Below are 40,937 nucleotides of genomic sequence, written 5' to 3' on the forward strand. Positions count from 1 at the left end.
TAAAAGGACTGACCCCGGAGGAGTTCCGGAATCAGTCCTTAGTGGCCTAGGTCTTTATTAAATTCGTCCAAGTTTTGGGACGCAGTTCATATGCGGGTGGAGAATACTTTTTTGCTTTGCAAATTAAAATCCTTCCTTCTAGCATAGCGATTGTTCAGGTCACTAATAGCCAAGAAGGAAGGAGTAGCTATGGCACATAAGGCCAATAGCCTTGCGCACACAAAATGGTTATGTAAATACCACATTGTGTTTACACCAAAGTATAGAAGGAAAGTCATTTATAACAAATATAGAGAAGATCTTCGAGAAATACTCAAGATGCTTTGTGACTGGAAAGGAGTAGAAATTCTTGAAGGTCACCTCATGCCAGATCACATACACATGCTTGTGAGTATCCCACCTAAGATAAGCGTTTCAAGTTTTATGGGTTACTTAAAAGGTAAAAGCTCACTGCTCATGTTTGATTACATGCAAACCTTAAATATAAGTATGGTAATAGAAAGTTTTGGGCCGCAGCTACTATGTATCAACCGTAGGTCTTAATGAGGCGACAATAAGAAAATATATTCGAGAACAAGAAAACGCCGATCTAGCTCAGGATACATTAAGTTTGAAGGAATATGAAAATCCCTTCGATAAATAATCTAGCAAGATAGCCAGTTTAACTGGCTGCCGGTGTTACATTGCTATTGTGACCTGAACGAAGTGAAGGGCAAAGGACTTGAGTCCTGGGCAAGTATACTTAGGGTTATACCCTAAGAACAAACCACTCGCTTTGCGGGTGGTTATGATTGTGTTTCACGCAAGATTCCGGTTTCTGTTACAAAAGCAGCTCCATTAGGCGTTGGCGCTAAGAAAATGTGTCGAGTAGGTGAATCGGCGGCCCATAGAGGCTCTTCTCGCGAGAAAAACACCTACTCGAAGCCATTCCTTAGCATATTTTGAGGTCAGGACCTCAAAACGCCTACTGCGCTGGACTCCAGACGCTTGAGCTATACCCATCCTGTCGCGCGGACTCGGTTCTGAGTTGAGCGAGGAGATTTATAGGTGGGGCACTTCTCACTGTGTTTTCCCTTTATAAATGTCATTAAGCACATAGTTGAAGGGGTCTTTCATGGGAACAAAGGTGGCAGGAACGTCGTTCGTGCCTAACGCCTCAGGTAACCAGTTAACCATGTATTCCATACCCGGTTCCTCGGTATTGAAGTGTCCGAGCGCGATGATGCACTTTTCTCGTCCGAACATCGCAGAATCGCGGATATACTCCTGTACGGTGAAGTCGGTCAGCTCCATGGTTACAAGGCAGTCTATGTCATGAGTCTCAGCGTACATGAGTTCATCATCGTCTGGCCCACCAATGAGATGCATCGGAAAATGGATACGGCTTACCATGGCTTCGGTATTGCCGATGATACGGGTTCCATTAAGTCCAAGTCTCCGTACGATGTAGACCGCCAAATCCATGGCTCTCATGGGCGGAATCTGATAATCAAGGGGCATCGATGTGTCCTCCACACGGTAGTCAAGCCAACCGAGCTTACTTGCCAAGCCATAAAAGATACCATCTGCCATTTTGCCGTTGTCGATAGGCACCTGGGAGTGGATGTAGTCGTGGTTTCTCCATACGGCGCCATCCCACTCGTCAAGTAACGCCTTCTTTGCCTGGAAAGTCTTATTGAATGCCAAGAAGCCTTGCCGGTCTCCATGGTTCCAGAAGAGCGCCTCATGGCTGATAATGAGGTTATAGCCTAAGCGTTGGGCTTTACGGATGATGTCGCTTGTGGCCCAAATGCAGGTTACGATGCCAGTGCATTCTTGGGTGACATTGCCGTAGAGTACTTGGTCACGCGTCCTGACAGCGTCGACTGGCCTCATGGAGTTGAAAGGATCCAACCCTCTGCTATAATCCTTGCATTTCTGGATGACTTCGCTAATGAGCATAGGATACCTCCGTTCAAATAGATATCTGATAAAGAGGTATCCCTGATCTTTTAGAGAGACCCTAAGGGATACCTCAAGGATACATAGGGTCTAAACACTTAGGGTTTAAACACCTGCGGCCTATATCTTAGATGCCTGCGTCTTATTCATCGTCCCTATCAATATCGGCAACTGCCGTATTCATGAGCACCATGGACTGACGTGCTATATCGATTGCCGTCTCTATGGTAGTCTCGGTAAGCGGTTCATCGGCGAAGGCAAGTTCCAGTGCAAGCGCGACGTTAGTCCCTGCAATAAGGAATACATGATCGTTTATGTAAGGGGCAAATGCCTGGTTGACGCTACCTTGCATGATGTCGGCAAGAACGATGACTTCGTCCTTGGGGTCAATGTCCGCAAACACTTCAGCTATTTGCTTGGAGATCGGTGTCTCGTCGATATAGGCACAGATGACGGTCAATCCCTCAAGGTTACCAATGTAGGCCATAGTATCGGCTAAACCCTCGGCAAAGCGGTGATGCGAAGCAAGAATGATGTGTCTCACAGTGGTTCTCCCAATGATTTCGTGCCTGAGAGCGGGTCCATACACATGGGCCACTACATCTAAACATTACAAAAATCCAACAATACAAAAGCCCAAAGATCTCTCAAAGAGGATGGACGGCAACAGTTACGAGGCCGTCCAAAAGGACATTGCCTATCCTAGGATGCCAAAGGCGGCGCAAAGACAGCTGATGGCGATGATCCCAAGGATAACAAAGGAGAGGTTTGCTCCTTTCTTGATCAAACGATATACGATGGCTGTGGCGATAATTCCTAGTAGATTGGGGAAGATTAGGTCGATCACGCCTTCTTGGATTAGCAGTGAGATGTCTCCGTAGGTAAATACAAGCGGGGTATGTATGACCACGTTGGAATATATGAGTGAACCTACGACCATCAGACCTAGGATCGAAGCGGCTTCGGTGAGGACTGAGATCTTGTCGGCCATGGTTGTGATGACCGAGACTCCCGCATTATAACCCTGATTGTAGTTTTGCAAACGCCACACGAGAAAAGCCAACCATACGGCAATCCACAAGAAGATACCTATAGGACTGCCCTCTGTGGCCATATAACTTGCGATAGAACCCAAGATGGTAGGTGGGAGGATCCAGCAGAAAACGTCGCCGACGCCGGAAATTGGACCCATGAGGCCGACCTTAAGATCATTTTCAGCTTGCATCCCGGCTTCGTGACTGGTGTCCTCAAGGGCAAGACCGGCACCTAACACCAGGCCGCATACAGGAGGCGTGGCGTTAAACACGCAATCGAGTTGGTTAAGGACGGCTTTATTAAAGGCGTCCTCGTTTCCACCGTAGATTTTTCGGAGTGCATAGAACGAGGCAAAAGTAGCACAGGGGGCGTTTTGTGTGGCATAGGAGTAGGAGATGGTATCTGCAAGCCACATGCGGTGCGAACAGATGTCTAAGTCTTCTTTGGTGAGTACTGGCGTGTAGGTACCATCGGGTAGCGGGGTAGGTATGGGCTCTTTGAAGTCTGTTGCTGAGATGTTTTTTGGTTTAAGAAATCCGTTACTCATCTTCGAGTTCACCTCCGTCGGTAGCCGTGGCAACTTGGCTGCCAGCGACACCCTCAGTGTGTAGTTTGAAGTAGCAGACGGCAACAATCATGCCGATAAGAGCAATGGGGAGAATGGGTAGGCGTAGCCATGCGGCACATACGAAGCCGGCGACCACGAATGCCCAGAACTTTTTGAGCGGCATGAAGGTAAGCAACACTGCAAAGCCTGTGCAAGGTAGGATGCCGGCAGCAACGTTGAGGCCCTTTGTGAACCATTCGGGCATTATGGCGAGAATCGTTTCGACTGCGGGTTGGCCAAAGAAGATCACGATGGCCATGGGTAGGGCGCCTTGAAGGAAGAGATAAAGATGGGATAGGAAGAAAGAACGCAGCATCTTGTCATATTCCCGCTTCTCTGCATAACCACGCATTACACGAAAGACCCAGGAGTTGTAGATCTTAAAGAGCACATCAAGTTGAACGTAGAGCATAGCCACTGCGATACCTACGGTAAGTCCTACTGAGATATCACCGTTTCCAGTGGTGATGGCGATAACGGTGGCCACCAAGCCGGCCATGCCATAGTCGGGGGCAGAAGAACCACCTAAACCTACGGCACCCATGGACATAAGCTGGATGGTGCCGCCCACCACAAGGCCGGTGTAGGGATCGCCAAGGATGATACCTGCAAGCCAACAAAAGAGCACATGCATAAGAGGAAACGTTTGGGTTGAGTAGTAGTCCAAAGCACGGATACCTGAGAGCAGGATAATCAAGAATGCTTGGAGTATAGTAACTGCCATTATTTACCACCTTTCTTTAAAGAGGGATGTACTCAGAGATGGGAATTGACTTGTCGGTAGTCATATAGCGAACCTCGACGTTGGTACCTGCCCTGGCAATGGCTTGGTAGATGGGGATTTGCCCATGTTTGATGAATACCCGGCGTCCCGCCTGGATGCCGTTTCCCGTTTCGTCGCCCGTAGGCAGCTGAGTGAGGCCTAACGTGAGTATGGGTACTTTCTGCCCCAGCTCAATGAGATCGAGAAAGACCTGTGGATCGGCGGCGATCACAAAGACTGTGTGGCCGTCATACTTACCAGCTGCGAAATTTGCGTAGGCCGTCTCACGCGAAATGATCGAGAGCGCTTGGCCGGATGGCTTTGACATCCTCATAGCACCTTTACGCACTTCGTCACCGGCGGTGGCATCATCAATGACCATGGTGCGCTGTGTTGCGTACATTGGACACCAGTAGCTCTGAACGATGCCGTGCAGAAGGCGGTAGTCGATCCTTCCTGCCTTAATGCCCATACTTATTACTCCTTTCTTTGTCCTTTCCATATCTTTTTGTAAACCATGCGCATACGACCTATTCGTCGAGAAGGGAATCGCCTCCAACCTGAGCAATATCTTTGGGCGTCGCAGCCACTTGGTTTCCATAGATAAAATCGTGTACATAGGCAATTTCGCTTATCGGAATCTCGACTTTGTAACGTTGGCAAAGATCCTTGAAAGACTCACGGAACCACTCTATGAACTCGGGATATCTGGTGACAGGAACCTCACTGGGGGGATGCGTGTCAATGAAGTTTTTGGTTACAAGGCGCTCAATGAGGCCACAAAGGTGTACATAGATACCGATGATTTTGCGCTGCTCTATGCGTTTACCTAGGAAATCTTGTAGGCGGCGTAGGCCGCGGTCAGCCTCGGCATAGAGGCGTTCGGGATTAAGAATGGTGATGGACTCAACCACGCTACGCAGCGTCACATTTCGTAATAGCTCACGATGGAAATGAGCAATGCCTTCAGGACCGAGTGTTGATCCGAGTGCTTTATCAAGGACCTCTGATGAACCATTGGCGATAATATCCTCAAGACCGACAAAGGGAATACTTGGGATACCCGGATCCATGGTGCCCATGACGGCGCATACACGATAGCTGCTAAAGACCGTGGCATTGGAGCCGTTGCGCAACAAATCGTAGAAATCGGTCGTTACGAGGTGTGCTGAGAGTTCGTTAGGCAGGCTTGAGGCCACCAGTTGACGGATACGTTCAGCTGCGTCGTTGCCATTCTCGGAACAAAAAATTACGGCATCATGGTTGCGTGCACCGCGTAGGACATGCCATGTGGGGGTGAGTACTTGAAGCGAGCGGGTGAGTACCTCACCTATGTCTTCGGACGATATGAGAGCCGAACCGACCTCAAGTGCCATACCGGTGGAGACGTTGTTGATCATATAGAGGTCCCCATTGGCGATACCATGGACGGCTTTGTCGATTTCTGAAAGTGTGCCCATATCAACAAGTATGGCTATCGTAGGGGCGTAGGCGTATCGCTCAAGCAGGCGCGAGAGTTGTCCTGTGACATCAGAGACCCGCTGGTCATAGGCCATGTCAATAGCGTCGAAGACGCGTCGGTGTAGAATGCGGTTCGCTGCATCGGCGATGCTTGTGGCAGTGGAGTAACCGTGGGCAAGGATAATGCCTACATTTTGTCTACCCGTATGCGCGGAGTCGACCGCCTCTTTTACGTCTATGAAGAGGAGGATTTGCGAGAGCACATCAATCTCTACACCTAAAGCATTCATCGTTTCGGCTTTGATATGGTTAACGATAACGGCGGCTGTACGTGACCGTTTTGTGAGCAAGGCGAGAAGTGCCTGCAAATCAGTTGTGTTTGAGGTACGCCAGCGTGCGACGCCGGCTTCGCCCCACAGTTGGAGACAAAGCGACTGTGAAAGAGTATGGCAGGCCTTGCGGGAAAGCTCGATGCCATATGTGGAATCGGCCCGTTCAAAAAGGGGATTGAGCACCTGTTCGTAGGAAGCAAGGCGTGGGTTGGTGGAGTTTGCCTCAAAGTTAAGGTAATCCTCGTATTGATGCACGGTTTCAAGTGCGGAGGCAATGAGCTCGTCAAAAGATATCTTACCGCCTTGATGCGCATGATAGGCATCAAGAATAGTTTGGAAGTATCGTATCGCCCGCGATCTAATATCTGATGAACTACGTTTGTCTCCGGTTACGAGCTTGTCATCATCTTCCTGTACCGTGCTTGTGCTTAATATCGCGGCCGGTAAGTTATACGCGTGGATAACCAAATGCTTGTCGGTGCGGTTGAGGTAGGCGCTAGCACAACAGTTAGTGATGCAGGTACGTAAACCGTCCACATTGTCTGAGAAAGGAGCCTCTACAAGCGAGCGAAGGGCACCACGGCTGATGGCTATATCGGAGTCGACATGGCGACTTTCAATGCGTAGGAAATGCATTATTAGATCAGTGCGTTCGTCACCGGTGCGTTCTTTAAGGGAAGGTATGTTTACGACAATAGGTACCAGATGCGTGACCTGATGGATAATGGGGTTATTCGGTGGCAACGACGTGGAAAGGACGATGCGTGCGGACGGGACGGCGTGGATGTCGTGCAAGGGATCTGTGGTATGGCGCAAGTGCGTGAGTATGAGATTGCGTGAAATCTGCGAAAGGTGTTCAAAACCTGCTAGGTAAACAATGCCACCCGATGTCTCATTAAGGTGTCCGAACCTGTCTTTGGTACCCAGGAGGTCAGCAGCGAAACGCTCATCGTCGGTGGCATAATCAGCGCAGTCTATTGCAACATAGGTGGCTTTTGAAGGTAGTATCCCCACGTTTATACCGTAATCAAACATGAGATGCGAAAGCAGAGCTTTGCCTGTGCCCGGTTCACCTATGATGAGTACGGGTAGGCCATTAGTGGGATAGCGGATGGCGCTTTTTAGTTGTTCGATGCAGGGGGCAAGTGAGAGGTCATGGCCGATGGCTCTGTCGAAGTCATGACGGGTGCCATAACCAATGGTCGACATAAGGTCCGAGATGGAGGCATATTCAGCGCGGTCAAGTTTAACCTGTAAATAGCGTTCCAAACCCCTCTTATGCATAAAGACTACCGGGCGCGTATTAATTTTGATGACAAACCCTTCACGTACCAGATCATTTAGATACTGGCTGGCAAGGTTTCGTGAGACATTGATATCAGAGGCAATACGGGCTGTAGTGAAGGGGTCAAGTTTTTGTGGGTTAAGATGTCGAGTGATGGTATCTAAGTGTCTGAGTAATTCCTGTTTGGTATCCATCGCAGCCATTCTATGCCCCTCCTTTCGACAATGATCAAGATACGGCGGCGCATCGCTACTCTTTTTCTGTTTCTGTGTTTTCGTCATAATCGTTTTCCTTTCGACAGCATTGCATGGCGATGAACTCGGATTTATAGATATCTCGACACATATTCTCGACACTGTCCTAGAGGTACTCAAGTACAGAGGGACTTATATCGAATGTTTATGGGTGTGGATCAGCAGTACTTCTCGCATTCCGCTTCTTGCCGTTTGCCGAGAATGACCTGTGTCAAGATTTCGGACACGAAAAATCCGGGGTTTATGCCGCCCACAACACCTCCCTCGGCTCCGACAACGCGCTCTCGAAGCGCTCGAAGGACTCGTCCATCACGTCGGCCGGCACCCTGTAGCCGATTGTCGAGTGGGAGCGCCTGCGGTTGTAGAGGACTCTATGGAGCCGCCCACGGCGAACCCCGCCTCCTCGCGCGTGGCAGACGAGCGGCGGCAGTACATCTCGCTCTTGAGGACCGCGAAGAAGGACCCTGCCGCCGCGTTGTCGTGGCGGCTGCTGGTGCGGCCACACGAGAGCCCCACGTCGTCTTCCCTGGCCCACGACGCCAGAGCCCCGAGGTGCACTGGCTGCCGCGGCCGCTGTGGAAGATGGCCCTTCGGCCTTGTGGCCGCGCCTGCGGGCCAGCCCGAGGGCCGAGACGACTATGTCGGCGGAGACATGTACCCGGACACACGCCCACCCGACCGCCATGCGGGTGTTGAGGTCTATCACGGTGGCCAGGGACAGCCGGCCCTGCCCCGTGCACAGGTAGGTGATGTCGCCCACGAGCTTGTAGGTGGGCACGGGGCTGGTGAAGTCGCACGCCACCAGGTCCGGCTTCAGGGGCGCGCCCTCATCAGGTATCGTGGTGCGCTCCTCAGCGTTGGGTGTCACGCCGCGTATGCCCAGCTCGCGCATGCACTTGCGCACGCGGTAGAGCGTCACGAACCCGAGTTCGGGCGGCAGGAACGCGTTCACCATGCGCGCCCCGAAGCGGCGGTCGCTCTCAAGCCACACGCGCTTCACGGCGTCGTGCACGTGGCCCCACTCGTCCGTGGGCGCGCCGTTGGCCAGCCACGAGTAGAAGCCCAACCTGGACACCTCGAGCAGCCTTGCTATCATCTTAACCGGGTATTCGGCCTTCTCCGCTAGCATCAGGTGGTACCTGTCTACAACCTTTGCTCTTTGACAAAGAGGACCGCAGCTTTTTTCAGGAACTCGTTCTCCATCTCCGGCAACGATGCGACTGTCGCCATGCCAGAGGCACAGCGCATTGCAGCCACCGCAAAGAAGATACCCAGCAACCTGGTGAGCGCTATCGCAAACACCTATGGCATGAGCAGTGCAAAGCTCTCCAACATGGTGGGCGGCCTCTACCTTGACGCGATGCAGGAGGGCGCGGGGGCGAACGTCACGTCGTACATCGTCATCGGCATACTCGCTGCCGTGGTGGGCGCTGTTTTCGCGTTCAACTATTCCTCGGCCAACAAGACGCTCAAAAAGTGCATCGACCGGCTTGACGCCGAGGGCGTAATGCAGCAGGCATGTGACGAGCTGAGAGCCTACTCCCTCATGCCCGGCAATCCCAACAATCTCGTGCTTACCGAGCGCTTCATCTTTGACAAGCGCGCGAGCGCTGTCGTTCCCTACGCCGACGTCGTCTGGATATACCGGCACGTGACGAGAAGGAACTTCTCTACCATAAACTCCTTTGTGGTGTGCAAGCTGAACGACTTCAGCGAAATCAACTTCTACAACCGCGGCGGCAGTGGCCGGGGTATGGACCTTCAGCAGATCTTCGAGGCCATCGTCGGCAAGAAACCCGACGTTCTGGTCGGCTACACCACAGATAACATCAACGCCTATAAGCTCCGGGGAGGCAAGTAGTAAAGCAGGTTATCGCTTGTGAGCATGAGCGTCCCCACCGGGGACTCGTACGTATCTAGATATACATCATCTTTCATCAGTCCGCTTCTCGTTCGTCTCCCATGTGGCCGTGCTCGTTACGCGTGGGGTGCCTGTGCCTATGGAGCTACCTGACAACACCTATCCTGTGGGGAAGGCGGTGCTGGGGACGCATGTACATCCTCGACGAGAGTCTGTGCCCTGTTGAAAAAGGCTGCGGCGGCGTAAAGACGGACGTTGTGCCTACCTGATGAATGTCTACACAATCCCTCAGACGCGTGACAAAGGAGTGGCTAGAGAGAAATCGTTGACCGCCTAATGGAAGAGGCGAAGGCCGGCGGAGCAGACAAGACCTACCTTGAGGTTATCAATATGGCAAGAAGGTTGTATGCGAAGGTAGGCTTTGAGCACATGGAAGACTACATGAAACTCAGGGCACGGTAGTGTGCCGAATGTTGTCCGCGAGGTGTTCAACGGCGCGGCCTGGCAGCGCTGCATCGTACACCTTGAGCGCGATGCCTAGGGGGTGGTTCGCGAAGAGGCAGGACAAGACAGAGGCCGCAGCCGCGCTCAAGGCCGTCTTTTCCGAGCGGGACCCGAGCTGGTGCGGGCGATGTACCGAAAGGCCGTCGACGTGTTTTCAACCCGCTCCAGACACGCCGGCGAGCTGCTCGAGGATGCGGAGGCGGACGCCCTCGCGTACCTCGACTTCCCCTACGGGCACCACGTGAGACTGCGGACCAACAATGTCTAGGAGCGCGCCAACGAGGAGATCAGGCGCCGCACCAAGGTGGTCGGCGTGTTCCCGTCGGCAGAGTCGCTCAAGCGCCTTGTGGGGTCGGTGCTCATAGACGTGAACGAAGAGTGGCTGGAGATGAGCTTCATAGATGACGACTCCCTCAAGGACGTAAGGCGCAACTGTGAGAGTATAGAGCCTTCCAAGCCTGAGGTCGTCAAGAAGGCAGAGACGCTTATCCTTGTGGCAATCGAGGCTAAAAGAAAGGTGGCGTGAGGTCGATGGTGTAGACTGAAGACACGGTTTTAGGCATTGCCGCTCCAAGACAAAGGCACCTGACACCAACATTTGGCACACTACCTTATGGTGGGGGAGTCGGGGAACTTTTTATTTAAGGGACGAAATAAGATAGCACAGAGCAATTTGAGAATAGCACTATGAGGGGGCGGATAAATAGTTGGGCCAAATGTGGTCTCAGATGCCCACGCAGATCTGACAAGAACTATCTCTGAGGTTTTCCAAGGATCTGCATGGCGGCATTGCGTTGTTCATCTCATATGTAATCGTTATACTGCTGCAAAATCACATGAGAAAAGAAGGAGGAGATCGATATTGCCAAAGAGCAAGATAATCAAAGCCGTAGTCGATGACGAAGTTAGCCTCAAGCAATCGTTAACTCGTTTACAGGTAATTGCGCATGACGTTAGAAATAGTGAACTTGAAAAGTGGACCGAGAATGAGCTCGTAGGCTATCCGTCAGAAGACAGCGTGCCAGAGTATCGTCGCGTTAAAAGTGTTAACTTCATTTATTCAGGTATTAACAACTACACACTCAAGGTGGACAAGGCGCCTCTTGATCCTTCCTTTCTGGGTACGGAAATACTTGATCAGGTGACCAATGTTCGATTTGATCAAAGCATCTCAGCTCTTGAGAGTTTTCTGGGGGACACGTCTTCAGTCATTTACCTCGATAGATCGATACTTGCAGCCAAGGTGCAAGAGCGGTCTGATGGTGGCTTACAATGTTTTTCCATCAAGCAAGTTATCCCAATAGCCTTCTTTCAAAATGCAATTGCTGAAGTAAAGAATCGTGTCCTGAAATCGCTTCTTCTGCTGGAGGAAGAATACGGCAACCTTGATGATCTCGGCGTTGATATCAGTAGCCAATCATCGACAAAGATTAACTACGTGAACTATAAGATCAATAGTGATGTTCTCCATATTCAAGTGGACCCACCTACCGAAGTCGATGAGCCAGTTTCGCGCAAGATTGCCTGGAATATCATCGTTCCCATTATTGTCGGCATCATTTGCGCCGTTGCGGGGTCAGTGGCTACCAAGCTCTTGGGGGCATAGTCTAAATCCAACCCACAATATTAGCATCACCATACTTTCTGAAAGGCTTTTTATATGGATACACCCAATAAAATCCTCGGCGAACAGAGAACTTCAGCGTAGAGGATTGGTGAAGAGAGTATCCGATGGACTATCACAAGGCTATCGAGTCACTGACGTTCGTCTCAAACAAAGACGAGATCCTTCTCAACGTCTTTGGTATCCGCAAACTGCATGTTCCGGATACTTTAGATAAATACCATGGGCTCGGCCCCAATGAATCGTTCAACAAGAAGAAGCTGGAAACCCTTGATAGTTCTCGCGTGTATATGGCTACGGTTGCATCCCTAAGTCTGTTCGATTGTCGTGCCTACTACAGGGTAGATGCCATCATTGAACGTTTCGGCTCGGAACCTGCCTCCACGAAGTAGTTCAAGATTCCGGCTTCCTTGACGTCTATTACACCAGCTGGGAGGGCATGTTTCGGTCGTACCCGAAGGTTTTGGTTTCGGACTCATAAGTGATCGCGCCGTTGTCGTACCCGACGTTGCGCGTATAGTTGCCCAGACTCTTCACGGAAATCTTGGGGATTATGATTTCCTTCGCGTTGCGGCCGGCCCGTATCATGCGCCACCTGCTGTTCAGCACGGTCGAGCAGACCGTCCTCTTGTATACGACGTCCAGGACCGTGATGTGGTTCTTGATGTATGCAATGGAGTTTGGCATGGTCAAACCCCTTATTCGTTATCGGATTCGTCGAGCCCGTCGAGCTTGCGCCAGTGTTTCATGGTTCTATCCTCGTCGGAGGCGGTCCTCGTGTTGGGGGAGTCCGGTGCTGCTGGACGAGCCGCTGTCGCTGGACATGTGCTTGGCGAAAAGCCACGACTCGGTCTTCTTGAGCTTGGATATGTCGCCCTCGTAGTCATCGAGGACGATACAGGCCGCCTTAACGTTACGACACCCCTTTAGCTGCAGGGAGAAGTCGACGTGCTCGTCGGCGGACGCCCTCTTGACCTCGGCGCTCTTGGCGGCTCTGCGATCTGCCTCTCATAGTCGGGGTGGCTGCGTTCGTGCTTGCGTTGCCCCGTCTACTTGCGCTAACGCCGCTTGCTGGGCCTGCGTACCATTCTGTTCACCGTCCATGTCCTGCCTGCCTTTCGCCGTTAAGGCGGGCAAAATGAACGATGCCCGTACCCTTACCGACACGGGCATTGTCGAATCACGTCACAAAGTCGCGCATCAAGAGTGTCATGGCTGGTTGTTGCGGCAATGTTTCAGGTAAAATTAGAAGCTAATGAATTGGAGCCAAGGGAGACAGAGGTCATACATTTGGAAGAACAGAAGCAAAGCCTTGAATCCGTCATCGACCAGTGGATCAAGAAACAACCCAGCTGGTATTCGGCAGCACTTCATATTGTCCTTCAGGGTGCTTTTACTGATAGGCAGGTTGAAGCTCTCGCGGCTGCAGCTTGCAAAGAATCAGGTATCGACCTCGGCATCCAGGGCAATGTTCAGCTTGTGGATTATCAGTCGGCCGATCTTGGAGGTGAAAGCTCTTCCCAACGTGTGGTTTTGCTTGAGTCCGTTACGGCAGAAAGCGGAATCAACGCAATTGAGCCAGGATCCAAGCTCAATCTAGGAACATCTGGCATTACTGTCATTTATGGCAATAACGGTTCGGGCAAGTCGGGGTTTAGCCGAATCTTGCGTAACGCCTGCACCTCACGTTCAGGCTCGTCAGAAATCCTGTCGAACGTTTTTGAAGACAACGGTTTACCATCTGCTGCCTTCGATGTGAACATCGATGGCACTTCCATGTCATTTGCGTGGAAAGATGGCGATTCGTCCTATCCGGCATTCCCAGAGGTTGCGTTCTTCGACGCTGCTTGCGCAGCAATAGAGGTCGGCAACAAGGACAACGCAATGCTCTACATGCCTGGTGTGATCTCGTCGCTTATGCGTATGACTGATCTAATCTCTGCAGTTGCCGCACAGTTGCAGACACGTGAGAGCGAATTGACCGAATCTCTCAATATGGGGCTGGTACCTTTCGAACTGCGCAGGCTATCCAGAGTAGAGACGCTTCTATCATGCGCATTAGAAAACGAAGCGATAAGGCTCGTAAATGCAGCATTGCTAAGCCCGCAGGATGAATCGAGACGTAGAGCGCTTCCCAAGCTCATAGACTCAGACCCGGACGTTGAGGTTCCGAAGGTCGAACGGCGTCGCTCCCAACTTGCGGCAATGCGGCAAAGACTGGTCGACCTTTACAAATGTTGTCAGCCGAAGTTCTCCGGGGAATACGAGTCGGCTCAGGATGCTGTAAGGAAAGCCACCGAGGCTGCCAAAGCGGCAACTGTCCTCGCAAGTGATAACTCAGAGCTAAACGGCTTTGGCAGTGATGCGTGGAAGTCGCTTTGGGAAGCCGCACGACTGTATTCCGATAGCCTTGCTTATACCGACGTCGCGTTCCCGAAATTGCAGGAAGACTCGCTATGCCCGCTTTGCCAACAGCCACTAGGAGAAGCGGCTCTTTCCCGTATGCGCTGCTTTGAGGATTATGTTACTGGCGTTGCCGAGAAGAACCTTACCGAAAAACGCAAGCTATTGGGTTCCCTGACAAATCGCTTCGTCAGTGCGGTCGATGCCGTCAAATCAGATAAGGCCGGAATTAGCGTTCTGGCCACAGACCAAGCGAGATCCAGCATGGATTCACTCGTATCCGAGCTTGAATCGATCGCGACTGCCCCGGACCCAAACGCACTCATAAAGCTTTCGGGCTTAATAGAGCTTGCAGGCACGCAAGTGAAGGGCGAACTCGACGGACTCGACCAACGCCTGGAATCTTTAAGAGCGAACCAGCAGCCTGGTAACGCAAACAAGCTGAAGGCGGAACTCGAAGAGCTCAATGGTCGCGCATGGATCTCCGACAACAAAGACATCTTGATAGCGGATGCAAAGAAGCGAGAGCAGCGTAATGCCATCGAATCTGTTCGAAAGAAATGCAGTACACGACAGGTCAGCACGCTCGTCTCGGAGGCTTCACAGGTTGAGGTTGTGGAACGTGTGCAAGCGGCGTTTGTAGACGAGCTCGACAAGCTTAAAGCATCAGGCCAGCAAGTCGCCATCTCGACCCGCGTACGGGCAGGTCAGGAATACCAGCGCATTGCTCTAGAAGGAACAGTTGCGTCTCCAAGGAACGTGCTCAGCGAAGGGGAGCAAAAGATTGTGGCCTTGGCTGGTTTCTTCGCACTCGTAGACGTGATGCCGGGTGATTCCTCGGTCGTTCTCGATGATCCTATTACCTCGCTAGATCATAGATGGCGCAAAGCGGTCGCCGCTAGGATTGTAGAAGCGGCAAAGTCGCACCCGGTAATCGTATTTACGCACGAGCCCGTGTTCTGCGTCGAGATTTCCGAACTTTCGGCACAGAGTGAAGTTCCAGTCACATATCGAACCGTCCAGAGGCGAGGGGCCATTGCTGGCGTTGTATTGAATGAGTTAGATTGGGATGCTAGTAACGTCAAACAGCGCGTAAAACTGCTCAGGAACAAAGCTACTGACATCGGACGCCGTTACAAGGGTGGCGAGATCAAGACTGACGCTGAATTGGGCAGAAAGGTGCGCGATTGCTATAGCGACTTGCGCACAACATGGGAGAGAGCAGTTGAGTCCGTTTTGCTGAATGGTGTTGTTAAGAGGTTTGAAAGACCAGTACACACGAAGCCACTGAGGCGGCTTTCCGACATAACGGACGACGACATCAGAATCGTTGAGGAAAACATGACTAAGTGTTCATTGCTCACCAACGCACACGACGATCCGCCCGCCCCACCAGATGAACTCCCAACGATCCAAGAGTTCGAGGCCGATGTTGACGTGCTCGAGAACTGGCGTAAAGCCATTGAGATGCGACGTAAAAAATCGTGAGCACTGTATACCACAAGGAAAGGGCGCGATATGCCTATCATCATGCTTGAATCGCCAGAGGCGCAGAATCTCATGGAGCGTGATTACCGCCTGCGCCACCTTATGCAGGCGGTAGGCGATCTCGAATGCCGAAAGCCTGAATTGGCTTTTCATAGCCTTGCGCACTCCATCATCGAGCAGATGCTTTCGATGAAGGTTGGGCGGGCTATCGAAGAACGCTTGCTCGACCTATGCGAAGACGAGTTGATCCCTGACCGTGTTGCTCGCCTAGCACCCGAGTCCATCAAGGCATGTGGTATGTCGATGCGCAAGGCCCAGTACTTACACTCACTTGCTGAGTACGCTCTTACGTATGATTTGGAGTCTTTTGCCAACTTGCCAGATGCAGCAGTGGGCGGGGAGTTGCAGAAGCTGCCAGGTATCGGTAAATGGATCTGCGACATGTTTCTGCTCTTCTACTTGGGAAGGTCAGACATATTGCCAGTTGAAGATGGTAATCATCGGATGTAAGCCCGGTGGAACTGTAAGTCTGCTGAGGTTCATTCAGAATACGCTTTCTAATTCAATTAAGACTAAGGAACATGCAGGCGGGTGGATTAAAAAGTATTGTAATGGAGCTTCGATCCCTCGAGGCCGAGAAGAGCTGCCCGCCCATGGGGCAAGAACAGACCGTCGGTGGTGTCCAGGATCTCGACTCTCTCGTAGTCCATGGCGCGTAGTCTGTCCGCAAAGGCGTATATATCGCCATAGCGCCTAGGTGTCATGAGGTCATGGATGGCAAACGTCCCGCCCTTCTTAAGGGTTCGCAGCGTCTCAAGGATGAGTGCCTGCTTGTCCGCTCCGACTATATTGTGGTAGACGTAATTGCTTGTTACCACGTCGAAGGTCTCGTCTTCGAACGGTAAAGCGGTGGCATCTCCCTTCTGGAACACTACATTGTCCACGCCTTCTGTCTGGGCGTTATCCTCACACAGCTGCAGATTGTACGATACATACTCTTTGCCCCAACGATCAACCCCGACCATAGAGCCTTTGTGGGCTGCGCTTAGCACAGGCAATTGTGAGTGCCCCGCTCCCGCATCCCACGTCGAGCCCCACGCCGCCCTCGGGCAACTCGACATAGCCGGCAATGCCCTCCACCACCTTGCGTGATATCTGACGTGAGTCGTTATAGGAGAACGAGCTGTAAAGGTAACCCACCCAACAAGTGATGGCCAACAGTACCAAGGATACGATTCCAAAAGTCACAGCGAGGACAGCCTTGAGTGTTTTAGCGGTACCTACACCTGCGATCCCGAAGAAGATCCAACACACAAGGGTGGCTGCCGTTCCTACAATCAGACCATAGAGCATTCCCTTTGGTATTCAGTTTTTGTAATCAGGTCGCATCGATTTCATGTATTTCCTCCGTGCTATCAGTTAGAAACTACTATCAACCAGAAATTTCAACTCAGAATGGTCGATAAGGACAAAGTCAATGATAATGACTGTGGAATGTATAGCATTTCCATTTCCACTCCTTGCAGAAATGTCATAGACGCTACAAAGTATGATATACTGCCATCAGTGGACCCGCCATGCCTCTCTCTTGACGAAAGTTAAGATGATGCAAACTTTGGCGGGTGTTTTTTAAGGAGAATATATGAAGTACCAAAAGCCATGGATCTCATTTGAGGAACAGGCCGATAGGCTAGCGAAGCGTGGACTCATCTTCAACAGAAGTGAGCTTATCTCTCACCTTATAGATGTCGGATATTACCGGTTGAGTGGCTACTGGTACATTTTCAAGAAAAACTCGAAAAGCGGAGACGAGTCTTTTGTTGAAGACACGAACTTCGAAAGAGTTTGGGATCTATATACTTTTGACCGACAGTTAAGGCTTGTAGTTCTTGATGCAATAGAGCGCGTTGAGGTCTACACACGAACCCAGCTTGCCTACTGTTTGGGGAAGACCACAGGACCGTTTGGTTTCTTTGATAGAGCCACACTTCCCAACATGGAACAGGAAACTTACGGACATTTTCTTTCGAGATGTTTTGCCCAATACGCTAGGTCAAAGACACTGTTTATTGATCATTTCAAGAAAAAGTACGGAGATTCACATGGGCTTCCTCCATATTGGATACTCGTGAATATCATGGACTTTGGTATGATGCTTACTTTATTTAGGGGCTCTCCAGACACTGTAAAAAATGATATCGCCAAGGAAATTGGCGTACCGGTGAAAGTCTTTGAGTCATGGCTTCTCATGCTCAACACCGTTCGTAACTCATGTGCGCATCATGATCGACTTTGGAATAAGCGACTTAATAACAAAACAAAGATCCCGCGAGGTAGCAAGTATCTTGAGTGGCATAAACCTTACGAAGTCGATAACAGCTCTACGTTTACGCTCCTCACTATCCTTAGTTACTTGCTTGAGCGTATTGCCCCAGACACGTCTTGGCATGACAAGATTGTTCGGCTTATAGCAACACAGAGTGAAGAAGACCTTTATCGAATGGGTTTTAAGGATGGCTGGAAGTCCTGTCCTATATGGACGAAGTGGCTTTCCGAAGGGTAGTTCTGCTCCATATAAACTATCCCTCGCAATCTCATGCAGAAGCCGTGTCCAACGGCGACAAACCTCGGGGCAAGTTCCGACAGGTCGGTCTTGAGCTTTTCGAGCGCTTCCGGTCGCTTGGCAACCTCGACTATCGTCTCTACCTCACGGTGGTGTTTAAAACCTATGCTGAGCACAGGGAGAATTTTCTCGTCATCCACAGACAAGGTCAGTCATGAATGCTGCGTGATGCCATTGAAGAGGCATTCGGCTTTTCTGAGATGGTGGCGCATGCGACTCAAGGACAGCAATTCAAGGTCTCATACCATATCGGCGGCATCTTCAACAACATGATGCTCTGGCTCGAGCACAACATGGAAGAGATACCTGAAGAGTGGTAAAAATTGCAATGTCGTATCGACCTGCCGGCGCCATGATACTCTTGTACGCCCGTTCCTAGATCAAGGGCATCCTCTGTGTAAGAGCAGCCTCCGACTGTGAGACGAGCCCATGTCCGTCTCGCTAAGTCTTGTCTGCCGTGATATCGTGGTTCTTGCAAGATTCGTGATCTCTGTAACCACCTCCACTGGAAGTTCCGTGTGCAGGATTGAAGCATTTCTCGCCGAGGACCCTTCTCGTTGAAGCCCTTCTCTCTGGAAATGTTCCTCTCTGGAGCGTTTTCTGCTAAGAAAGGGCGACCATTAGGTGTTTTTGCTGGCGAGAAGGGCCTCTAAAGGGGTCAAATCCACCTAATGGTCAAGTTTTCTTAGCAGTAGGTGCCTAATGGTCGCGGATTCTTAGCAGATTTTGAAATCCCCCTAAATCCCCCTTAAACTCACATGCACCCGCCGCTTTTCTACTCGCGTCGCCCTTGCTACCTGCTACTTTTCCACCCGCGCCGACGAGGCTGCCCGCTGCCACCGCTGTTGGCCACCCTGCCTCTGCTGCCTTTCCACCTATGCCAGCTTCCATCGGGCGCTCAAAACGTGCTTGCCCCAGAAGTCCGCATAGGCACCGTTTAGTGCGAGCAGCTCATCGTGTGTACCCTCTTCTTCAATGCTCCCCGATGCATTCAAAACGATGATCTTATCGGCCATCTTGATGGTCTCCAGCTTGTGGGCGACGGCAATCACCGTCGATGATTTGCGCAGCTCTTCGATAGACTTGACGATGTTGGCTTCGTTTTCAGCATCGAGTGCCGAGGTTGCCTCGTCAAACAGGACGATGGGAGCCTGCTTGAGCAGCGCACGGGCAATTGACACACGCTGACGCTCTCCACCCGAAAGGGCGCGGCCGCTTTCGCCGCAAACCGTATCCCATCCGTCGGGGAGACGCTTAACGATATCGGTCACGCCTGCCAAATCGGCGACCCGCTCGATATCGCTATCGCTGGCATTCGGACGTGCAAGCAGTACGTTATTGCGCAGCGTGTCGTTGAACAGATAGACGTCCTGGAAAACGAAGGAGACGTTCTTGAAGAGATCCTCGGTGCTCAAATCGCGCACATCGACCCCACCGATTTTCATGGTGCCTGCAGTCGTGTCATAAAAACGTGCGGCAAGCTTGATCACCGTCGTCTTGCCGCAACCCGATGGCCCCACGATGGCGAGCATACTCGATGATGGAACCGTGAAATGGACATCACGCAGTACAGGCTTGTCGGGGACGTACGAGAATGCGACATGATCGGCGCTGACGCTTGCGTCATGTGGAAGATCCTTGGACGTCTGAGGAACCGGTATTTCCGGTGCATTCATTACCGCATCGATACTGTCTAAGGTTTGACGGCGTTCCTCCAAACCGAAGAGGGAGGCCGAGATATCGGCAATCATGGTCGAGAAGCGCAACGATACACCGATAATGATGATCGCCTCAAACGGCGCGGCAATGCCGGTGACACACAGGGAGCTCCCCAACAAGATCATGGAGAACACCAACAGCTGTTGTCCCATGCCGGTGAGCATATTGCCCAATACGCCCCACCAAAGGCCACGTACTGATTTTCGCCGGGCTACGGCAAAGCTGCTGCTGAGCTCCTCATAGGTCGATCCGGCATGGCAGGCGCGCAGCGCACCCTGGCATTGGGCAAACTCAACAATGCGGGAAGCCAACTCTTCCTCTGCGGGACTCTCATTTGCATACTCTTTCTCAATGCATTTCTGTCCCAATTTGAACAGAACGAACAATATGGGGATTGCTATGGTCACTATAAGTCCAAGTCGCCAGTTCCAGACCCATGTCCCTAGGCCGAAGATGACGCAGGCACAGAGGTTCCTGAGGAACCCTCCTACAAAGTAAGCAACTGCCTGCCCGCTTGTCATCATCTCCTGTGTGACGATACGGCTCAAAAGACCAGCGCTTGATGCCGTAAACCACCCCAAGGGCAACGAGGCCACCTTGTTGCCGATGTGTTTTTGCAGCATGCGCATATAGCCCAGACCGGCTGTGTATCCGAGCTTAGTGCCCCAGTAATCAAGTACGCAGGAGAAGGCGGTCAACACCACGAGGATTATCACCCATGTGTTGAAGCTGAGACCCCATTGCGGCTCAGCCGTCAGGAGTGACATCGCCGCCGGCATCATCGTGCATAACGCCAGACCTATGAATACTCCGGCCGAGATGCATGCCGCCATGCCACGTTTATGCATCGCGGCATCTTCGGGGATCATATACCGACGGAAACGGGACAGAAGATTCCGATTTCTACTCATGATGTCCACCCTTCTCCTCCGATGCGGCACCGGATACGGCAAGGCTGCTTTGGGTAAAGTCGCTCTGTTCCAACAGCGCGCGGTACTGCTTGTTGTCTAGCAACGTCTCATGGGTGCCTGTCGCCACGATCCTACCCTCGTCCATGACGGCAATCTGATGGGCACCTATCACGGAATTCAAGCGGTGAGCGATCACCAAGACGGTACGTCCCTCGATGAGGCCGCTAAGGGCTCGTTGGATCTCGACTTCCGAGTCGGGGTCGGCAAAAGCCGTAGCCTCGTCCATGATCAAGACAGGCGCGTTGATCAACAGGGCACGTGCGATAGACAGACGTTGGGCCTCGCCGCCCGACAGCTCGCAGTCGGTGCCGATGATGCTGTCGTAGCCTTTGGGAAGAGACATGATGAACGAATCGATCTGCGCGGCCTTGGCGGCAGCACGCACCTCTTCCAGGCTCGCCTGCGGTTTTGAGAGGGATATATTGCGTCGGATGCTCGTATTGAGCAGCATGGCGTCTTGCAGCACAAAAGACACGTTTTGATATAGGTCGTCTGCGGACAGCGAGCGTATATCGATGCCGCCGAGCGTGATCGATCCCTCGGAAGGATCATCGAAGCGGGCGATCAGCTGTGCCAACGTCGACTTGCCCGACCCCGAGGGGCCGATAAGTGCGGTGAGTGTCCCAGGCTCAAGGGTCAGGTTGACACCGTTGAGCGCCTGGGTCTCGCCATATGAATATGCAAGGTCTTTGACCACGATCCTATGGTCGTCTCCGACCTCTTGAGGATGTGTCGGCTCTTCTAAGGAAGACGTGTCCATCAACTCGACCAAGCGTATCGCTGCAGATCCTGCCAGTTGGTATGACCAGGTGATGTTAGCCACGCTCATCATGGCGTTGGGCAATACCAGCGCAATCAGGGTGCAGGCGAGGATTTGGGGGAGCGTTGCAAGTCCTGCGGCATACACCAGGGCTCCGCCGCCAAGGTTGACCAGTAACAATACTGGGATAGAAACGAATTCAGCGGCGACAGAACAGCGCCCGATCATCGGTGCGCACCATTCCCAATAAGAGTTCGCGAAGGCTTGGGCGGCTTTTTCATAGTTGTGATAGGACTCGCCGCTTTTCCCGAATGCCTTGATGACCTTGATGCCCGACACCAATTCCACCATGGTCGCCGAGACGCTTGCCAGATTGTTGTTCATCTCCGCCGTTTTAGGTCCCATGTCTTTCATGGAGGAGCCATAAAGCACCACATAAAACGGGATCGTTGCAATACCGATAAGTGCCAGACGCCAGTTGACGACGAGCATAAAGACCAGCAATACCGCCGGTGTGAGGACACCGTTGATCAAGTCGACCGGAGCGTGGGCGATTACCGTGTGTACCGTCTTAGTGTCATCTTGGACGGCGTTTCTGATCTTACCTGACCCTGTTTTGCTGAACCATGCAAGAGGGACATGGTTGAGGCGGTCGACGATGGCGCTTCGGATAATAAAGCGCAACTTCATGTCGGCGAAGTGCGTGATCGTAAGAGACAGCAAATAGAACATCAGCTTGAGCATAAATGCCGTCATCAAGAGCATCACGATACGGTCGACCTTCTCGACATCAAGTGGTTGGTTGCCCTGTTGGGAAGCGATGAAGATATCGCCCAACCATACGAGGGCAAGGTAGGGGATAAAGGCCAAGAGTGCGGACAAGACCGTAAAGAACTGGGCGAGAATGGTGCGGCCCTTGATATAGGCCGCCAACAGCGTGATTGCCGCCCGCCCAGCTTTGTCCTGGTCTCTATGCTCTTGTGAGACTTTCGGCATAGTCATCACATCCCAATCTGCTTGAAATGCTTTGCGAATACCTTGGTGCCGATAAAGCCGCCCAGTGTTGCACAAATAATAGTGGCAAGGCCCATGGCGACCATTGCGGGACTGTACATGAAGTCGACCAAGTTCTGGGAGAATTCCAGTGCCATACCCATCTGGACGCATTGGGCAACATAGGCATCCTTGCCGATCATGTAGACCAAGGATATGTGACCAAGCCAGAACAGGAAGATGAATGTGGGGAATGAGGCGAGGATCTTGCCCTTCGTACGCTTTTTGGGGTCACCCAGAATAAGCTCTGCAGCAAGGCAGCCAATGAAAATGCCGGCAGGGCCTGTCCAGAGCATACCCATGACAGAGCCGAATATGGCCATAATCGCGCCCATGACCACTATGGCTCCGCGTTTAGGTACACGCTGCACGACATACATCCATGCCATGCCTGAGATGAGTGACGATAGTGCGTGCGCCCCCCAACAGAGGCGATAGTCAAAGCTGCATATCATGGCAAAGGCCATGGTGATGAAAAAGATAAGCACGCCGAATACCGAGCAGAATATGAAATCCTTTGCGGTGAGCCGTCCGGTGTTTGCGGCTTGAGACCCAATCGTTGTTTCGTCCATCATACGTTCCTTTCCTATAGAATCCTGTTGTTATGAAAAACCGAGCAATCTCTTTATGTGCCCGAGTGTTTCCGGGGTAAGGGGAATGGGCGGTGACATATGGCCATCATGCAGGGGGAGGACGGCATCACAGGCTGCACAGAGAAATTCGTAATCGTGTGTGATTATACAGATGACCACACCTTGCTGTTTGAGACGGTCGATCTGTCTGGCAATGCTTGCCATGTTGTTATAGTCCAAGCCGCTGGTCGGCTCGTCCATGACAAGGGCCTGTGCGCCGTACAGCAGGCCGGCGGCAATCGACGTGCGCTGTCGCTGCCCACCGGACAGCGACAGGGGATGGCGTTGGGCGAGGTTTGTCAGACGGAAGTCTTCCATAAGTGACTTGACGGAGAAGACCTGCGGAATATGCGCATCGTTGCGATCGTGCGCCTCCTCGAGCTCACGAACGACCGTGTGTTCAAACAGCTGGTATCCCGGTTCCTGCATGGCCAGGTAGATGACGCCTGCGCGCTGCGAGGTCCTAAGCGCTTTACCCGCCAACTCAACCGTACCTGCCGCCTCTTTCTGGATGCCGCATAGGCATCGTGCAAGCGTGGTTTTTCCTGCACCGTTGGCACCGACAAGGCCGACGACTGTCGCCGCGGAGATATCAAAATCGCAACTATCTATCACTGCATCCCGGTGCCGATACGAGACACGTAGGCCTCTTGTCCTCAACGAGGTATCGGCCACACACTCATGTACGGGATGCCCGCTCACAGATGTATGGGAGAAACGCCGGCGGGCGGCAGCATCGACCTCGTCGACCTTCCAAGCACGCAGTCCCCAGTGCAAACGGGTTTCAAAGGGGATCGCGCCGAATTCTTTCGCGGACCAAGTCCCCGCAATATGGCCGTCTTCCATAACGACGACCCGATCGGCAAGGTCTGCGAGCCACCATAGGCGGTGTTCGGACACAATGATGGTTTTCCCTATGGACTTGAGTTTGGCAAGGGCCGCACCCAAGCATCTCATAGATGTCACGTCGAGGGCGGCCGTGGGCTCGTCCAAAACAAAGATATCGGGGTTTGTAGCGTATACAGAGGCAAGGATCACCATTTGACGCTGGCCTCCGGAAAGCTCCTCCACCTGCCGATGCAGCAGTTCTTCGATTCCGAACACCCGAACGCTTTCGTGTATGCGCCTCACAATCTCTTCTCGCGAGAGTCCTTGGTTCTCACAGCCGAACGCAAGCTCGGCCTCGACTTCCGAGTTTACGAATTGGCTGCGTGGGTTTTGGAATACCGAGCCGACCGTTACCGCCAAATCCCCCGATGTCCATTCAGTGACGGGTTTTTCGGCGACGGAGACGCGTCCCTTCAAGACCCCTTGGTAGACCAACGGGATCAGGCCGTTTATGGTTCTGGTCAGAGTTGTCTTCCCGCAGCCGGATTCTCCCGTGAGCACTATGAACTCGCCTGGACGGATGGATAGGTTGATATCTCGCAATGCCTCTGATTCCGTCTCGTTGTAGCAAAATGAGACATGCTCCAGCGATACGGCGGTACTTCTCGGTAACGAGGCGGCACTCATAGGACCCCCACCCCGATCTTGGCAAGGACCATGGCTGCGAACAGGGCATACTCGATTACCAGAAGCGCGATGTCGGCTGCTCGTATATGCAAGTCATAATATGAGCTGCGCTTTCGGTTGGTATCTGCTCCACGTGCGACCACGGCGTTACCCAGCTCATCGGCGATGATTCCCAGCCGTCCGATGACGGGGACCATCAGATGCTCGACGGTACGTGCAGGATGTGCGACCACGGCTACCGGAGAGGAGGCAAGGCCGCGAATCCTCATGGCTTCGGCCACCGCCTTGAATTCATGGGCAAGTGTGGGAACAAAGCGCAGGGCAACGCATAGGGAGACGATGAGCTTGGACGGGAGGCCAAGTGTCTGAAGGGCACGGGCAAACTCTCCTGAACGTGTGGTCACAAGGCAAAGTGAGGCAAAGGCCGCAACGGGAAATACACGTTGGAACATAAGGAGCATGCTGCCAAGCGAGCTGAGCCACTCCCAGCCAGATATCCCCGGGAGATGTGCAAAGAAAAATATCAGTAGGTATGCAATCAGCCACTTCAGTGCCGAGAAGGGCCGTCGGCAGATCAACATGAGCATGAGTATGAGAGCCATTGATGCGATCTGGAAACCGATGTGGGGATACAAGGTGACCCCTGCATTGAGGGGAATCAAAACGAGCAATGCAATACGGGGGTCAACACGGTAGTAACGAAGAGCCTCCTGCTCCAAACGTCTTTCCTTTCCGATAAGAATATGTTAGATTGACCTAACTAATGATAGACAAAGTTGACTTCCGAGAAAGACCTTGGGTCCAAGTGGATAATCGCACCGAAAATCTTTTGCATCTTACCGAAACAAGTTTTATCACCAAATGGTATCGAAACCTGTCGTCGGGCAAGGCCAAGGAACTTGTCATTGATCCGATGGTCAAAAAAGATGAGTCCACAAATTGGGCTGAGATTCACGCGATGCTCGACCCCGCAGTCGAAGCTATCCATGGAATCCACCATACACAGGCAATCGAGAAGGGTTTGATATCACCAAAGGATATTCGTCCCTATGGGGATACATGGATCATCGACCCCGCATACGGTTTCGGAGAGTATTGGTATCACATTGTCGACTCCGATATTGTGGTGATCTCGATGAGCGTTTCATTGCGTGAACGTGTGGTTATGCATGGTTGGTCTACCGATATGGTCGGTTTCGGTTGCTATATGGAGGACATGCCCATGTTCTTTATCGACAGCTTTGGGCAGCGACATCCTTCACTTATCGGCTACGCGTTGGGTGAGCATTATTTTCAGCAGATCATAGAGGCTGATACCAAGCTCAGTTCCTACTCCATTTCGCTTCTGCCAAGTGCGATTCCCCGGCTGGCGGGTATTCTGCAGGTTACGTCCGAACAGCTTTTACAGGCCATTGGGCTGCTCAATGGCTACCATGATATACCCGCCCTTACTGCCGCAGTCACTGAACTCGGCAATGCCCGGCTGTGTCGATCCGTGGCCACCTCGTACTATCGTGCAAAGGTTACCGAGTGCTTTGCATTACTCGTGAGTGAAAGTAAGCGCTGCACACATGATTGTCAGGCATATTCGGCCGTGGACGAGCGGCTGTACAAATATATCTCGCTCTATATCAAATCAAATGTGGCAAAGGATCTGTCGACCCGGGCGTTGAGCTCCGTGTTTCATATCAGCGAATCTCGCATGATTGACGCCTTTAAGAAGGTCGTGAACAAAACACCGCAGGAATATGTGCGAGAACAGCGTATTGAATATGCACAAAGGCTGTTGGCAAAGACCGATCTCAGCATTCGCCAGATTGCCGAGGCTGTCGGCTACTCGAACCAGGGAAGCTTTTCCGAGACCTTCAAAGCGCTTTCCTGTTGTACCCCCAGCCGATATCGCGCGATCCGGAAGTGATTTCCTACTGGACAACAGCGGGCCTTAGGGTTGCTTTAGGGACTTCTCTCTTCTCCCATGCTCTTTTAGAATTGAGGAGTCCTGGCGGAACAAAAGGGCTTCATCCATGCGCCCGTTTACATCGACACAAGGAGCCTTAATGGAGCTGTACATATTAGATGTGATACAGGGTGTTCGGACTCCGATGATGGACGCGGCGATGATGTTTGTCTCGCGACTGGGGGACAGTGGGCTGGTTTGGATTGTCCTGACCCTGATACTGTTGGTAATATGATGGGCGGATATCTCGTGTATCTTAATGGTAAGTTGATAGGTGATATTGGCGACAATGAACTGTTTTTGAAGAGAACGCCTACATCGGATACGTTACTTGCTGATTCAGAATTGCGTTATCCGTATGAAGGCTCAAAGACACTAATGCATGTATTTGATAGATTTGAAGAGACGGCGCTTGTTCTGGAACTTCTGGATGGTATGTATGCTGAGCTTCCGGAAAAGAAACCCGCTAAAGCCAGAAGAGAAAGATAAATTTGGGAATATAATTCCCAAATTTGACAACATTGAATACTAATGAGAAAATGACCTCCTGTTGCTGGGAGGTCCTTGTATGTATATAAAGCGTGAAATTGAACCAACGATTGATGCAATGCTAAAGCAGGGAAAAGTTGTGCTTGTGACCGGTGCTCGCCAGGTTGGAAAGACAACCGTACTCAAACAGCATCTCGGTAATGACTTTAACTATGTTTCGATGGAAAATCCCAGGGACTATCTTCTTGCCAAAGAGGACGCTGTCCTCTTTTTCGAATCAAAGGCCCTTCCGCTTATTATCGATGAAGTGCAGCGCGTGCCAGAACTCTTCTCGCCGATAAAATGGATCGTTGATCAATCGGGGGAAAGGGGTCGCATTGTACTTACTGGTTCGCAAACATATCATCTTATGAAGGGTGTGAGCGAGTCCCTAGCGGGAAGGATACGGATTCTTGAGATGCCCGGTTTGAGTCTGAGGGAACTCTCCGGTAATTCTTCCAGTCCCCATCCTTACGTTCCAAAAGTGATGGCCGATTCTTTGAATTCGCCCTTGATGGACGTTTGGGACTTAATTCACCGGGGTTCGATGCCAGAACTGCAAGACCCCAACATTGATTGGGATCTCTTCTACACTGACTACGTAGCTGCCTATCTTGAGCGAGATGTTCGCGAACTTGTTAACGTAAAGAACGAAGCAAAGTTTTACAGCTTTATGGTTGCATGTGCAGCAAGGACCGGTCAGCTTCTGAATGCCTCTGATATTGCAAACACCGTTGACGTGGATCATAAGACGGTCAAAGCCTGGCTCTCAGTTCTTCAGGCCTCAAATATCGTGCGTGTTATCGAGCCATTTTGGCCAAATATCGATAAGCGCCTGACGAAGACCCCGAAGATTTTTTTCATGGATACCGGTCTCGTATGTCATCTAACCAGGTGGACGACACCTGATCAGTTGCGAAATGGCGCAGCAGCGGGACACATCTTTGAGACGTTTATCGTCTCTGAGATTCTTAAGAGTTTTATGAACTCAGGAAAAAGTTTGCACGATGTCTGGTTCTACCGCGATACCAAGAAAAGAGAAATTGACCTCGTTATTCAAGATGGTCATATTCTACATCCTGTTGAGATAAAGGTATCAGCGACGGTGAGAAAGGATGCTGTGAAGAATTTTGCCTGCCTTGAAAACCTTCCTGGTTATGAGGTAAGTTTTGGTCATGTTATTTGTCAAACTCCAGAGCCGTACTTCATCACACGAACCGTTCAGGCAGTTCCCGTTTGGGGAATATGATTTTTGCTAAGGTGAAATATTGCTTTGTAATTTTAAGCAGGAAGTGTATACCTGCGCTCAAGTCTTTTATGGCGATAAGCGATAAGAACGTTGGGAAGCAGAAGAATAGATTATTTTGCGTTTTTACTGTTCAGGAGTTAACTCCTCAGTGACCTGTTACCATTTAGCACTTTCGCGTGCTAAATGGAGCTTAGTGCTGAGTTCTAGGTGAGTTCTAGTTTTGGGACGATTTTGCGCTATTAAGAGTAAGTATATACACAGATCAAAGCACGTGTTGAATTCACGGATGCTTGAGTATCGACGATTGAGTGGGAGTAGAGCTTTCAAGCTAAAACTCTCTATTAACGGGATATTTTTTCGATCTGCTAAAAAAGATTTTCTTAAATAACCGTTCGATTTATAGTGCTCCCGATTCGCGGTCGCAAATCGGGCTTACAGGTATCGACTGTTTATATCCTCGATTGATATAGCCTATATATTGACTATAATTCTAGCTAATATATAAGGAGGTCGGAGATGGCAACATTAACAATGGGTCTTGCAGAGGCCAAGAATAATTTCTCTCGTGTGACGGCAGAGGTGAATAGGACTGGCAGGTCTGTCACCATCTTAAAAAACAACAAGCCTTGGGTTGTCATTCAGCCAGCTCAAGGAATCGGTAATGCCACAGATGTGGCTGTTGACTTTATGGATGAGTATGCTGACGTGTTCGAAGAACTTGCTAAATGAGTATGCTAAGTTTCTCTAAAGAAGAAGTTCTCGCCATCCATGCAGCTGTAATCATGCGGTTTGGTGGACTTAGAGGTTTACGCGATGAAGGACTTCTAGACTCGGCACTAGCGCAGCCGTTCCAAACCTTCGATGGCGCGGACCTGTATCCGAGCGCTATTGAGAAGGCGTGTAGGTATGCTTTCGGCATCATATCCGACCACCCGTTTCTTGATGGCAACAAGAGGACGGGTGCTGCCTTGCTTGGTACTTACCTCAGGATGTCTGGCATCGATTTCAGGCCTGACCATACAGCTTATTTAGAGGTCATACTGGGTGTTGCAGATGGGGTGATGAGCTACGATTCGCTCGTTGAGTGGACCAAAGGCGTAGCGGTATAAGGTAATCGGCAACCTGCGACGCGTCTATGAGACTGTCGAGAAGGTCGTTCGCTTCGGATGCCGGAGGGTGGTAGATTTCTGTATTTCCTTCCGATATTCTCGTGGTTCTCCACATCATTATCCGATATTGCATGGGGTGTTGGGAACGCATCGCGTGGCATCTGCCTCGTTTGTAATTATGCTACCGTATGCGACGGACGAATACCAGATAGAGGGTGTTGGCGTCTTATAGACGCCAACAAGCATGGATGTTGCCTCGTTGTGAGGGGCTTTGAGCGCTGTGTTCGGTTGCTGCTTGTTGTTTGCTCCGTGCTCAATCCCGGTCGTCGCCGGCTGCGTAGCAGGCGTAGGCCGTGAGCGTAAGAAGCTCCATGCGGAGCCCTATTCCGAAGGGCGCGAATCCCATCCCTTTATCTCCTTCGCATAGACCACGGTGTGGGAATTGCTCGTCTGGTAGCTGCAGGTCACGAAGGCTCAGTCCTGCTCGACGTCCGTCGGCTCTATCAGGACGACCTCGCCGGGACAATTTTTCCCCGAGGTAGGCGCTGAGCTCCGCTGCGTTGGCGAAGTCGGACCGCTTGCCCCTCTGCCTCTCGCTCGTCCTTGGCGTCCTCCTCCACAGCGACGACCTCGTGCATCCCGTACGGGTTCCTCTCGGGCTGCGGCAGGACGGTGAGGGCCGCCAGCGCCAGCAACGCCACGGCGACAGTGAGCGCCGTGGTGGCTTTCCATTTATGCGCTGCCGTCCATTGAATCGACTGGAAACCTGCCTTGAGGAGCGCGAGGGAGTCCATTGCTGGGATCCGCGCGAACTTGCCGCTGCTCCCGCGGTTGCAGTCAGGGGCATGCGAGCTAAATTAAGCACTTCAATGTCGCACTTAAGGTCGAAACAAAGCCGCCCACGACAATTCTTTCAGCCATCGCTCTCGCGCATTCTATCTGACCTGCGGGAACGCAAGACAATATAGCCGCTGGCTACGATTCACTTCGCTAAAGAGGAGCCAAAGAGGAAAATCGGCTGTATTGTTATCCGTTTCGGGCGATTTTAATCCACAGAACCAGCCCGTTTTTGTCCCCAGGACAAAAATGAAACTGCGGGCTCGCTGTTTCAAAATAGTTCGCGGATTTGTCCCAGGATTTGTCCCAAACGCCTATGCGAAGTCACACGGTAGGATTCGGCGGTACGACGGTCAAATTCGACGAACCAACTGGAATCAACTGGAATGACGCCACGGCATACGAGCTTGAAAGAGTGGGAGTAAGGAAATTCCTTAGTTATGGGGGTATAAATTGTTTTAGAGATAAATAATACCCCAATAAACTCGTAATTTGATATACTGGCTCCAATGAAGATTGGAGCCAGTATGCGTTTGTTTCCCAGAGAAAACTACCTGAAAAAGATTCGCGGCTTCTACCATGACGCCGGGATGATCAAGGTAATCACCGGCGTACGCCGCTGCGGCAAGTCCTGCCTCATGCAGTGCATCGCCGAAGAGCTGAGGGCCGAAGGCGTCGATGACGAGCACATCGTTTTTCTCGACCTAGACCGATACGGGTACCGGTCTGTCAAGGCTCCAGAGCAGCTTGAGGACCTCATCAGACCCTTGCTCGCTATCTCGGGGACGAAGTACCTTTTTATCGACGAGGTGCAAAACGTCGAGGGCTTCGAGGACGTGCTCAACGGGTTACGCACCGAAGGCGGCTTCTCCATCTTCATCACCGGGTCAAACTCATATCTTCTTTCAGGAGAGCTGGCCACGAAGCTAACCGGCCGCTACATCGAATTTGAGATGCAGACGCTAGACTTTGGCGAGTATTGCCAGATGAAACGCTTCTTGGGACTGCCCGTGAACCCGAATCTGGTTGCGGAGTTCGATACGTATATCCTCGAGGGTGGCTTCCCGAAAGCGATGGATTACCCCCGGCTCGCCGACAAGCGCGCCTACGTTGCTGCGGTAATCCAGGAAATCTTCGAGAAGGACATCCGCAGGCGCGTGAAGATCAAGAACGTCTCCGTGTTCAACCATGTGCGCGATTACGTCATCAACAACTTCGGCGCCACCACGTCGCTTGCGAACATCCAATCCGACCTCGAGAGCAAACAGGGTGTGAAGGTCAAGCGCGAAACGCTAGCGAGATACCTCCAGATCCTCGAAGATGCGAAGATCATTAGCAAGTGCGCCCGCTTTGACCTGAAGTCGAGAAAATCGCTCCGGGGCGAGCAAAAGTACTACCTGGCGGACCTGAGCTTCTACTTCGCCCTCAATACCGACAACCGCATCAGCTACGGGTCCGTCCTTGAGAACATCGTTTATCGTTACGCTCTCGCGCAGGGTTGCAAGGTCAGTGTCGGACGCATCGGAAAGCTGGAGTGCGATTTCATCCTGAGGAACCCAGAGATGGGCTATGCATACGTCCAGGTCGCAATGACCATCATGGCCGACCGGTCCACCGAGGAGCGCGAATACCGCCCGTTCAAGCAGATTAAAGACAACTATCCCAAGTATCTGTTGACGCGAAGCGATCCCATTCAGCAAAGAGATGGCATCATCCATGCCAATATCCCCGAGTTCATACAGGAAGGGAGGATCTTCTAAGGGACAGGAGATTTTTTGCGAAAACCGTTCAGCACGCCCTTTGGGACAAAAAATGAAAACTCAATGCTCTGAGCTTGAAATGAGTTTTTGAAACTGTCCCGACTTTTGTCCTCGAAACTGACGAGGCACGACGTCGCGTCACTCGGCGGCACATGCTTCGCGCTGTCGCGAAAAACTGGATGCAACTGGAATGGCGGGATGGTAGAACCAGAGCTGTCGAGTGGGAACAAATTTACTCCTTTTCCCATTCATGTACGCTCCTCATCTCATTGTTCCCGAGTTAAGGGTGGCAAATTCAATATTTTTGAAAGTGCTACCCTTAAACAGCCGATTGCAAAGAGATATTTTGCTAATCACCTTATAAAGGTGATGACTCCAGAATATTCCAGACTGCATTGAGGGTTTCCTGGAACGAAATACCGATCGCGTAGGAATGCTTAGAAACGTACGCCTCCCACTGGCGCTCAAGGCCATCGTCTTTCCGCATTGCGTTGATGGCTTCCTTTCGGTGTTCTACCGCTTTCCAACTGTTGCGCTTCTCGCATGTTGCTGCAAGTGCCTTCCCGAAAATGCTGCGATCGACAGTGTCGCCCTTTACGCGCCAGAGCTCGTAGATGTCGTAGAAGTCGCGGATACGCGTGGTGGTTACGTTTCTGACAAGGATGGTTTCGAGTTTTTCGGCCAAAACGGTTTCCAGAGGGTAGGCCATGATTCTTGCTGTCCCCTCGTCGAACACGAACGGGTACTCGTAGGCGATGGCGTCGGGGATTATCCTGTCGCCTGTGGTTACGTCAACTGTAAGCGGAACCGACAGCGTGCCGTAGCGGGCGCGCAGGAATACTCGAATGCCCGGGTATTCGTCTGTCTCGCGGATGTCCTCCGTGCGGAGCAGCTCGAAGGAGAGATCATCGTCGACGCCGATTGCGCAGATTGCGCTGAATACCTCAGTCGCTTTATCGTGCGTCAGAGTGAAGCCCCTAACCGTAGTGTCCAAGTCCTTCGTCGTACGCCTGTCGACGCCTATGAGCGAGCCGATGAGCATGCCTCCCTTCACAATCACGCACTCACGCCAAGGTGACCTCGAGATGCGGTCGATCAGCCGCTCGAGCATGTAGTTCTGGAGCATCAGCTGGGGCGATACGCCTGCAGCTTTCGCTTTGTTGTTGATTCGTGCCTTGAGTTGCATGGAGTTTCTGGTTTTCATAGCAGTACCTCCATGTACTTTCTTACCTTCGTAGCGACGCCGAGCTTCTTCGCGTATGACTGCAGTTTCGGCAGGTCACGTTCGTTCGATGAAAGGTATGAGCGAAACGCTGGCGAAAGCAGCTGCAGGTCGGGTGAGGATGTGCCGCGTAGCATGTCGCACAGGGTCCGCTCGGAGTTGTAGACACGTACGGTGTTGCCGTATGGCGTTGTCAGCTCGGTGAGCCCAAGGTCGTGCAGGCCGTTGGGGGACGATTTCGTGGTTATTCCTGACTTCTTGGCGGAGGATGGGTTATAGCCCCTCGGGAAGCTCATTGTGAGCGACTCGGGTGCCGAATCGGAGAGTCCCAGCAGATAGAGTGCTGTGTCGTGCGAGAAGACGCCACGCGCGAACCGGTGTTGTGCTGTTACGTACTCGTCCTCCCAAGTCTCGGGCGTGCAGTACAGGCCACGCTCGACTTTGACGAGCTTGCCATGCTCCACCGCTGCAGAAAGCTCGCGGTTCTGGACGCCATAGGCCTCGGCTGCCGAAGCGGTTATGAAACCTCCGCTGGTTGCTGCTATCTCTATAATTGCTTCCGTAACGCTCTCCTTTGCGGTTTTATGCTACAAATTGTTTCATATTGTAGCATGATTCATCATAAAGGCGTTTACCGCTGCATGCTATTGAAGTCCAATGAGAAGAATCTTGCCCATCTGAGACGTTTCGTCTCGGCACTTGACGAGGGACATGGCGTTCCGCACAATTGGTCGAGGATAAATAAATACTTCAATAAGAACGGAGCCGACCATGTCCGCATCCCTACAGGAACATAGCTTCCATACCGATAGCGGTACTGTTGTCTACTGGGTGGACTCCTCCGCTGGTGCAGATGCGCCGTGACTCGTGTTTCTTCCCGGGCTCACTGCCGACCACACGCTGTTCGGCGCGCAGATGGACCACTTTTCGGGTGAGGCCAACTGCCTCGTATGGGACGCTCCCGCGCACGGGAAATCGCGTCCCTATCCGTTCGACTTCTCCATGGACGAGTATGCCCGCATCCTGCACGACATCCTGTAAGCAGAGAATGCTAAGAATCCCGTGCTCGTGGGACAGTCGCTCGGCGGTTATGTCTCTCAGGCGTTCATCGACCTCTACCCAGGAGAAGTCTGCGGCTTCATCTCCATCGATTCAGCACCGCTCAAGAGGAAGTACTATCTGGCGTGGGAAGTTAAAGCCCTGCACCATACCAAGGGCATGTACCTTTCCATTCCGTGGGCGCTGCTGAAGCCGTGGGGAGTCTGGGGTGCGGCAGCGATCGCCTAGGGGAAAGCCAACATGCGTTCCTTCATGGAGAGCTATACCAAGCATGAATATGTAGAGCTTTCCGCGTACGGCTACAAAATACTTGCCGACGCCATCGAGTCTGAGCGCGCCTACGATATTAGCTGCCCGGTGCTTCTGCTCTGTGGCGAGAAGGACCGCGCCGGCGATGTAAAAGTATTCAACCGTAAGTGGACCGCCGGTGAGGACATCCCTCTTGTATGGGTGCCGGTCGCGGGGCATAACTCGAATGTCGACAATCCCGATTTTGTGAACGTGCAGATTGCGAAGTTCCTTGCGAGAATAAGACACTAAGTGGTTAGAGCTGTTCACCGCATACGCGGAATTGATACGGTGATTGACGTCTATCAGACCGCATCTTCTTATTTGTAACTATTCTGTCCATCGTATTCTGTATCTTCCTAGCTCAGAGATAGGAGAGTGGATGAAATTCCAGCTTATTCGCCTTGCTGACTATATGAAAACGAGTCATATAAACATTGGAAGGGAGTAGAGTGGTAGAATTACACACCACCCAAGGATGTGATAAGAGTATTTTGGAACTCAAGCTCCTGTTAAGCGACGTTAAGGAACCCAATAACACTTGACAGCGCCAACTCTTTTGAGGACAGGTAAAATTCGAATTAGTAAAAATTTTTGTCGGCAATGGACATCTGGGAGGGAAAATCAGGATGGAGAACGAATTTTTATGTTCTAATCAGGAGATAGTCAAGGTGATGATGGATCTCGAAGTTGTACCGTCCTTTCCCGTTGAGCAGCTGGACAAACAAGGGGTAGTCAAGCTTCCATTGGCAGAACTTGCCTTGGCCGGCGGCGCGCTCGCTAACATGTCCGAGAACTTCAGGACTGTTACCCAGACCATCAGCATCCCGAACGACGGCCTTTTCCGTTTTGACAGTAGGGGGGCCGTCTGGCTACGTCGCTCATATGAAGGACGGCAGTGGGCAGCTTACAGCGATAATCCAAGACGGTAAGGGCATCGTTAGCAACGGCGTCTATGTTCCGGCCGACTCGGCAACGATGACATCGACCGCGGTGATGGCCGTCAATCCGATGATGCTCGCTATCGGCGTTGCACTCGCTGACGTTTCTGTAAAACTCGACGATATCAAAGAGATGCAAGAAGAGATCCTCGGTATCCTCGAAGAGGAAAAGAGGGCCTCCCTTAAGGGTAATATCAAGTTCCTTTCAGATACCCTTGGCAACTTCAAATACAACGTTGAGAATGAGAAATGGCGTTCTACGAGGCAGCAAGAGGTTGTTAGCATCGAACGAGAGGCCGAAAAGGACATTGAGTACTACCGCGTTCAGATAGCGAAGTTCGACAAGGGCATAGGACCGTTCCACGGAGACCGCGACGTTGCAAAGATTTCTGGTAAGGTTGATTTGTTGCTCGGCTAGTACCAGGCGGCACTCTATATTCTGGGCTTTGCCACCTATGTCGACGTTATGCTCGCCGTAAACTTCTCTACAGACTACCTCAAGAACATCGAGTGTAAGCTCGAATCGTACTCCCTCGACTACAGAGCTCTGTACACCGATACCTACAATAGGATTGAAGGACTTGTATCGAGCTCCGTTGAGAACGTGCTTCTCGGCGGGGTCTCTACCGTTGGCAAGTTTGCTGGTGGCACTATCGCCAAGATTCCCATCATTAGTAACGGCCCGGTAGACGAAGCCCTCATAGATGCTGGCAACCTGATCAACAGCGTCAACAATGACAGGCGCAAGAAAGCCAACGAGCAGATTCTCTCGAGAAAAGAAAGCTGCGTTGATGGGTTTCGTGATGAGGTAAAGAGAGTGGATGCTTTGTACAACAAACCACAGGTATTTTACTTTGACAATGAGAACGTTTACTGCGTTCCAGCCTTATCAGTACCTGCGCATTCTTCAATTGAAGGATAGGCAAGAATTAAAAGAATTTGCCTTCATAGTGCAATATGAGATCTGCATATCCATTCAAATCAATGTACAAAGCCCGATAAAGAATTGGCGAAGTTATCGACGAAGGAGTACATTGATCAGCTTGTTGAGCTACTATCTGATTACCCTAACCTTGAAATGATCTCGTTTACCGATCACAATAGTGTCTCCGAAGATGTTTATACGGAATTTAGTTCGAGGAATACAAATATCGCACTCTTGCCTGGGATAGAAATAGACATGAAGCTAACGGATGACGGAAAGGACAAGCACTTGGTTGCTTATTTAAGTTTAAGAGGTTGATAATGAGAAAAACTAAAAAAAGACTCGATTATCCAGATGAAGAGAAGCCTACATTCTGGGTACCAACAACCTATAATTCAGACAAGAGGTTTTTACTTGGCCGTCTTGGCAGTAATCCCCTTTTTGCTATCTGCATGAATCCTTCGGTGGCATCTGACGAAGATTGCGACCAAACCGTAAAGGTGATTATTCAGGCGAGTTCAAAATTGGGATATGATGGATGGTGCGTTGCAAATGTCTATCCTGAACGAGGTTCTTATTCATCTGAAGTAAAGCAGTTGGAGTTTGACAGAGCTCTTGCCGAGGAGAAAGAACTGCAACATTGTTGCAAATTTCTTAATAGAGAAAAATATTAAAGAGGTTTGGGGAGCGTGGGGCGATAGCCAAAAACCCGGTGATCCGATTGACTTGGGAAAGCATATGCTCTTGAAAAGACTCGGGGAAATTGGTGTTCAGGTGTTCTATTTTGGACGGCTCACCAAAGCTGGCAATCCTCATCACCCGCTTTATTTGAAAATTGACTCATCTATGCGCAACTACTTGAACCTTGATAATTAGCAGGATAGGTATTGATTAGCGATGAAGAGGCGACAACTTCTGTTACTCACTGAATGAAGTTAAACAGATTATTTTTGCAAGCCGAGTGCATCATGCAGTTCGGAGTTTCTTACCCTTAGTTCCAAGTGTGTCCTGCCCTGTCCCTCGCGATCTCGGATCATCTTTGAAGTTTATTAAAGGACGCTTACTATTCTCTATACAGCCTGTAATCCTCTTTTAGCGGAGAAAGCTGAGTAGATATAGGGTAGAGGCAGTCCATAAACCCAAATTATCACCACAACATCCGTTTCTGTCCCGGCGAGGATTTGCTGCACGCCGCACAAAGTATTTGCTTCCTTGAAATATGCAGAAATAAGTTCAAATATGAGTCGAATGTCTATCGATCGGTCAGTGGATCCGATCGTCAGTCTACATATGACAGTAGACCTACCGAAGAGCAGCGGAAGCGGCTGGATGCCTGGCTCTCGAAGAGACAGTTCTCTCTCGATCCGATTGCTAATTCAAAGACAGTACACGTAATGATACGAAAATGCTTTATTTCCTGCGGTGACTACCATTGCGCAGAGCTCCTTAAGGCAATGGAGTCGATTAGGGAGCCGTGGAATTCGTTCTCCGCGGAGGAATCGGCAATTTGGCTTGCATACAGCATGACAATTCATTTGGTGCCGGTTGCTAACCCGCAGGAAGATATCAGAGCTCTCTTAGTTTCTTTTGATTTTGACTTACTGGACTTTATAGAGCTCAGTGATGTCACTGGTTGGCCACTTGAAGCCTTTCTTGGGAAAAACGAGCAGGCAAGGGATTTAGTGCTTGCGCCTTCGCTGGATACAAATGAAGCAATGAAAATCCTAGAAAGTTTGAAGGAACAGTTTGGAGGAGTGAATTTTGAAATCAGGGACAGGGCGGCTGTTGTGAACTTTGTCGACCCAAGACAATATAGCCAATTCTGCCGTGAGGCCAGAGAGAAGGCAAAAGGTAATTACGCTTTCGAAGGTGATGTCATTGACATTCTTGTTCCCGTATTTAGTGGGGATGAGCTAGCTCAGCACGTCTGGAGTTTGGGGTTTGATGTGAAGCATACGCTAGCTATGGTCCTCGGTCTACGTAAGATTGAATAGATCGAGCCTCAGCGTGTAAGCAGTCCCAGTGCTGTGAAGCTGAATCTCACGGTTTAGGACAGCTTTTCTTCATTTAGGAATCGTCACTCTTGGGTTGGGAAGTGCTCCACCAGTGATGTATCCGTCCATATAGTCAGTTACGCGTAATCGACTCGTGTTTTTAGGTCAAATGTGTCACTCTTCGGTTGCATAAAAATATTCTCCGTAGGTGACTACACGGTTCTGGCGACTGGGGACGGACAAGAGCATCAAGCCAGAAGAGGTGTTGTCTACACAAAAACGGGTCTTGTGACGATTGAGTGGAAGCAGCAGAAAGTGCGTTTCCATTTAGTTACACGCTATCTCCATGACCTCTTCGGCACTAAAGCACCCCTGCAATACTTTGAGTTGTAGTAGCCACTCAAGCAGTACAGCGATATAGCAGATAAGAAAATGGTCTCTGATGGTCTTTTCTTTTTGTACATAGATTGAGCAGGCATCGGGCTGGGATTTCATTATTTTAAAGAACTCTTCGATCCTCCACAGCTTGTGATAGGTGGCGTATACCTTCGTATCAAACATGGAAGTCTTTGAGATAACAATCATGCTGTAGTAAACAAGTCTTTTTGCTCTCTCGATTGCCTTATGTTTGAGCACAACAGCGACTGTGTCGACATTTTTTCGTCGCCTTTGTCTATAGAGGTGAATTTGGCGTATCTGGTGCTATCATTGCATTCAGAACGCTTGGTGCTTCGGAAAACGGGATAACGATAGGGTCAAGTCAATTGCTAATTTACATCCAATTGCCTTGACTTTGAAACTCCATGATAATTTTGATGTTAAAGAGTCTTGAAGAGGTAGCTAAAGAGGAGACATAGTGATAGAGAGTATTGTTTCACAGGTTGTTGTCCACGCAATTGGCCAAGTTGTTAGCTATGATTTAAAATCAAAACTTGAAAATTATATAATTGAGCGTAATAACGATATCATATGGAATAGTATTGTTCAAGAAACCATTGCTGCTACTGAAGGTATTGATGAAGAGATTGTGAAATACGTATTTAGGCAATTACCTATTGTAGATTTAAAAAGACAGTTATTTGATAAAGTTCACGAAAATATCTATAGAAAATTTGTGTTGTCTTTGGCAATGGAACTGTGCAAGTTTAATAAAGAAAAAGAATTTGCAGTTTCGTTAGGGACAGCGATAGTTGATAATTGGTTTAAAAAGAATAAATATCCATTAGATTTTGATGGTTTCGACGTTCAGGATTTCTGCCAGTTAATAAATAACCGCGAGAAATTGTACCGTAATTACTTTAAGTTGTTTGAAGATAAAAATGGAATCGATAAGATAAGAATATTTTATCCTAAAAATGGAGAGTCATGGATTAGGTGGGATGAGAAATACTCAATTGATATTAACGTAAACTTGTCAAAGGGATTAGCATATGGATTTTGTAGAGCAGGTTTTGACTATTATAAAAATATATGCGATAAAGACTATAAGACTCTCAAATACGCATATATTGTAAATGAAAAAGAAATATTGCGTTTTAATGACTTTTCATGGGGTGAGAATAATATAATCATTTGGATTAGATAATAGATGTTCCTGTCAATATTTAATAATACTATAAATCGATAATCCATATATTTTTCAACTGCTTTTCGGATTTCTTTTAGTTACGTCCCAAAAAGTGGTGTAAGGGCTATTTCCTTACTACCTTCTAGCCTATAGTATGCCATCTCCTTACAAGCTTTGAAGTCACTATCGATAACCTGTAAAAGTTGCTCTATTGTCTCTTGAGCACAATGGGGCTCTCTATGCGCTTTTCAAAGAGTAGGGAGTACCTGTCCATGAAGTGTATAGACACATACACCATTCTTCATTTTGGTCTTAAGCATATTGCTCCTATAAGACAAAGCATTGCTTGCTTGGAAGGAAATACGTCAACGACACAGCTGCGCCTTTTAATTTTCTTTATTAAAACGTTCACAGAGATTGTTTGTAGGTATTCATAGTGCATGTTCAGATGGAAAGTTGAGATGGCTAAGTACATAGGGTCCTGACTCTTCCAAAGGCGTGCACCTTTTGGATCTATCTTTTCATATACCTCACAAGATACTCAAAGCCTGTGCGTACAAGGTTTGGTTCTGTTTTTGTGGATATAGTAACAACAGCACGCTTGGTTGTATGCCCTGCTTCTCTTATAGGAATATAGGTCGCATCAAGCCAAAGGTAAGGCCATCTGTCA

40 protein-coding genes and 2 pseudogenes are annotated in these 40,937 nt (G+C 50.6%); 25 read left to right on the forward strand and 17 right to left on the reverse strand.

Annotation, left to right across the window (positions count from 1 at the left end; genetic code table 11):
- Window positions 1-189 precede the first annotated feature (189 nt).
- Window positions 190-643: pseudogene (tnpA, locus tag HMPREF1492_RS01810) on the forward strand (IS200/IS605 family transposase).
- A gap of 416 nt (window positions 644-1,059) precedes the next feature.
- Here the strand turns inward: tnpA and HMPREF1492_RS01815 are convergent.
- The 7 genes from HMPREF1492_RS01815 to HMPREF1492_RS07175 form a co-directional block, all read right to left on the reverse strand.
- Window positions 1,060-1,941 (reverse strand): Nif3-like dinuclear metal center hexameric protein, encoded by an 882-nt coding sequence (locus tag HMPREF1492_RS01815; RefSeq protein ID WP_035435334.1) that lies wholly within the window; start codon window positions 1,939-1,941, stop codon window positions 1,060-1,062.
- Window positions 1,942-2,083: 142 nt separating this feature from the next.
- On the reverse strand, window positions 2,084-2,485 hold the full coding sequence (locus HMPREF1492_RS01820) for a PTS sugar transporter subunit IIA (protein WP_035435336.1): 402 nt from the start codon (window positions 2,483-2,485) through the stop codon (window positions 2,084-2,086).
- 153 nt (window positions 2,486-2,638) lie between these two features.
- Entirely contained in the window at window positions 2,639-3,523 is an 885-nt protein-coding gene (locus HMPREF1492_RS01825; RefSeq protein WP_051479345.1) for a PTS system mannose/fructose/sorbose family transporter subunit IID, read from the reverse strand.
- On the reverse strand, window positions 3,516-4,307 hold the full coding sequence (locus tag HMPREF1492_RS01830; protein WP_035435339.1) for a PTS mannose/fructose/sorbose/N-acetylgalactosamine transporter subunit IIC: 792 nt from the start codon (window positions 4,305-4,307) through the stop codon (window positions 3,516-3,518). The genes HMPREF1492_RS01825 and HMPREF1492_RS01830 overlap by 8 nt, the downstream gene beginning before the upstream one ends.
- A gap of 16 nt (window positions 4,308-4,323) precedes the next feature.
- Window positions 4,324-4,818, reverse strand: coding sequence for a PTS sugar transporter subunit IIB (locus HMPREF1492_RS01835; protein WP_035435340.1), 495 nt, complete (start codon window positions 4,816-4,818; stop codon window positions 4,324-4,326).
- A 58-nt stretch (window positions 4,819-4,876) separates the two neighbouring features.
- Entirely contained in the window at window positions 4,877-7,627 is a 2,751-nt protein-coding gene (locus tag HMPREF1492_RS01840) for a PRD domain-containing protein (protein WP_198014328.1), read from the reverse strand.
- Between the two features lie 292 nt (window positions 7,628-7,919).
- Window positions 7,920-8,807 (reverse strand): IS3 family transposase, encoded by an 888-nt coding sequence (locus HMPREF1492_RS07175; RefSeq protein ID WP_051479346.1) that lies wholly within the window; start codon window positions 8,805-8,807, stop codon window positions 7,920-7,922.
- A 99-nt stretch (window positions 8,808-8,906) separates the two neighbouring features.
- Between HMPREF1492_RS07175 and HMPREF1492_RS01850 the strand changes: the two genes are divergently transcribed.
- The 5 genes and pseudogenes from HMPREF1492_RS01850 (at window position 8,907) to HMPREF1492_RS07680 (ending at window position 12,059) form a co-directional block, all read left to right on the forward strand.
- Window positions 8,907-9,539, forward strand: coding sequence for a hypothetical protein (locus HMPREF1492_RS01850; protein ID WP_156924077.1), 633 nt, complete (start codon window positions 8,907-8,909; stop codon window positions 9,537-9,539).
- 463 nt (window positions 9,540-10,002) lie between these two features.
- Window positions 10,003-10,080 (forward strand): transposase, encoded by a 78-nt coding sequence (locus tag HMPREF1492_RS07850; protein WP_156924083.1) that lies wholly within the window; start codon window positions 10,003-10,005, stop codon window positions 10,078-10,080.
- A gap of 243 nt (window positions 10,081-10,323) precedes the next feature.
- Window positions 10,324-10,569, forward strand: a pseudogene (locus HMPREF1492_RS07185) (transposase); the annotation flags it as partial.
- A 192-nt stretch (window positions 10,570-10,761) separates the two neighbouring features.
- Complete coding sequence (locus tag HMPREF1492_RS01860; RefSeq protein WP_156924078.1) at window positions 10,762-11,649, forward strand: AbiTii domain-containing protein; 888 nt, start codon at window positions 10,762-10,764, stop codon at window positions 11,647-11,649.
- Window positions 11,650-11,774: 125 nt separating this feature from the next.
- Complete coding sequence (locus tag HMPREF1492_RS07680; protein ID WP_051479349.1) at window positions 11,775-12,059, forward strand: hypothetical protein; 285 nt, start codon at window positions 11,775-11,777, stop codon at window positions 12,057-12,059.
- A 28-nt stretch (window positions 12,060-12,087) separates the two neighbouring features.
- On the opposite strand, the gene HMPREF1492_RS01865 is transcribed toward HMPREF1492_RS07680, so the two are convergent.
- Window positions 12,088-12,354, reverse strand: coding sequence for a hypothetical protein (locus HMPREF1492_RS01865; RefSeq protein ID WP_051479350.1), 267 nt, complete (start codon window positions 12,352-12,354; stop codon window positions 12,088-12,090).
- Window positions 12,355-12,444: 90 nt separating this feature from the next.
- On the opposite strand from HMPREF1492_RS01865, the gene HMPREF1492_RS07535 reads away from it, so the two are divergent.
- The 3 genes from HMPREF1492_RS07535 (at window position 12,445) to HMPREF1492_RS01875 (ending at window position 16,068) form a co-directional block, all read left to right on the forward strand.
- The gene (locus tag HMPREF1492_RS07535; protein ID WP_156924079.1) at window positions 12,445-12,597 is read left to right on the forward strand and encodes a hypothetical protein; all 153 of its coding nucleotides are present in this window, start codon (window positions 12,445-12,447) and stop codon (window positions 12,595-12,597) included.
- 360 nt (window positions 12,598-12,957) lie between these two features.
- Window positions 12,958-15,558 carry an AAA family ATPase gene (locus HMPREF1492_RS01870; protein WP_198014329.1) on the forward strand — a complete coding sequence of 867 codons (2,601 nt, stop codon included), beginning with the start codon at window positions 12,958-12,960 and terminating at the stop codon, window positions 15,556-15,558.
- A 30-nt stretch (window positions 15,559-15,588) separates the two neighbouring features.
- Complete coding sequence (locus HMPREF1492_RS01875) at window positions 15,589-16,068, forward strand: DNA-3-methyladenine glycosylase family protein (protein ID WP_051479351.1); 480 nt, start codon at window positions 15,589-15,591, stop codon at window positions 16,066-16,068.
- Between the two features lie 86 nt (window positions 16,069-16,154).
- Here the strand turns inward: HMPREF1492_RS01875 and HMPREF1492_RS07745 are convergent, their stop codons facing one another.
- Complete coding sequence (locus HMPREF1492_RS07745) at window positions 16,155-16,583, reverse strand: class I SAM-dependent methyltransferase (protein WP_232215588.1); 429 nt, start codon at window positions 16,581-16,583, stop codon at window positions 16,155-16,157.
- Window positions 16,584-17,200: 617 nt separating this feature from the next.
- Between HMPREF1492_RS07745 and HMPREF1492_RS01885 the strand changes: the two genes are divergently transcribed.
- Together HMPREF1492_RS01885 and HMPREF1492_RS07540 are read left to right on the forward strand one after the other, a co-directional pair.
- Window positions 17,201-18,121 carry an Abi family protein gene (locus HMPREF1492_RS01885; RefSeq protein WP_051479352.1) on the forward strand — a complete coding sequence of 307 codons (921 nt, stop codon included), beginning with the start codon at window positions 17,201-17,203 and terminating at the stop codon, window positions 18,119-18,121.
- A 218-nt stretch (window positions 18,122-18,339) separates the two neighbouring features.
- A complete protein-coding gene (locus HMPREF1492_RS07540) occupies window positions 18,340-18,501 on the forward strand; it encodes a hypothetical protein (RefSeq protein WP_156924080.1) in 162 nt (53 codons plus the stop codon).
- Window positions 18,502-19,056: 555 nt separating this feature from the next.
- On the opposite strand, the gene HMPREF1492_RS01900 is transcribed toward HMPREF1492_RS07540, so the two are convergent.
- The 5 genes from HMPREF1492_RS01900 to HMPREF1492_RS01920 are packed head-to-tail and all read right to left on the reverse strand — an operon-like array spanning window position 19,057 to window position 25,550.
- Complete coding sequence (locus HMPREF1492_RS01900; protein ID WP_035435403.1) at window positions 19,057-20,811, reverse strand: ABC transporter ATP-binding protein; 1,755 nt, start codon at window positions 20,809-20,811, stop codon at window positions 19,057-19,059.
- Complete coding sequence (locus HMPREF1492_RS01905; protein WP_051479360.1) at window positions 20,804-22,627, reverse strand: ABC transporter ATP-binding protein; 1,824 nt, start codon at window positions 22,625-22,627, stop codon at window positions 20,804-20,806. The genes HMPREF1492_RS01900 and HMPREF1492_RS01905 overlap by 8 nt, the downstream gene beginning before the upstream one ends.
- Window positions 22,628-22,632: 5 nt before the next feature.
- Window positions 22,633-23,259 (reverse strand): MptD family putative ECF transporter S component, encoded by a 627-nt coding sequence (locus HMPREF1492_RS01910; protein WP_084054958.1) that lies wholly within the window; start codon window positions 23,257-23,259, stop codon window positions 22,633-22,635.
- 27 nt (window positions 23,260-23,286) lie between these two features.
- A complete protein-coding gene (locus HMPREF1492_RS01915; RefSeq protein ID WP_051479353.1) occupies window positions 23,287-24,831 on the reverse strand; it encodes an ABC transporter ATP-binding protein in 1,545 nt (514 codons plus the stop codon).
- Window positions 24,828-25,550: an energy-coupling factor transporter transmembrane component T family protein gene (locus HMPREF1492_RS01920; RefSeq protein ID WP_051479354.1), complete on the reverse strand. Its 723-nt coding sequence runs from the start codon at window positions 25,548-25,550 to the stop codon at window positions 24,828-24,830. The genes HMPREF1492_RS01915 and HMPREF1492_RS01920 overlap by 4 nt, the downstream gene beginning before the upstream one ends.
- Before the next feature lie 86 nt (window positions 25,551-25,636).
- On the opposite strand from HMPREF1492_RS01920, the gene HMPREF1492_RS01925 reads away from it, so the two are divergent.
- The 6 genes from HMPREF1492_RS01925 to HMPREF1492_RS01950 all read left to right on the forward strand — a co-directional run bounded on the left by HMPREF1492_RS01925 (window position 25,637) and on the right by HMPREF1492_RS01950 (window position 32,271).
- Entirely contained in the window at window positions 25,637-26,749 is a 1,113-nt protein-coding gene (locus HMPREF1492_RS01925; RefSeq protein WP_198014330.1) for a helix-turn-helix domain-containing protein, read from the forward strand.
- A gap of 237 nt (window positions 26,750-26,986) precedes the next feature.
- Window positions 26,987-27,277 carry a competence protein TfoX gene (locus tag HMPREF1492_RS01930; protein ID WP_035435362.1) on the forward strand — a complete coding sequence of 97 codons (291 nt, stop codon included), beginning with the start codon at window positions 26,987-26,989 and terminating at the stop codon, window positions 27,275-27,277.
- 79 nt (window positions 27,278-27,356) lie between these two features.
- Entirely contained in the window at window positions 27,357-28,565 is a 1,209-nt protein-coding gene (locus HMPREF1492_RS01935) for an ATP-binding protein (RefSeq protein ID WP_035435364.1), read from the forward strand.
- Between the two features lie 516 nt (window positions 28,566-29,081).
- Window positions 29,082-29,294, forward strand: coding sequence for a type II toxin-antitoxin system Phd/YefM family antitoxin (locus HMPREF1492_RS01940; protein ID WP_035435365.1), 213 nt, complete (start codon window positions 29,082-29,084; stop codon window positions 29,292-29,294).
- Entirely contained in the window at window positions 29,291-29,674 is a 384-nt protein-coding gene (locus tag HMPREF1492_RS01945; protein WP_035435367.1) for a type II toxin-antitoxin system death-on-curing family toxin, read from the forward strand. Before HMPREF1492_RS01940 ends, HMPREF1492_RS01945 begins: the two co-directional genes overlap by 4 nt.
- Before the next feature lie 1,364 nt (window positions 29,675-31,038).
- Entirely contained in the window at window positions 31,039-32,271 is a 1,233-nt protein-coding gene (locus tag HMPREF1492_RS01950; protein WP_035435369.1) for an ATP-binding protein, read from the forward strand.
- Window positions 32,272-32,629: 358 nt separating this feature from the next.
- On the opposite strand, the gene HMPREF1492_RS01960 is transcribed toward HMPREF1492_RS01950, so the two are convergent.
- From HMPREF1492_RS01960 to HMPREF1492_RS07815, 3 genes are all read right to left on the reverse strand, one after another.
- Window positions 32,630-33,475 (reverse strand): nucleotidyl transferase AbiEii/AbiGii toxin family protein, encoded by an 846-nt coding sequence (locus HMPREF1492_RS01960; RefSeq protein ID WP_035435373.1) that lies wholly within the window; start codon window positions 33,473-33,475, stop codon window positions 32,630-32,632.
- Window positions 33,472-34,047 carry a type IV toxin-antitoxin system AbiEi family antitoxin domain-containing protein gene (locus HMPREF1492_RS07855; RefSeq protein WP_035435374.1) on the reverse strand — a complete coding sequence of 192 codons (576 nt, stop codon included), beginning with the start codon at window positions 34,045-34,047 and terminating at the stop codon, window positions 33,472-33,474. Before HMPREF1492_RS07855 ends, HMPREF1492_RS01960 begins: the two co-directional genes overlap by 4 nt.
- Window positions 34,048-34,137: 90 nt before the next feature.
- On the reverse strand, window positions 34,138-34,266 hold the full coding sequence (locus HMPREF1492_RS07815) for a hypothetical protein (RefSeq protein ID WP_286127996.1): 129 nt from the start codon (window positions 34,264-34,266) through the stop codon (window positions 34,138-34,140).
- Between the two features lie 295 nt (window positions 34,267-34,561).
- Here HMPREF1492_RS07815 and HMPREF1492_RS07685 point away from each other — a divergent pair, with 295 nt between their 5' ends.
- The 8 genes from HMPREF1492_RS07685 (at window position 34,562) to HMPREF1492_RS02010 (ending at window position 40,285) form a co-directional block, all read left to right on the forward strand.
- Complete coding sequence (locus HMPREF1492_RS07685) at window positions 34,562-34,780, forward strand: hypothetical protein (protein ID WP_198014331.1); 219 nt, start codon at window positions 34,562-34,564, stop codon at window positions 34,778-34,780.
- A gap of 12 nt (window positions 34,781-34,792) precedes the next feature.
- Window positions 34,793-35,092 (forward strand): alpha/beta fold hydrolase, encoded by a 300-nt coding sequence (locus HMPREF1492_RS07690; RefSeq protein WP_198014332.1) that lies wholly within the window; start codon window positions 34,793-34,795, stop codon window positions 35,090-35,092.
- Between the two features lie 377 nt (window positions 35,093-35,469).
- On the forward strand, window positions 35,470-35,772 hold the full coding sequence (locus HMPREF1492_RS01975; RefSeq protein ID WP_035435377.1) for a hypothetical protein: 303 nt from the start codon (window positions 35,470-35,472) through the stop codon (window positions 35,770-35,772).
- Window positions 35,726-36,199, forward strand: a complete 474-nt coding sequence (locus HMPREF1492_RS01980; RefSeq protein WP_035435379.1) for a hypothetical protein — start codon at window positions 35,726-35,728, stop codon at window positions 36,197-36,199. Before HMPREF1492_RS01975 ends, HMPREF1492_RS01980 begins: the two co-directional genes overlap by 47 nt.
- 48 nt (window positions 36,200-36,247) lie before the next feature.
- Window positions 36,248-36,703 (forward strand): hypothetical protein, encoded by a 456-nt coding sequence (locus HMPREF1492_RS01985; protein WP_035435381.1) that lies wholly within the window; start codon window positions 36,248-36,250, stop codon window positions 36,701-36,703.
- A 323-nt stretch (window positions 36,704-37,026) separates the two neighbouring features.
- On the forward strand, window positions 37,027-37,380 hold the full coding sequence (locus tag HMPREF1492_RS07200; protein ID WP_051479357.1) for a DUF1643 domain-containing protein: 354 nt from the start codon (window positions 37,027-37,029) through the stop codon (window positions 37,378-37,380).
- An 849-nt stretch (window positions 37,381-38,229) separates the two neighbouring features.
- Window positions 38,230-38,700, forward strand: coding sequence for a hypothetical protein (locus HMPREF1492_RS02000; protein ID WP_156924081.1), 471 nt, complete (start codon window positions 38,230-38,232; stop codon window positions 38,698-38,700).
- An 856-nt stretch (window positions 38,701-39,556) separates the two neighbouring features.
- Entirely contained in the window at window positions 39,557-40,285 is a 729-nt protein-coding gene (locus tag HMPREF1492_RS02010) for a hypothetical protein (RefSeq protein WP_051479358.1), read from the forward strand.
- Window positions 40,286-40,937 lie beyond the last annotated feature (652 nt).

The sequence above is a fragment of the Atopobium sp. BS2 genome (assembly GCF_000565075.1).
In the GTDB taxonomy this organism is placed as follows: domain Bacteria; phylum Actinomycetota; class Coriobacteriia; order Coriobacteriales; family Atopobiaceae; genus Lancefieldella.

Excerpts from the sequence above, each read along its gene's own strand:
- HMPREF1492_RS07815 (WP_286127996.1), bottom strand. The coding sequence starts at position 34,266 with ATGGTCGGCTCCGTTCTTATTGAAGTATTTATTTATCCTCGACCAATT.
- HMPREF1492_RS01840 (WP_198014328.1), bottom strand. The coding sequence starts at position 7,627 with ATGGCTGCGATGGATACCAAACAGGAATTACTCAGACACTTAGATACC.
- HMPREF1492_RS01865 (WP_051479350.1), bottom strand. The coding sequence starts at position 12,354 with ATGCCAAACTCCATTGCATACATCAAGAACCACATCACGGTCCTGGAC.
- HMPREF1492_RS02000 (WP_156924081.1), top strand. The coding sequence starts at position 38,230 with ATGACAATTCATTTGGTGCCGGTTGCTAACCCGCAGGAAGATATCAGA.
- HMPREF1492_RS07175 (WP_051479346.1), bottom strand. The coding sequence starts at position 8,807 with ATGCTAGCGGAGAAGGCCGAATACCCGGTTAAGATGATAGCAAGGCTG.
- HMPREF1492_RS01815 (WP_035435334.1), bottom strand. The coding sequence starts at position 1,941 with ATGCTCATTAGCGAAGTCATCCAGAAATGCAAGGATTATAGCAGAGGG.
- HMPREF1492_RS01985 (WP_035435381.1), top strand. The coding sequence starts at position 36,248 with ATGCTCGCCGTAAACTTCTCTACAGACTACCTCAAGAACATCGAGTGT.
- HMPREF1492_RS01935 (WP_035435364.1), top strand. The coding sequence starts at position 27,357 with ATGTATATAAAGCGTGAAATTGAACCAACGATTGATGCAATGCTAAAG.
- HMPREF1492_RS01875 (WP_051479351.1), top strand. The coding sequence starts at position 15,589 with ATGCCTATCATCATGCTTGAATCGCCAGAGGCGCAGAATCTCATGGAG.
- HMPREF1492_RS01885 (WP_051479352.1), top strand. The coding sequence starts at position 17,201 with ATGAAGTACCAAAAGCCATGGATCTCATTTGAGGAACAGGCCGATAGG.
- HMPREF1492_RS07745 (WP_232215588.1), bottom strand. The coding sequence starts at position 16,583 with ATGGTCGGGGTTGATCGTTGGGGCAAAGAGTATGTATCGTACAATCTG.
- HMPREF1492_RS07680 (WP_051479349.1), top strand. The coding sequence starts at position 11,775 with ATGGACTATCACAAGGCTATCGAGTCACTGACGTTCGTCTCAAACAAA.
- HMPREF1492_RS07200 (WP_051479357.1), top strand. The coding sequence starts at position 37,027 with ATGAGAAAAACTAAAAAAAGACTCGATTATCCAGATGAAGAGAAGCCT.
- HMPREF1492_RS01910 (WP_084054958.1), bottom strand. The coding sequence starts at position 23,259 with ATGATGGACGAAACAACGATTGGGTCTCAAGCCGCAAACACCGGACGG.
- HMPREF1492_RS01900 (WP_035435403.1), bottom strand. The coding sequence starts at position 20,811 with ATGAGTAGAAATCGGAATCTTCTGTCCCGTTTCCGTCGGTATATGATC.
- HMPREF1492_RS01850 (WP_156924077.1), top strand. The coding sequence starts at position 8,907 with ATGCCAGAGGCACAGCGCATTGCAGCCACCGCAAAGAAGATACCCAGC.
- HMPREF1492_RS01960 (WP_035435373.1), bottom strand. The coding sequence starts at position 33,475 with ATGAAAACCAGAAACTCCATGCAACTCAAGGCACGAATCAACAACAAA.
- HMPREF1492_RS01905 (WP_051479360.1), bottom strand. The coding sequence starts at position 22,627 with ATGCCGAAAGTCTCACAAGAGCATAGAGACCAGGACAAAGCTGGGCGG.
- HMPREF1492_RS01975 (WP_035435377.1), top strand. The coding sequence starts at position 35,470 with ATGGAGAACGAATTTTTATGTTCTAATCAGGAGATAGTCAAGGTGATG.
- HMPREF1492_RS07540 (WP_156924080.1), top strand. The coding sequence starts at position 18,340 with ATGCTGCGTGATGCCATTGAAGAGGCATTCGGCTTTTCTGAGATGGTG.
- HMPREF1492_RS01825 (WP_051479345.1), bottom strand. The coding sequence starts at position 3,523 with ATGAGTAACGGATTTCTTAAACCAAAAAACATCTCAGCAACAGACTTC.
- HMPREF1492_RS01950 (WP_035435369.1), top strand. The coding sequence starts at position 31,039 with ATGCGTTTGTTTCCCAGAGAAAACTACCTGAAAAAGATTCGCGGCTTC.
- HMPREF1492_RS01835 (WP_035435340.1), bottom strand. The coding sequence starts at position 4,818 with ATGGGCATTAAGGCAGGAAGGATCGACTACCGCCTTCTGCACGGCATC.
- HMPREF1492_RS01830 (WP_035435339.1), bottom strand. The coding sequence starts at position 4,307 with ATGGCAGTTACTATACTCCAAGCATTCTTGATTATCCTGCTCTCAGGT.
- HMPREF1492_RS01945 (WP_035435367.1), top strand. The coding sequence starts at position 29,291 with ATGAGTATGCTAAGTTTCTCTAAAGAAGAAGTTCTCGCCATCCATGCA.
- HMPREF1492_RS07690 (WP_198014332.1), top strand. The coding sequence starts at position 34,793 with ATGCGTTCCTTCATGGAGAGCTATACCAAGCATGAATATGTAGAGCTT.
- HMPREF1492_RS01980 (WP_035435379.1), top strand. The coding sequence starts at position 35,726 with ATGAAGGACGGCAGTGGGCAGCTTACAGCGATAATCCAAGACGGTAAG.
- HMPREF1492_RS01915 (WP_051479353.1), bottom strand. The coding sequence starts at position 24,831 with ATGAGTGCCGCCTCGTTACCGAGAAGTACCGCCGTATCGCTGGAGCAT.
- HMPREF1492_RS01940 (WP_035435365.1), top strand. The coding sequence starts at position 29,082 with ATGGCAACATTAACAATGGGTCTTGCAGAGGCCAAGAATAATTTCTCT.